We start from the raw sequence: 57,671 nt of genomic DNA on the forward strand, positions 1-57,671 counted from the left end.
GGCAGGGTTGATTTCAATTTCAATCGTGTCGTCAACCAATGGATACACATAAACCGACGCAAAAGATGTATGCCTTTTGGCATTACTGTCAAAAGGGGAGATGCGCACCAATCGGTGAACTCCATTTTCGCCTTTGAGGTATCCAAAAGAATAATCACCTTCTATTTCGAGAGTTACGGTTTTTATTCCTGCTGCATCTCCTTTTTGGAAATTCAGTTCCCTGATTTTGTAACCTTCTTTTTCGGCCCACATCATGTACATACGCATGAGCATTTCTGCCCAATCACAACTTTCGGTACCACCGGCTCCGGCTGTAATTTGAAGTACGGCACTCAAAGAATCACCTTCTTCCGAAAGCATATTTTTGAACTCTATAGCTTCAATATGAGCTTGAGTTAAATCGTACTGACTGTCTAGTTCTTCGACGGTTAGTTCTCCTTCTTTGTAGAAATCATAAGCAAGTTGCAACTCCTCTGTCATATCGACAGCTTTGTTGTAATCTTCAATCCATTTCTTTTTGCTTCTAAGGTTTTTTACAATGATTTCGGCTTCTTTTGCATTGTTCCAAAATTCGGGAGCAAAAGTTTTCTCTTCTTCGTTGGCAATTTCGATAAGCTTGGCATCAACGTCAAAGATACCTCCTCAACGCACCAAGGCGTTCCACAATACCTTTTATTTGTTCGGTAGTTGTCATAAATTATAGTAGTTTTGTGTCGAAAATTATTGGGTTAGCAGTATTAGCCCTGATAGCAGTGGAAATCCTTTTCTATTTTTTCTTTAAAAATAGAAAAGATTGCAGCGGATAGCAGGATTAGCTCCTAATAATTTTACTAGTTTTGAATGCAAAAATAGGATTTAGTTTTTAGATTATGGAAATAAATTTGATAAGCGATACGATTACTAAGCCATCGGTTGAAATGTTGCAATACATGTTTAATGCCGAAGTGGGGGACGATGTATACAAGCAAGATCCTACGGTAATTGCTCTTGAAGCACGATTGGCTGCAATGTTTGGTATGGAGGCGGGGCTTTTTTTCCCGTCGGGAACTATGGCTAATCAAACAGCGATTAAGTTACATACCCAGCCTGGGGAGCAATTAATTGCCGATAAATACGCGCATGTATATCATTATGAAGGTGGAGGAGTATCGTTTAATAGCGGTGTTTCTTGTTGTTTACTGGATGGAAATAGAGGAATGATTACGGCCGAGCAAGTGGCTGGAGCGATAAATGATCCTGAGTTTTATCACAGTCCATTGACGAGTTTGGTGTGTGTGGAAAATACCACAAATAAGGGAGGAGGAGCTTGTTATGATCTGGAAGAATTAAAAAAAATAAAGGCGGTTTGTGTTGCTAATAATTTAAAATACCATTTGGATGGTGCCCGAATTTGGAATGCAATTGTGGCCAAGAAACAGCATCCGAGAGAATTTGGGGCGTTGTTTGATACGATTTCGGTTTGTTTGTCCAAAGGATTGGGAGCACCGATTGGGTCGGTTCTCTTGTCGGATAAAAAGACTATTCACAGAGCCTTGCGCATCCGAAAAATTTTAGGAGGAGGTATGCGTCAGGTTGGATATCTGGCGGCGGCTGGAAATTTTGCTTTGGATAATAATATTGCCAAATTGGTAGATGACCACAGAAGAGCGCGAGAAATTGCCGAAGTTTTGTCACGCCAACTTTGGATAGGAAAAATTGAACCAGTAGAAACAAATATCTTAATTTTTTCGCTACGTGAAGGCTTGAATGAAAAATTCTTTATTGAGAAATTGAAAGAGAAAAATATTCTGATTAGTGCCTTGGGACATGGAAAACTAAGAATTGTGACGCATCTGGATTATAAAGAAGTGATGCATACTTATGTTTTGGAAACCTTGCAGAAGATTGTTTTTTAAAAGTTTAAATTGGTTTAAAAATTAAAGTTGTTTAAGACGTTTTTATGTAATAAGTAAATTTATTCTATCATACATAGCAAAGCCCAAATTCTATAATCAGAATTTGGGCTTTGTTTTGTTGAAAACACTTGTTTTTGATTTTTTAACCCTTTCTTACTTAAACATATCTTCCATTCCAGGAATCATTGGCATGTCCATTTTGGCAACGGCATCCAATTCGGCTTGGTTGATTTTAGCCGCTTTTTCTATCGCTTTGTTTAAAACTAGAATCAAGTAATCTTCTAGTTGTTCTTTGTCTTCCAATAACGAATCATCAATAGTGATTGATTTTATTTTGGTATTGGCAGTTAGAGTAACTTTTAATAAATTGTCACTACTTTGTTCGTCAATTAGTACGGTGTCTAAACGTTTTTTAGTATCTTCGATTTTCTGTTGGGTTTCTCTAAGTTTACCCATCATTCCCATTAAATCCATTTTGCTGATTTTTAAAAATTGAAATGCAAATTTACGTAATTACGGGCTTATAATGAAGAAGTAATTTGTTTAAGTGCATTAATTATTAGCTGTCTTTATACTATTTTTGTAAATCTATATTAAATTAACAGCACCAGCGATGTCAAAAACTATACAGCCTCCAATAGCCAAAATTATACCGAAAAAGCTAAAAAAACATAATGAAATAAGAATTGATAATTATTATTGGTTAAATGACAGAGAAAATCCTGAAGTTATTGATTATTTGAATCAAGAGAATGCTTATTATCAGGCGAAAACGGCACATACCAAAGATTTTCAAAAAGTTCTTTTTGAAGAGATGAAAAGTAGAATTAAGGAAGATGACCAATCTGTTCCTTATTTGTACAATGGATATTATTATATTACTCGTTTTGAAAAAGGGAAAGATTACCCGATTTATTCCCGAAAAAAAGAAAGCCTTTCGGCAAAAGAAGAGATATTGTTCGATTGTAATGAAATGGCAATGGGTAAGCCGTATTTTCAATTGGGAGCTTTGAGTATAAGTCCAGATAATAAATTAGCACTGTTTAGTTATGATATTGTTGGAAGACGCATTTATACCATTCAAATCAAGAATCTGGAAACCAATGAAATTCTGGAAGATAAAATTGAGAATGTCACTGGAAATGCTGTTTGGGCAAATGATAATAAAACTATTTTTTACTCAGATCAAGACGATGTTACGTTGCGTTCCGATAAAATTTTCAAGCATAAATTAGGCACAAAACAAAGCGATGATGTTTTGGTTTATTTTGAAAAAGATGAGACTTTTAATGTTGAAATTGCGAAGTCCAAGTCTAGAAAATATTTGGCTATAGAATCCAGCAGTACGCTTACAACTGAATATCAAATTTTGGATGCCGATAGTCCTGATGGAGAATTTAAAATTTTTCAAAAAAGGGTTAGAGGGTTGGAATACAGTATCAATCATTATGGGGATAGTTTTTATATTTTGACCAATAAAGACAAAGCCGAAAACTTCAAATTAATGAAGACTTCTGTTAATAAAACTTCAAAGGCAAATTGGGTGGAAGTAATTGCACATAGAAAAGATGTTTTATTGGAAGATATTGAGATATTCAAAGATTTTTTGGTTGTTGAAGAACGTGAAAACGGTTTGAATAAAATACGAATTATGCCTTGGAGTGGAGATGGGGAGTATTATCTGCCTTTTGAGAGCGAAACATACACAGCTTACACGAGTTCAAATGTTGATTTTGATACAGATGTATTGCGTTACGGTTACCAATCGATGACTACACCTTCATCAATTATTGATTTCAATATGAGGACTAAGACGAAAGAAATCAAGAAGGAGCAAGAGGTCTTAGGAGGGAAATTTGATAAAAATAATTATACGGAAGAACGTGTTTGGGCTACAGCTCAAGATGGTGTTAAAATACCCATTTCAATGGTGTATAAGAAAGGATTGAAGAAAGATGGCACTAATCCTTTGCTTCAATATGCTTATGGTTCTTACGGTCATTCTATGGATGCTACTTTTTCATCTACACGATTGACTTTATTAGATAGAGGTTTTATTTTTGCTATAGCTCATATTCGTGGAGGAGAAGATTTGGGAAGACAATGGTATGAGGACGGAAAGTTGTTAAAAAAGATAAATACATTTACTGATTTTATAGATTGTTCTAAGTTTCTAATTGGCGAAAAATACACTTCACCTAAACATTTATATGCAGAAGGTGGTTCTGCCGGCGGTTTATTGATGGGAGTTGTTGTAAATATGGCGCCTGAATTATATAATGGAATTATTGCACAAGTCGCTTTTGTGGATGTTATAACCACAATGCTCGATGATAGTATTCCGCTTACAACAGGAGAATATGATGAATGGGGAAATCCAAACGTTCGAAAGTATTATGATTATATGTTATCCTATTCCCCTTATGACAATGTATTGCCGCAAAAATATCCCAATATGTATGTGTCAACAGGATTGCATGATTCTCAAGTACAATATTGGGAACCAGCTAAATGGGTGGCTAAATTACGGGCTTTAAAAACAGATAATAACCTCTTGTTTTTGGATACAAACATGGATGCAGGACATGGTGGAGCTTCTGGTCGCTTTGAAGCTATTAAGGAATTGGCAAAAGAGTATAGTTTTTTATTAGATTTAGAGAAAATTGAAAACTAATTAGATTTTTTTTGTTAGATTTGCATCATATCGGGGTAAATTAAAAAAATGCTCTTAGATAAACTATTTTTTTATGAAAGAAGAAATAAATGCTTATAATAATGTTTTAGAGTTAATAGGTAATACTCCACTTATTAGGCTAAATAGTATAACCGAGAATTTAAAGGGTAACTTCTACGCTAAGGTTGAATCCTTTAATCCGGGTCATTCTTCGAAAGATAGAATTGCTTTATACATCATCGAAGAAGCAGAAAAGCAAGGAATTTTATCACCGGGCGACACCATAATTGAAACTACCTCTGGGAATACAGGATTTAGTTTGGCAATGGTTAGCATCATTAAAGGATACAATTGTATTCTAGCGGTAAGTTCAAAATCTTCAAAAGATAAAATTGATATGTTAAGGAGCCTGGGGGCAAAAGTGTATGTTTGCCCAGCACACGTTTCTGCAGACGATGACCGATCTTATTATAATGTAGCCAAGCGCTTGCATGAAGAAACTAAAGGTTCTGTTTATATTAATCAATATTTTAATCAATTAAATATAGATGCACATTATAAGTCGACTGGACCAGAAATATGGAAGCAAACAAATGGTCAAATAACGCATCTAGTTGCTTGTAGCGGAACCGGAGGAACAATTTCGGGGACGGCTAAATACTTAAAAGAGCAAAATCCAAATGTTAAGATACTTGGTGTTGATGCTTTTGGTTCTGTTTTAAAAAAATACCATGAAACTAAAGAATTTGATAATGATGAAATCTACCCTTATAGAATAGAAGGATTAGGTAAAAATTTAATCCCATCTGCTACAGATTTTGATATAATAGATAAATTTATAAAAGTGTCCGATGAGGAAAGTGCCCATTCTGCAAGAGAGATTACAAGAAAAGAAGGATTATTTGTTGGGTATACTTCAGGTGCAGTAATGCAGGCAATCAAGCAATATGCTGAAGAAGGAGAATTTGATGAAAACAGTAATGTTGTTGCTATCTTTCCTGATCATGGTTCTCGATATATGAGTAAAGTGTTTAGTGATGAATGGATGAATGATCAAGGATTTTTTGATAGTATTAATGAAGAAGAAGCTCAGAAAGTTGAATTTATAAAGTAAGAATCAGCTTTTATTTAATATAAAAACTCCAGTTTAAAACTGGAGTTTTTTTTGCGCCTAAAATTCAGAATTTCAGAAAGTTAGAAAGTTAGATTGTTTTTTTGATAAAGTTTGTTTGACATTACTCTAATATGTAGAAAAATTGCTTTGTCTTTGGATCGGGTTTTTACTGAATTAATTATTAAAATGATATAAGGTCTTGATTTGTAAAGCTTTTGATGTGGGTTTTATTAGATGTTTGGTAATAATTATGAACTTTATTATTGCTTTTTGGTGGATTTAACGAGTATTTTAACTCTTTGTCGGAATTTTTAGGTATAGATATAATCTAGTCATAGATTTGAAATTAATAAATGAGGCCACATTATTTATTTCAGCAAATTTTAAACCTACAACCTATGAAAAGATTATTACTCCTTACAGTTGTGTTTGTATTTACTTTTTTAGCTAATGCTCAAACACCAATCCAAGAATTTAATTTTGATGGTACATTTAGTAATACAAAAAATGATATTTCATTTTCTGGTAATGCTAAATTTGTAAGTGATAGAACAGGTGTTGCCAATAGCGCTATACGTGTTACAAATAGCTACATGGAAGTGACAGTACTTAATTTACCTGTTGCCAATTCGTCGAGAACAGTTTCAATTTGGGTAAAATACAATGATATAACTACTGCGAATTATGTTTGGGGCTATGGATCTTCCTATAATGCACGGTATTTTGGTTTGCTACAACAAAGTACAGCAACTGCAAAATCTGATTTAAATCTTGCCGGTTGGGGATCAGCAAATGATGTAATCATAACCACTACACTTGCTCAAAATACATGGTATAATTATGTAGTTACTTATGATGGTCTTACTTCAAAGATTTATAGAAACGGGGAGCTGATTAAATCTTCGATAAGCCCAAGAAAATTGACTTCCGGTATCGTTTTTGCTATTGGTAAAATGGGAAAAACTGTAAGTATTAATGCTGATATTGATGATTTAAAAATATATGATGTTGCTTTGTCTGATGATGAAGTAGCGAAATTATATAACAGTAGTCCTGTTTTAGCTCCAAATGATATTCCTGTAGTAAGTACAACTGTCAAAAAAGGCGGTAAAAAAGCAACAATAAAGACTAATGTTGCTCCTGTGAGACAAGAGCTAGTGTTGTCTAGTCCTGTTGAAACAACTATTATTAAATCTTCTGAAATTTATTCTACACAAGGTTTAAAAGTGTTTTCGAGTAATAGAAATCAGATTGACATTGCTACTCTTCCGGAAGGCACTTATTTATTACAAATCAAAAATTCTGCGCAAAATTCAAACGCGCAAAAGTTAACGGTTAAATAAAAATTTTGTTTATAGTAAAATGAAAAAGGCCAAACTTTTAAGTTCAGCCTTTTTTTATTTTATATAGTTGCAAGAATTACTCTTCCATTGTATGATAAACGTTCATCACGTCATCATCTTCTTCCATTTTTTCAATTAACTTCTCAACATCGGCCATTTCGGCTTCAGTTAATTTTTTAGTAATCTGTGGGATTCTTTCAAAACCAGAAGATAATATTTCTAATTTTCTGCTTTCTAATTCTTTCTGAATAGTTCCAAAACTTCCAAAAGGAGCGTAAATTAAAATTCCGTCTTCATCTTCGAAAACTTCTTCAGCTCCAAAATCAATTAATTCAAGTTCTAATTCTTCTGGATCAATACCTTCTTTTGGGATTCTAAAATTACAAGTATGGTCAAACATGAATTCTACAGAACCTTGCGTTCCCATAGTTCCATTACATTTGTTGAAATAACTTCGAACGTTTGCTACCGTTCTATTGTTGTTGTCCGTTGCTGTTTCGATTAAAAGAGCAATTCCGTGAGGAGCATAACCTTCAAATAATACTTCTTTATAGTTGGCAGTGTCTTTATCGGTAGCTTTTTTTATCGCGCGTTCGACATTTTCTTTAGGCATGTTGGCTGCCTTGGCATTTTGAATTACGGCTCTTAATCTTGAATTGGCTTCAGGATTTGGGCCACCTTCTTTTACCGCCATTACAATATCTTTACCAATTCTGGTAAAGGCTTTGGCCATTGCAGACCAACGTTTCATTTTTCTACCTTTTCGGAACTCAAATGCTCTTCCCATTTCTTATTATTATTTTGAATTGCAAAAATACAGCTATTCCTTATTTTTTCAAAAGCCTACGGAAAATCTTTTGCAAAATAGTGCTTATTAATTCTGTTTATTTTGTTTTAATGTTTTGTAATCGGCTATAATGGCTATTGCTTCATTAAGATAGTGATTGGATTTTAAATTATCAAGTTGCATTTTGTTGTATTCGATAAGTGAAGGATAAATTTCAAGTAATGATTTGTTGTACTCTGAATTGGATACGTTTAAATGCAAATCATCTGTTTTGAAATTATTGATTTCCTCGGACAAATTATTAATATTGTTTTGGTTTTCAAAAACTGCTTCCAATGTCATTGGGATTTCAAATTTCGATTTCTTTATAACTGCATCAATCTTCATATTTAGAGCAATAATTGAATTGAAATATGGGTCTTGGGCTACTCTAATTCTACTTTTTTGGGCAAGAGATTCAATTAATTCATTGCTTACATAGGGAGTAAAACGAATTCTTGAATTTAAACTTTCATTTTTTAAGGCTGTTGGAAAACCGCTTTCTTTTTGAAAAACATCTTGATAGATAGTTGGAATTTGGACATCTGGAATAACTCCAACGGCCTGATGACTTTTTCCAGTGATTCTATAAAATTTACTAATGGTCAGTTTTACAAAATGTTGGTCGTCATCTTTTTCTAAGGGAACAATAGTTTGCATGGTAGCTTTTCCTAGGGAAGTGCTTCCTATCAAAAGTGCTCGGTTGTAATCTTGCATAATTGAGGCAAAAAACTCGCTTGCTGAGGCTGAATTTCCATTGATTATAATAACAATTGGGCCTTTGTAAATGACTCCCCTATACGGGTCGTTTATCACGGACAATTCTTTTTTGTTATCAACCACTATGGATATTGGTCCATAATCAATAAATAAGCCGGCTAACTTTACAGCTTCTTCCATTGACCCTCCTCCATTATCTGTCAAATCAAGAACCAACCCTTTAACATTGTCTTTCATTAATTTAATGGTTTCTTTGGCAACATCTTGGGCGCAGCCCTTACTGTTTCCTCCTTCAAAATTAGAGTAGAAACTAGGTATTTTTATATAGCCGATCTTGGAGTCTTTATCAATTATGAAGCTGTATACTGTGTTTTCTTCGTCTTTTAAGACTTGTTTTTCAATATTTACTTTGAAACTCTTTCCTGAATTTCGTTTAATTGTTAGTGTTATATTGGTATTCAATTCCGATGACATCAGAGTGGCTATGGATTCCAAAGATGAACAGGAAACTTCAAGTGTTTCTTTTTGATTGGAAACGGCAATAATTTGATCTCCTTTTTTGATTTTCCCAGTCCTAAATGCTGGTCCATTTGGGTCAATTTCGTCTACAATAATTTCGTTTTTATCATTTAGACTGACGCCCAATCCCAATGAAAGTCTTTCTTTGGATAAAGTTGATACAAAACTAGATTTGGTGTCGTTACTAAAATAATTAGTATGTGGGTCAAAATAACCACAAAAAATATTAAAAAGATTGTCTTCAAATGATCTGCCATCAGAAAGTAAAGCATTGATTTTACAAAGCTCATTTTCGATAATACTCTTTTTTGATGTATTGCTCATCGAATTAAAATTGAGTTTCAACGAATCTAAGTTTTTACTTTTTTCAGAGATATCATTGTATACTTCAAACCTAATTTTTTTATTAAGGGCTTTCTCCACATCATTTTCTTTCAAATAGAAATTAAAGTCTCTTTGTTTGAATCTAATCGTATCTTTTATAGTGAAATCAATAGTTTCTCGGTTGAGTTTTTCTAAAATAGATTTATTTCTGAGCAGTGATTTTTTATATTCATCTTTAATATCTGTTATAAAAAAACAATCTTTCTTTAAGATGAGATTGTCAAGATTAAGTCGATATTTTTTTGACAATGTATCAACTTGTGATTTTAAAAAAATGTTTCTAGAGGGATCTAATTCGTCAAATAACTCATCAAAAAGATAAGCCGATAAACTGTCGTCTACCGGCTTTGGACTAAAATGCTCTTTTTGGAGTAATTTATTTATTTTGAATAAAATATCACAACTTGTATCACTATTTTGCGCAAATAGTGAGAATGTGGAAAAAAGAAATACAAATGTGATTTTTTTCATATAAATATTTATTTTTTATAAAATGGGAGTTTTACCACTTTGGCAGGTACGTCATTTTTTCTAATTCTAATGTAAATATCACTATCTACTGCGCTATTAGTTGTTGTAACGTAACCCAAACCAATTCCTTTGTTCATGGAAGGCGACATAGTTCCAGATGTTACAATTCCAATTATAGCTCCAGAACTGTCAACTATTTCATAGTCATGTCTCGGCACTGCACGCTCTTGCATTTCGAAAGCTACTAATTTTTTAGTTACGCCTTGTTCTTTTTGCTTTTTTAAATTGTCAGAATTAGTGAATTCTTTATTGAATTTGGTAATCCATCCTAATCCTGCTTCTAGAGGTGACGTCGTATCGTTAATATCGTTACCGTACAAACAGAATCCCATTTCTAATCGCAAAGTATCTCTTGCTGCCAAACCAATAGGTTTGATTCCATAAGCAGCTCCAGCCTCAAAAACTTTGTTCCAAATGGTTTCTACCTGGTCGTTTTTGCAATAAATTTCAAATCCACCCGAACCTGTATACCCAGTTGCAGAAATGATAACATTAGGGAAACCTGCAAAATCAGCTACTTCGAAATGGTAATAAGCAATGGCCGATAAATCTATAGAAGATAAGGACTGCATCGCCTCAACTGCTTTTGGTCCTTGTATCGCCAATAAAGAATAATCATCTGAAAGATTTTTCATTTCAACCCCCAAATCATTATGAGCCGAAATCCAATCCCAGTCTTTGTCAATATTTGAAGCATTTACAACCAGTAAATATTGCTCTTCTTTCATTTTGTAGATAATTAAATCATCTACAATTCCACCGTCATTATTTGGCAAACAAGAATACTGTGCTCTTCCAATGGTCAAAGTTGATGCATCATTCGAAGTTACTTTTTGGATCAAAGCCAATGCATTTGGGCCAGAAAGTATAAATTCACCCATATGTGACACATCAAAAACACCTACTGCATTTCGAACCGTCTCATGTTCAGCATTTACCCCTTCATAAAGAATTGGCATATTATATCCAGCAAACGGTAGCATTTTCGCTCCCAAACCCTCATGTATGTGCGTTAAAGCAGTATTTTTCATTGTTTTTATTTATAATTATTAAAGTGCTAATTTATAGTTTTTATTTTGCTTGGCAAAGCCTGTAAACGCTGAAATGCATTTAAAAAAAATACCTTCTATAAAATGCTGTTTATAATCGACAATGGACAAATCGTGATACTTATTTACTTCTTCAGTTCTCAAAAGTTCATGTGGGCGTAACCCCATAGTTGAAAATCGCAGTCGTTCCTCCTTTATTTTTAACTATGGGGTCGGGCTTTCGGCTTTATCTTTATTTTTTTAAAGAAAAAAAATAAAGGATATCACCTCAATCCCTTACGCAAAAAAGCCAAACAAACTTAAAATGGTATAAAATAAGTTTGTTTGGCTTTCTTGAATAGGTATTGTTTATTCTACCGCATTATAGAAAGTTATTTCAGGTTTGCCAATTACACCAGCATCTGTCATGATTTTTTTCAAAGCGGGGTCTTCTAGTCTCGCTTTTGCTTTATCTAAATCACTTATGGCAAAAGTTACATAGACCATATTGGGATCATCGATACTTCTGGAAATAGCTCTGTCTACTAATCCATGATCCATTCTGGTTTCTTTGCCTTCGGCATCATATGCTTTTAGCCAGGCATCAAAATCTTTTACTTTATGTCCAACCCGAACCCTTCCTTTTAATGTAGCGGGAGATTCTTCGAAGCGTATTACATCCGCGTATCTGAAGTCAGGAGTACTGGTTACACCTCCTTTTTTCATTCTATCTTTTAATTCAGGATTGGCGGCAAAATCTTTGGCTTTTTGCAAATCTTGTATATTCAAGAAAACATAAATTTTATTTGGGTTATCCATGTCTCTTCCCAAGGCTCTTAATGTCAATCCACTTGCGGTTCTGACACTTTCATGCTCGTCAAATGCTTTTTTCCAAGTATCAAAATCTTTTACAGTATGGGTTATGACCATAACTTTAAAAGGTTCAAAAACAGGTTCTTGTTTTACTGCTACTTTTTCGGGGGAGCTTTCAGTTGGTACTTTTTCCTTATCACTTTCTTTTTTGCAGGAAGTGAAACTTATGGCTAGTATTGCCGTAAACATTGTCAAAATTGCTTTCATCTTTTTTTATTTAATTGGTTGAACTTTAATTACTTTTTTATAAAATCAAAAAAATATTTTTTAAATAGGAAGGAAAGTGGTTTTAGATTAAAACTGAAAATAGATAAAGGAACTGCCGCTTTCTTGTGACCATATTAGTAATAGCATTATTGTGGACCATGCTATTCCTAGCTTCCACCAGCTCAGTTGATGTGCCACGTCGAGTACTTTGGTGTTTCTCATAAACCAATGTGTGATTATAATTGAGGGGATAATTATCAAGACTTTAATGATTGACAATGTGGTCAATAGCGCTTTTCCGCCAGTTTCGGTTCCGGACATTGAAATTAGCATTTGCCAAGCTTTGGAAAACGTGTCTGAACGGAAAAATACCCATGTTATGTTTACTAACATAAAAGTGAGTAGTGCGTAAAAAAAGCCAATCCAACCAGTATCTCTTGTTATTTTCTTTGATTCATTATCGGTGTCTTTTTTGCGGTCTCTGAGGTATTTTTCAATCCATAAATAAAGACCATGCAAGCCTCCCCAAGCAACAAATGTCCAGTTTGCACCATGCCAAAGTCCTCCCAATAGCATAGTGAGCATTAAGGCATAGTAGGTTCGGAGTTTGCCATGACGACTTCCTCCAAGAGGAATGTATAAATAATCCTTAAGCCAGCTAGATAATGTAATGTGCCAACGTCTCCAAAAATCAGAAAAACCGATCGCCGCATAAGGGTAATTGAAATTTTGCGGCAATACAAAACCTAAACACAAAGCTACTCCAATGGCACAGGTAGAATATCCGGCAAAGTCCAAGAATATTTGACCAGAAAATGCAAAAACACCAATCCAGGCATCCAATCCAGATAAAACATCAGTTGAATTAAATACTGCATCGGCTGTAGCTGATAGCATTCCATCAGCTAAAACTACTTTCATAAACAAGCCTAATGAGAGTAATAATAAACCATCGAACATTTGTTTTTTGGAAGCAATTCTTTCGGTTTCAAATTGCGGAACCAATTGTGGCGGACGTACAATAGGACCAGCCACTAAGTGCGGAAAGAAAGTAACAAACAAAGAAAAATCCAGCATTGATTTTACAGGTTCACTTCTTTTATGATACATATCTATAGTGTAGCATAAAGTAGTGAAGGTATAGAATGAAATTCCAGCTGGAAGTATTATGTTTGGTGTAGCCGGATGATATTCTAAACCCAAAAGATTGACAACCGAAACAAAATTATCCAGTAAGAAAGTACCATATTTAAAAAAGCAAAGCATTCCTAAATTACCAATTAAGCTTATTACCAAAAGAAATTTTTTCTTATGTGGATTGGTTTGGGTGAAAAGGGCTCTACCTACAAAGAAGTCAATTACAGTAGAAAGCCATAACAATAGTATAAATGGTGGATTCCAAGCGGCATAAAAGATATAACTGGCAATAAGCAAATTTATTTTTTTGAATTTCCATGAAATGGGAAGATGGTGTAAAAGAAGTATAATTATAAAAAAGGCTACAAATGTATAGGAGTTGAATATCATAACTATAGAGTATTAATTTGAACTTTTCGAAAGTGAAAATTCCCAACCTTTTTCATTTTTAAGAATTTCAATGAAATGTTGAGTGAAAATTTTCGCATCTTCAGGACCTAAATGAGAAAATTCAGGACAATTGAAATTTGCAATGGCAGGGTAATCTTTAAAATGAATGCCTGGACAATTGGTTATTTGAAGAAGTTTGTTCCAATATTTTTCTCGTGGGAATGCCATGTTTTCACCATCGTAATAGGGACCACTTGATGGGGTTCTAACAAATAATACTTCTCCACCTCTTGATTTTATTTTATCGACAGCAACTTTTACGGATGAAAAAATCGCATCTAATCCTTTTTCTGACATTGGAGGTGCATGCTTATTCATTTCACTAAAAAAATGCCAAACTCCTTTTACCTGATTGCATAATTTAGGGTCATTTACAAAATCTTTAGTCATCGCCGATTGCCTATCAAATGCATTGCGGTTGAATTTCCACGGAAATATTGGCATCATGAATACTCCAGAACGACTGGGAATTTCCATTTCATCTAATTTTGCATTAAGCGAAAAATTATCTTTGTCGAGAAATACAAAAAAAGATTCTAAAGGTTTGTTTAAGAAAAAACTAGCTTTTTGAGCAGGGGTTCTGTCATGATAGTATTTGATATTTTCTATTGGTTTTTCATTATTAGGTGGAGCAATGGAGAAAAACAATCCCTCGGTTATATCAATAATGAGTTTCCCTTTAAAATTGGGGTCATCGGCTAAATCTTTTAATATTGGCCTTGGACAACTACCTTCAATCGCTAATTGTACAGCATCAAAGCCCGTTTCATTTTTCCATGTTGTAATGTCTAAATCAAATTTATTTCTGGAGGAGCCTATAAAAACAACTGTTGAATTTGGTGATTGATACACTTTTTCTCTAGTATAAGACCATAAGGGAGGACCATCATCATAGGAATTTTTTACACCAAGATTGCGAAGATATATTTCCCAGCATAGCACTATAAAAATTGTTATGACCCCCATTAGAACTGCCGATTTTAAAAGAGATTTGTTTTCCATTTACATAAATTAAGGATTGCTGTATGACTAGAAACTGAATTGTTATTTGAAAATAATCGAGCAAATTGATAAAAATGTAAGTTATGTAAGGGAAGGGGCGTCCTATAAAATCAACTTTTTAATTCATCTTGTTGGGGTTGAGATGATTAGTTTAGTAAAAGCTTTAACAAAAATAAAGAAAATAAATTATATTAAATTATAAATATTTGATTTTTAGTCAATTAGATTGTTGTTTATTCGTGTTTTGTTTGTGTAGTTATATTTAATGGAGTAATAAAAAGCAGTTTTTATATTAATTCTAACATAAGAATTTAAAAGCGATATAAAAAATGAGAATTTACTTCTAACAGAAATTGAAAACTGTTAAAAATTTTTAGCAAGAAAAGATTCTCTATTTAATTTAAAATAAATGTAATGTGTGATGTTTTTTATAGTAAAAGTTTAAATATACAAATAAGACCAGTAATTTGAAGACAACAATTATTTGTTTTTAGTATTTTTTATTTTAACTTTTACTTTCAATAATCTCTTTTATTATATTAATATGATGCTTAGTATGGATTTTTATAAATCTAATCGTTGGCTTCAAATTCAATTGTCCCATAAAGGGATGTTCAAAATAATTGTTAGCAGAAAGAGTGTTTAATTTTTCGAGGTTCATTTTTACTTTTTCAAGATGACTTTTTAATGAATCGGTTGTAAAATCCTCTTGCGGTCTAACCATTCTGGGCGCTTTGACTTTTCCTCTTGGAATTTTATTAAGTGTGAATACTAGAAAACGATTAAAATTGAAAGTTTTTTTGTAATTGTCGGGAGTAGATTTATGAATAGATTCGATAACTAAGTTCATCGTTAGTAAAGTATGTTCAATATGCCAACCTACAGAAGATTTGGAAACCAATGGATTGAGTAATTCTTGGTTAGATATTTTGTTTTCTAACTCAATAATTAGTTTTTTTAGTTCTTCCATAATTTTTTGAAATTTAATATGTTTAGGAAATAATGTCAAAATGCATAATCAGATATGCATTTTGGTTGTGAAAAGTAAATGTAATGGATTTTATCAGATCTATTAGTTGCATTAAAAAATAATGAAAATAAAGTTTGATTCGTTTTTGCAACACTAACTTTCTTTCTTTTGCTCAATAAGTAGTTCAAGATTTCTTTGTTTGATTGGATTTCTATACTGGATGCAATACGGAGTGTGGTATTGATGATTTTGGAGGAACTTAATTTGTATATCATTCCATTCAGATATGCTTAAATTTGGTTTTGTATGTTTTATTTCATGATACAGATTGGTTCCTATTCGTTCAAAATTATCAGTGCCGAGATATTCCAGGTCAGCATCGGCGAGTATGGATTCTAATTTTGTTTTAGGCTCTTGTGGAATAGAGGTCGCCTGAATCATTCCAGCAATGATTTTAATTTCATTTTTAGTGTATCCAAACTGAGGCAATCTATCTTGTGCCATTAGAATGCTTGCTTCTTCATGTCCATCAGCAACAGAGTTGATAAATCCGGCATCATGAAATAGAGCTGCCGTTTTTATTAATACAATATCTTCTTCAGGCCTATTTTCTTTGTGAGCAATATATTCGGACATTCTTATAACATGTTCGGTATGTTTCCAATCATGATAGGTTAAGAATGGAGCTAAGTTCTCTTTTAAAGAATTCATAACGGTATGGCACAATAAATCCCAGTTTTTCATACTCTAATGCTTAGCCTTGTTTCTTAAAATACCGCCTCTTGCTTCCTTGATGTATTGAATGTACATAAAGGCATGTGGATCCAATTGGCTAACTTCTTCTTTTATCCTAAGTAATTCTAATCGGGTTACAACTGTAATTATAATATCGCAATCTGTTTTTTCATGGAAAGCATGTGGTAAATAACCTCTTTCTCCTTTAATAACCGTAATTCCTTTTCCAAATTTTTGTACAATTAATGATTTTATGGCCTCACTTTTGGATGAAATAATGTGTAAAGATGTGTATTGTTCTATTCCATTGGCAATATAGTCAAGTGATTTTATAGCCGAAAAATAAGTAACTATAGAGTATAAAGCGGTACTTATGCCAAAAGACCATGCTGCACAAAGAAATAGTGCTGAGTTGATTCCAAAAATAACTTCCGATACGTTAAGACCAATCTTTCGGGTCGTAAATAAGGCGAGTATTTCTATTCCGTCTGCGGCAGCACCACTCCGAATGACAAATCCCATACCCATTCCGATCAAGCATCCTCCAAATAGAGCAATTAACAATCGATCTGATGTTACGGGCTGAATGTCAATAAATGTCATACTGGCTGCTATCATTATAAAGGTGATTAAGCTTTGTATGGCAAAAGTTTTACCCAGAACGGCTTTTCCAATAAATAAAAAGGGAATATTCAATACCAATACTAAAATACCAAAAGAGATGTGAGTAATTTCATGTATGAGTATTGAAGCTCCTATAACCCCACCGTCCAAAAATTTATTGGGAATCATAAAACCTTTTAAAGCCAATGTGATGAAAGCAACTCCAACCAAATTGAGAATGATGTTTTTCAGTTCGAATATTTCTTTCCAGTCAATAGGCTCTTGGTTGAATTTCATATATGTAAAATTTATTTGTTATCGATCATATATGTTATCACTTTATTATTTGTTGGTCTTTGCTTGCGCAAACTTCTTGTTAATGGTGATTTCATATTTTCCTTGGTTTTAAGAGTGAAGTTAGTGTTAAAATACGCGTACAGTATTCAAATACAAATAGTTATTGTTGTAAATTTAAGAAAAATACTTCTTTTGAATTCTTATTTTTTATTTATTTTTTATAAATGTTTTTTTTAAGTCTTTTGTTTTTATATTTTCTTGTTATTTGTTAATTTTTAATTTAAAAAGCATTAAATTTGATTATACTTTGATTAAAAATAGTAAAAATCTAATTTTTTCTTCCCTTAAATCGACTTTTTAACCTATAAATTTTATTGGAATTAATTAATCTTTTAAATCTAAAATTTATGAGTAAAAATGTTCAGATAGTTTTGACTGTCGATGCCAGCAGTCTCTATCAAATGTCAAATCCATCCCAAGAAGAAATAGATACTGTGAGTACTTTATCTGATGATAATGATGGCATTTCTGAAAATGGAAAAGTTCAAGGCTTTTTATCAAATGTTTATCTTGGACATAATGTAGAATGGATAGGCTCAACAACAGATAACGGTTATTCGGTGGCTATAGACCGAATCGTTTATGATTTTGATTTGAACGATCCTAATGATAAGTGTTTTTTGGAAGATGACATTACTATCATGGGAACAGGAGGTTGTAATAGTAAAGTTGTGGCTACGATCAAAGACCAAATTGAAATGGCAAAAACTCAAAATATTTATAAAATAGAATTTAGTATTCATTATAATAATGTGGCTAAATCATATTTAATAGATCCCAAACTAATAGCAAATCCATAATAGTTTGTAGTTTTTGAATTTTATAAAAAAAAATCAATAAAATTAAAAGTTATTTTTCCCAAAGAATCTGCCATTTTTCAATTTATTATAGCTTTTATGGTTAATAAAAATTTATAAACCTGAAATAATAAATTGCTATGGACAGAAAACTAAAATTTTACTTGACAGAAAAAGGATTCTTAAAAATACGTTTATCAAAGGGAGGAAAAGTGAAAATCACCTTAGAGGTTAAAGCCAAAAAACTCTACGAATATTTGAACTCAATTGTAACACCAATTGAACCAGAACATAGTATAGTCGATAGTTATTGTAAATTGACTGATGACAATTATGGGAAAACAAATGATAGCAAAGTGATTGATTTTGTATCTCATGTTTATCTCCATAAAAATGTAAAATGGGTAGGCAAATCTAGAGATAAAGGGTATTCAATTGCAATTGATAGTATTGTGTATCATTCAAAAAGCAAAGATCCAAATGATGTTGATTTTTTTCACGATACAACGATTATTGGGATCGGAGGACCAAATAGTATTGTCGAAGCGCGGGTCAAAGAGGATTTAAGATTAATAAACAAAGAAGATGTATACACAATAAATTGTAGTGTTTATAAGGATAGTTTACATAAAAAAAGTTTTCATATTGATCCAAAATTAATGGGAAATCCATGATAGTAAAACGGTTATTTGGCTATTTCACTAATATTGTAATTTATTTAATTCTACTTTTTTTTCAGCAATTTATAGTTTTTGGTCAAGATCAAAAAGTAGCAGATAGTCTTGTGAAAATTTACAAAACAAAAAAACTTAATAATTCTGAAAAAATGGAATTGTTAAGGAATTTGTCTTTTAATGAAAGTAATAACCTTGAATTGTCATTAAAATATGCTGAGGAACTCATTGCTTTATCCAAAGCCGAAAAGAACTATTTGTACTTGTATAGAGGATATAGTCAAAAAGGGAATAAAAACAGAATTATTGGGAATTTTAATATTGCTCTAGATTCTTATTTCAAGAGTATTGATGCAGCTGCAAAAGCGGAATATATTATAGGAGAAGGAATGTCTTATATGTTTATTGCCGATGTATATTCCACTATGGGGAGTAAAGAGAATGCAGAGTTGTATTATGACAAAGCTATTAAAATTTTAAGAAAAACAACAAATCGGCTTTCACTGGCAACAGCTTTACTAAATGCGGGGGATGAATATTCCAAAAATTTAAAATTCAATTTGGCTTTAAATTACTTTAATGAGGCTGGTGAAATATTTAAAAATGAAAATTATCTAACCGGTATTGCTTACACTTTAGGAAATAAAGGGATGGTATTTGCTAAGCAAGGGAATGATGAATTGGCAATCAAAAACATAAGAGAAGCCATTTCAATCCTAGAAAAACAGGAGGATTACTACGGTATATCGGATTATCTTCTTTACATGTCCGATATTTATTTTAAGCGAAAAGAATGGAAAACTGCTCTTAATTATGCAAAAAGGAGTTTGGACATCGCACAAAAGCAAGGATTGAAAGATCAAGTCCAAAAGTCAAGTTTGATGCTTTCTGAATTGTTTCAACAAGCGGGAAACGTACCAGAATCATTCACCTATTATAAAAAATATATTACCTATCGAGATAGTGTAAAAAACCTTGAGGAGGTTGAGAAAATGGGGAATTTGAGGACTAATTTTGAGGTTTCAAAAAAACAGGCAGAAGTCGATTTGATGGTTCAACAAAAACGAACCCAAAAAATAATTGCCATTTCTTCCATCGTTTCATTAGTTCTTGTTTTCTTGCTGGCCATTGGTTTATTTAGAAGATATCGTTTTATAAAAAAAACGAATACTATCATTGAAGCGGAAAGAAAAAGATCAGACAATTTGCTGTTGAATATTCTTCCTGAAGAAACGGCTCTTGAACTTAAAGAAAGTGGTAAAGTCGTAGCCAAAAGATTTGAATCGGTTACAGTATTATTTACCGATTTTGAAGGATTTACGCAATACGCCGAAAATTTATCCCCAGAAAAGCTGGTAGAAAGTGTCGATTATTACTTTTCAAAATTTGACGACATTATCGAAAAGTATGATTTAGAAAAAATAAAAACATTGGGAGATTCTTATATGTGCGCTGGAGGATTGCCTTTTCCTACGGCAGATCACGCCTATAAAATGATTTTGGCTGCCCAAGAAATATTAAGTTTTGTCCAGCATTCCAATCGGGAAAACCCGCTTAATCATACTCGATTTAATATTCGAATAGGAATTAATACTGGGCCAGTAGTTGCCGGAGTAGTGGGAACCAAGAAATTCGCTTATGACATTTGGGGTGATACTGTAAATATTGCATCAAGAATGGAATCGAATTCAATCCCTGGAAAAATCAATATTTCTGAAAATACTTTCGCCATTATAAAAGACTTTTTTGATTGCGAGTATAGGGGAGAAGTCGAAGCGAAAAATAGAGGGATGATGAAAATGTATTTTGTTAGCGGTGAAAAATGATGAATGAAGTTTTAAATCCTTTTATTTCCATTTTCTTTTAGCCCATTTTTCCAGTTCCACGGCACAAAATACAATGCTTGAGACAGCAATGGTGATAGTAAGCTCATACAGCGTCAGGGGTTGTGTTTTGAAAATTGTATTGAAAAAAGGAGTATAGATAATCATCATTTGCAAAATGACAGTCAATAGTAGGGCACCCAGCATTGGTGTATTGGAAAGTAAACCAATTTTGAAAATAGATTCTCGTTCCGAACGAATGGCCATAACGTGCCCCATTTGACTTAAACACAATACGGTAAATGCCATCGTTTGCCAATGGCTGTTGTTGTAATGTATTGACCATGCCTGTATTCCCAAGGTCACAGTACCCATTAAGAAGCCCACCCACAAAATATGTATTGCCATTCCTCCCGCAAAGATATTTTCTTTTGGACTCCTTGGAGGACGACTCATGATATTTGATTCAGACGGTTCCGAGACAAGTGCCAGTCCTGGTAATCCATCGGTCACCAAATTTATCCAGAGAATGTGTATTGCCAGTAATGGTATGGGTAAACCCAAAAAAGGAGCCAAAAAAATAGCCCATATTTCTCCAGAATTTGATGTCATGGTATATTTGATGAATTTTAGAATGTTATCAAATATTCTTCGTCCGTGTTTGACGGCTTTTACAATAGTGGCAAAATTATCGTCTAATAGTATCATATGGGAAGCTTCTTTGGAAACTTCGGTGCCATTAATGCCCATTGCGATTCCGATGTCTGCATTTTTAAGAGCTGGCGCATCATTCACACCATCACCCGTCATGGCAACAAATTGATTTTTATCCTGTAGTGCTTTTACAATTTTTAGTTTTTGTTCCGGGTTTACTCTCGCATATACCCGTATTTTTTCTACAATATTTTCAAATTGCGTTTCAGATAAAGCTGAAAGTTCGGCGCCGCTTAATATCAAATCTTCTTCGGAAATGAAAATCCCCAATTGTTTTGCGATGGCTTTCGCAGTGAGTTTATGATCGCCAGTAATCATTACCGGAATAATCCCCGCTTGTTTGCATTCTGCAACTGCTTGTTTTGCTTCTTCTCTTGGCGGGTCAATCATTCCTGCAAATCCTATTAAGGTCAATGAGGATTCAATGGTATCCATGTTAATTTTTTCAGGAATGGAAGGTAGCCACTTCATTGCATATCCCAAAACCCGATAGCCTTTATCTGCCATTGCATTCACTTTGGCTTCAATTTCAGGAATGTCTTTTTTTTGTTTCTCATCTAATTTGCTAAATAACAAATCTACTGCGCCTTTCGTAATGACCAATATCCCTTGCCCTGTTTGGTGTAGTGTAGTCATACATTTTCGGGTTGAATCAAAGGGCAGTTCTGCTACTCTAGGCATTGTTTTTTCTAATTCATTTTTTTTAAAATTTTTATCATGAGCATATTGTACCAAGGCCACTTCGGTAGAATCACCAAGCCATTTTCCTTTTTTATCAATTGAAACATCGTTATTGAGTGTCATTGCTGTAAGCAAGATATTAGCAGGAAAGAAAATAGAATTGGAATCGGTGTGCTGAATTTCATGCGTTTCCTGAACAGTCATTTTGTTCAATGTTAGTGTACCGGTTTTATCGGTACAGATGTACGTAACTGAGCCTAATGTTTCTACGGCAGGCAGTTTACGGATCAAAGCATTACTTTTTGCCAATCGTCTGGCGCCAAAAGCCAGTGCAATGGTTACCAGTGTAGGCAATGCTTCGGGTATGGCGGCAACAGCCAGTGAAATGGAAGTAAGTAACATGATCAAAATCGCTTCGCCACGCAACCAACCGATTATGAATATTACCGTGCAGATAATCAGTATGACTATTGATAATCTTTTCCCAAAAGCAATCAGTCTTTTTTGCAAAGGAGTTGCTGTTTCATCTTTTTGTATCATTTTGGCAATACGTCCAAGTTCTGTGTTCATACCGGTTGCAACTACGTAGGCAAGTGCTCGTCCATTGGTAACAAAAGTGCCTTTAAATCCCATGTTTAGTCGATCTCCCAAACTATAGTCACCCTCAGTAAGCTTCTCGGCAATTTTTTCGACATTATGTGATTCACCTGTTAGTGTTGATTCATCTACTTTGATTTGATAGGTTTCCAAAAAACGAATATCGGCTGGAATAATATTGCCGGCCTCAAGCAATATGACGTCTCCCGGAACTAAATCAGAAGCGGGTTTTTCAATTGGATTTTCTTCACGCAAAACAAGAGCAGTGCTTGCGACCATATTTTGCAATGCTTCCATTGCTTTTTCGGCCCGAAATTCTTGAATAAATCCTATAAGGGCATTGATAATGATAATTGCAAGAATAATGATTGTATCTATTAAATCTCCTAAAATGCCAGAAATTAGGGCAGCAGCAATTAGAACGATAATCATAAAGTCAGTAAATTGCTGTAAAAACATCTGAAAAGGCGTTTTCTTTTTTTGATCCTCTATCTGATTTTTTCCGTATTCCAAGAGAAGTTCTGAAGCTGTAAAGCTATCTAACCCCTTTGGTGAAGAGTTTAACAATTGTTCGATTTCTGATAGTGGAAGTAAATGCCAATTCATGATAGTTACTTAATTTTGTTTCTTAGTTTTCTTCCCTGTATTTGTTCAGGAACCTATTGTAAGAGATATAAGTTATGATTATAAGAGTTGTTCTCACAAACTGATAAGAAAGCCAGTTTGCAATTGTTGAAAAAAAGCTGCTTTTTCGTTTAATAATTTCGAGAGTAATTCTTTCACACTGAGATATTATGGTATTTAAATCGGATGCCAATGTTTTGGCAAATTTTATAGATTCTATTGCTACATTTGTTTCGATACTTCCATAGGAACTCAAATGATTCAAATTGAAGGAGCCAATAGTTGTCCATTTATTATCTACTAAAGCGACTTTTCCATGTAAAACAGACTTGTTCCATTCGTACAATTCAATGTTATTTTGAATAAGTGAAGAATATAAATGATAAGTTGCTCGCTGCATTAATGGAATATCTGATATTCCGGATAAAATGAGTTTTATTTTGACACCACGCTTAGCCGTTTTTCTCAAGACTTTTGAAAATCTTCGACCTGGTAGAAAATAGCAACCAACAATTACGACCTCTTTTTGTGCTTTTTGAACTGATTTCACATAAGCAATTGAAATTTCATTGTTTCTCTTCAGCCAATCATTTTGTAGAACGGTTACAGTTGTTTCTTTATTCGAATAGAAAACAGATTGCAAAATTATTTTATGTGTTCTTTTTTGTTTAAAATAAATGTTTAGACATAATTGTTCCAATTGCGTCGCTGTTTCTCCGTTCTCAATTTGAACAGCATAATCAAGCCATGGATTTTCCGTTGAGGTTCCTCTGTATTTGTCTGAAATATTAATGCCACCGATAAGAGCAACGGTCCCATCGGCAGTAATTATTTTATGATGGAGTCTTCGTCCAATATAAAAATTGTTGCCGGAAAAAAAAGGAGAAAAGAAACGGATATTAATTCCCAACTGCTTAAGTTCTTTTATAATTAGCTTGGGGAATGAGTAGGAGCCATATCCATCAAGAAGTACATAGATTTCTACATTTCTACATGCTGCTTCTTTTAAAGCATTGATAATTTCTAAACCTGTAGCATCATTTTCAAAAATGTACATTTGAATGTGAATCACCGATTGTGCATTTAAAATAATGTTTCGGGCACGCAAAAAATAATCTTCTCCGCTGTGAACAAGAGTTGTATTTTCCTTACAGACATTGTTTGGAAAATAGTTTGGTATTTGGATTTCTTGTTCCTGCATCAGTATTAAAATTATTTATTACAATTTACTTTCCTTTAATTCTGTTTACCAGTAAGACAAACCATTCATAAGTTGATTCTTTATATTTTGTTCTGTTCAAAGCCCTTTTATTATCAGCATTTTTGTTGAGGTTAAACTTAAAAGCAAATGGCCCATCCGCTTTATTCCATCCGCTTACTTGACCAAATCGGATGTCGTTGAAGTATAAAATAGAATCCTCTTTGGTAACAATATAGTTTCCGTTCGAAAGTTGTTTCAAATTTTTTACCGTTATATCTTTTTCAAAAGTAGTAATCAGAGAGTCATTTCGTTGTATTCTGTAAAAGTCAATTTTTTTCTGTTTGTCAAAAATGGAATAATATCCTAACCATGTACCATTACTGTCATGGGAATAACCCATCCATAGAAAAGTGTTTAGTGGAGTCGGAGTGACTGTAAATTCGTCTGAAAGGAGTCGCTGCTCTTTAAAGGATTGTTCCATAATCTGTCGGCAATACATATGTGCTAACATTGTGAAAATTAAATAACAAGAACTAACTGTTAATCCTATAGTATTCCATTTTTGAATCTTCTCAACTGATTTCTTTCCAATAAAAGGAAATAATGCACCTATCAAAAGAGGTACAGTATAAAAAGGATCAGCCACAAAAATGGTATTAAAGGATACTCTTTTGTTGCTAAAGGGTTCGAATAAACCTAAACCATAACAATTAAGTGAATCCAATACTAAATGGGATAACAGGGTAATAAAAAATAACAACGTCCAATTCATCCAATTTATATTACCGTCACCAAGCCATCTTTTGAAAATCCACCCCAAAAGTATTGAAACTAGTATGACAAAGAAAAAAGAATGAGTAATGCCACGATGGAATAATAATTGTTGAGAATCACTCAGGAAAAGAATTCCAAGAACATCAATGTCAGGAAGGTTGCTCACCAAAGCACCATAAAAAATAGCTTTTCGGCCAATCCTCTTTCCTAGAATTGTTTTGCCAATTGCAGCACCCAAAAGTGTATGCGTTATTGTATCCATATTCTATTGGTTGTCTCTATGCTGTTTTTTAGGTCTTCTTTTTAAATAATAAATTATATTATGTGATTATTTTTTTCAATGATGTAACTAGAATTTTCTTTGCAGTAAATTAAGAACTTACACTCAGGATGTGGTTAAATGTTATTTTCCATTTTAATTTTTATAGACTATTTATAATATTACTGTATAGGAATTCGGGAAGCATTGACAGAAAGCCACATGTCGAAATTTTGCAGTTCTGGATTCAATTCCTTTGCAAAAACTTCATTTCGTGCGCCATTAAAGTCATCATTGAAATCTCTTTTAAACTGAAACATATTGCCCAAATCATCGGCGCCCGGAAATCCAAAGTTGCGGTATGCTTCTGGGGTAACGGGATTGAAAAGCACTTTTTTGTTGAGGGCTTTTGAAAGTTTTTCAGCCATTTCATTTCCGTTTAACTTTTCTCCTGCTATGCCGACGGTTTTTCCAATCAGTTCTTTCCCTTTTTTGAAAATTCCATAAGCGCATTTGCCGATATCTTCAGCGGCAATGGCCGCCAATTTCTTGTCGTCCATTGGAAATGCGATATAATAATTACGGTCTTCTCCTTTTTGTGGGCCCATGCCAAAATGAATGAAATTGTCCCAGTAGAAAGAGGTTCTTAAAAAAGTGGTGGGTAATTCAGCTTCCCTAAAGTAGTGATCTGCCTCTCCTTTTCCGTCAAAATGAGGTACTTTGTATTTGCCATGTAGTGTTGGCATTCTGTCATCATCCAGTTTCATCCAGTTTCTGGTGTCTTCCAATGTTGACCAAATGATATGCTGCAAATGCGATTCCCTTGCGGCTTCAATAAAGTTGTTTACTTCCTGCAGTTCTTTGTCTACGGAGAAATGATCCCAGAAAAAAGTAACAAAATACGCTCCGTAGGCTCCATCAATTGCTTTTTTAATGCTTTGGATGTCATCAATGTTTGCTTCGACAACTTCTGCGCCCAATTGTGCGAATGCTTTAGATTTTTCTGAATTGGCGTCTCTGGTTACAACCCTTACCGCAAACTCACTGTTTTTGTCTGCCAAAATAGCTCTGGCAAGTCCGCCGCCTTGTGCGCCTGTGGCACCGAAAACGGTGATTATCTTTTTATCATCAACTTTGATGGGTGTTTTATTTTCCATTTTGAATGTTTTTTAGGCACATAAAGTTAATTAAAAAATATTATTTATTTGATTTTTAGATACTTGTATTTTAATTTTGAGTGTGAATCATTTTTTTAAATAATTTATTGTCAAGAAATACATCTAATAGTTTTGGAAAAGGTAAATTACTTATGCACTCTTATTTTCCGTTTTATATGTTTTAAACACAAGTTTTTAAACGATTCATTTTACAATAATTAGTATCTTTAATAGTGTTTTTTTTCAATGATTTAGAGCTTTTCTTGAATTAAATTGTAAATATATAATTAGAGTCTTTGGATTATTTTATTAATTGTTTTTTACAGTAAACAATAGCATATGGAATTCTATGGCCAAAATATTAAAGATATCATTGAGCAATTAAACAGTAATGCCAGGAGAGGTCTTAGTGAAAATGTAGTTCTGTCAGCAAGAAATAAGTATGGGAGCAATACTCTAAAAGTAACCCGTAACAGAAACACATTAAAAATGCTTTTTGCCCAATTCACAAGTCCGTTAGTCTTAATTTTAATTGTAGCTTCCATAGTATCTTTCTTCTTAGGTCAAGAACGCGATGGATCAATCCTTTTGATGATCGTAGTTTTGAATGCATTAATTGGTTTCTACCAAGAATGGAATGCCGAAAATATACTAGCATCACTTAAAAATTTAGTTGTAGAAAAATGTGTTGTTATAAGACAAGGTAATACACTTGAAATTTTTGTGGAAGATCTTGTCCCAGGTGATGTTGTAAAATTAAGCGAAGGGGAAGGGGTTCCAGCAGACATTCGTTTGATTGATTCCAAAGATTTTTCCACAAACGAATTTATTCTTACTGGAGAATCATTACCGTCAAATAAAGATTATTTATTTACTACCGATAAAGTGTTGAATATAAGCGAAATAAAAAACTGTATTTTTATGGGAACGACCGTTGCGAGAGGTGAAGCGACAGGAATCGTCTATGCTACAGGTATGCAAACAGAAATAGGAAAAATAAGTACTTCATCGCAAAAAATTAAAATTGCGGATGCTCCCATACAAATTGAGATTGCCGATGTTGCCAAAAAACTCACATTTGTAACTCTAATTATTGCCGCTTTCCTTTTTGGGATACGATTGCTCTTGCATGATTCTCTTGTTTTGGCATTAGTTTTTTCTGTAAGCGTTGCCGCAGCCATGGTTCCCGAGGGTTTGCCAGCCCAAATTTCGATGGCTCTTGCTTTGGCCATAGCTCGATTGACAAAAAGAAAAGCGATTGTGAAAAGAATGGCATCAGCGCAAACGCTTGGTTCCGCAACTGTAATTGCATCAGACAAAACGGGAACAATTACCAAAAATGAAATGACCATTACGGGGTGTTATTTTAATGGAGAATCTTTTTCGGTCTCTGGATTGGGTTATGAACCTCTTGGGAGTATTTCAAATGAGCAAGGAAAAGTTTTGAAGAAAGATTCTTTGGGAAATTTAAAAATATTTTTTCTTTCAGGATTTTTATCTTCTACCGGAAAAATAAATCCGCCAGATAAGTATCATCCATCTTGGTATTCTATTGGTGACCCCACAGAAGCTTCGTTTGCGACACTTGCCATGAAAGCAGGATTTACACTGGAAGAAATCGAGAAAAATTATGTTTTTATAAAGGCATTCCGATTTGATTCTTTCCGCAAAAGAGCAACTATTATCCGGAAACATAAAGACAAGACTATTGCCTCTGTAAAAGGTTCTATTGAATCTGTTTTGGGAGTTTCGACAAAATTAATTGCAAATGGAAAAATAGAGGAATTAACGGCTGAAAACAGGAAACAAATTATCTCTTTGGCAGCGGCATTCTCCCAAAATGCGTTGAGGGTAATTGCCATAGCTTACAAAGACCTCGAAACCAAAGAGGAATATAGCATTGATGAGGTAGAGAAGGATTTGACTTTTGCAGGTTTCGTTACTATGTTTGATCCTCCAAACGAAGGGGTGAAATCAGCTATTGAACAAGTTTTTAAAGCACACATGAAAGTGTTTATGATAACTGGAGACAATGAAGTTACAGCCAAGGCAATTGCTAAGAATATTGGGTTGATGAATGAAGGAAATGAGTTGCCCACAGTAATTAATTCCACGACATTACAAACGATGAGTGATGATGACTTGAAAAATGTTTTTCAAAAAAGAGCATTGTTGTTTTCAAGAGTATCACCAGACGATAAATTACGAATTGTAGATTTACTGATGAAGCTTGGCGAAATTGTTGCCGTTACAGGTGATGGTGTGAACGATACCTTAAGTTTGAAACGAGCCGATATAGGAGTCGCCATGGGGAAGAATGGATCCAAAGTAGCGCAGGAAGCGGCCAATATGATTTTGCTGGATGATAATTTTGCGACTATTGTTGTTGCGGTAAAAGAAGGAAGAACTATTTTTAGAAATCTTGAAAAAACAATTAAAACAAATCTGTCATCTAATATGGCCGAGCTAATTTGTGTGTTGTTTGGTTTTGTTGGTTCTTTTTTGGGGGTAGCAACTCCAATATTAGCAGTCCAGATTTTATTGATTGATTTGGTAGGAGAAATGTTTCCGCTGATAATGCTTGCCTATGATCCACCCGAAAAAAATATCATGGATAATCGTCCGCGAAATCCTAAAGACAAAATACTGACCAAGACAGCGATGAAAGGAATCGCTTTTTCGGGAATTGTAATGGGTATTGTAGCTTATGTAGCGTTTCTCTATTGCTTTTTTATGAATCCTATGGGTATTGGTAATTATGAAAAAGCAATCACGATAACATTTGTCTCCATAATTTTTGGTCAGTATGCCAATCTCCTTTCTAGAAGAACTTATAAAAATGTTTTTGGAAGATATTTATTTTCAAACAGGAATCTTTTGCTAGCATTTACATTATCGATTTTTTGTATAGTATTGATCGTCTATATACCTATTTTTAATCTTTATTTTCATACATTCCCATTACAAGTAATGGATTGGAGTTTACCAATAAGCGTTGGAATAATTTGTCTTTTAATATTTGAAATTAAAAAAAGTATAACCAAAAAAGTAAATATAAACAGTATTATATAAGTCTTGGTATTTTATGAAATGATGAATAAGTTTTGTCTATTCACCAATCATTACTGTAGAAGAACCTTTTATAATCGAATCTGGTAGGCCAATACAAACGAGTATATCACCAACTTTGGCAGCGGGTAATCCTCTAATTAGAACGGTTGGTTCACCTGGACCAATTATTGGCCCGCCAACATGTGGAATAGGAGGTATTCATGGAGTTTTCATAGGGCATTCATGAAAATCTGTAAGTCTTGCTGCTGCTGGTAAAGCATTGTTTAATGTCCACTGCATGGTTACATTTCCATTTTCGTCCAATAATTTTATTACAATCGTTCTTCTTTTTATTGTATTCATTACCACTTGCTGATGCCAATCCCAAAATGTATTATCATTCACAAAAATGCCTCGCTTCACAGTAATATTCCCGTATTTAGTAATTCCTGGTATTTTTTCTACTGAGAAAAGAGGATTGTCATTTTTACGATATTCTATTATTTGGTTTTCCACATCCATTCCTGTTAATTCCTGGAATGCTATTTTCGTTAATTCTGGTCCTAAATCTACTTCAAATTTAAATTTTGGCATCGGCCATGAAGTATCTTCAATGTTGTCAATGTTTGTATCCCTAAAAGTATTTTATAAATATAAAAAGATTGATTAAGAGGCAGATTCCATTTTTTGTTGCAACGTAATAACAATAAACTCTGCAGGATGTGCAACTGCAACTTTTATACTGATAGTCATATAGCCATTTAAAATATCTTCTCCTGTCATCGTCGTTCCCAAACCACAATCAACCGAAAAGGCATCTGATGCACTTGCACCCTGCAATCCTCCTTGTTTCCATACATCAGTTAGGAAATTTCCAATGCTCAATTTTACAGCTTCCCAAGTGTTTTTGTCATTTGGCTGGAAAATATAGGCCTGAGCGGCTAATTTGCAGGACTGTTCTATAAAAATCATTGTTCTTCTTACAGGAATATATTTCCAATCCTGACTGTTTCCATCAAGTGTTCTTGCCCCCCAAATTAGTATGCCAAGCTCATTGAATACTCGTATTGCATTTATTGATTTTCCAGAAACCACATCAACATTTAAGTTGGCTTGTTGACTTTCTGATATTTTTATGGGTAATGAAATTGCTCCAATAATTGATTTATTTGCAGGAGCTTGCCACGGACCTTCTTGGTTATCGGTCATTGTAATTACACCAGCTATGGCACCACTTGCTGGAAGTATACTTGCAATTCGTTCCACTTCTTTTATGATGTATGAATAATCCAAACTGGCATTCAAGAGCGCATTATTGTTTTGGGTTGTAGTTAATGTACTTGCTGGATTTTGAATGTTTGCAATAATTGCTGCAATATCAGGGTTGGGATGACTCGCGGGATTGATGATAGAACCTAATTGTTTTACGTCTCCACCAAATAAGTTGATATAATCAATATCCTGTTTTTGCATTATATCTGTTCCTATAAAAGGATAATAAACTATACCATAATTTAATCCCACTGAACCGGTATTTATTCTAAAATTTTCAATGTCTTGTGTGTATAAAATTGGATCGGGATCATTGCCTCCAATAATATCAAAAATCGACATAGCGGTTTGCATTTGAGTGCATTGAAGTAACATATTTTCCATAAGTTCTCCATTCTCTGAAATACTAAGTAAAGTGGCTTCTGGACAAATGTAAAGTGTAGGTTCTGGTTCGTGCATTAATAATTGTAAGCCCGCAAGTATATCAGTTAATGTTACGTTTGGATTTACTATTTGGGTGCCAATATCCATCGGTTTCTTAGAAGGCGGTCCATAAGTACCTACAGATACAATATATGATTCACCACCACCATTTTCATAAAAAAGTTTCACACTGTTATAAAGGTAATAGATGGTATAAGGGTCGGGTGCTATAGAATAATAGGATTCGAAAATCAATATATAATCTCCTTTCTCAGGTTGGCTTTTTTGTTGAACTAAATAGTATTCCGGACTGTATTGTTTAGGCGGACTTGCCGAAAGGGGATGATCAGGTAAGCAAAATATGTCCTGAAAATCAGCGAAAGAAGTGATTTTTACAGGTACATTTAAATATGATTTTCCTTCGTGTAGGGCCTGAGGGGTGTATCCTATAAATGCGGGTATTGCTGTAGGTACTCCAACCGCAGAGTTTGGAAATGCATTTATTTCATTAATGAAAACTCCTGGTGTTGGTTTGTTAGTTAAGTCCATTGGTTTTGTTTTTGGTTAACGCTATTAATTAATAAGAAATTTAGTTGTATAAAGCCTTATTCTTAATTGATTGGATTGAGTTTTATATTTCAATGCGGGGTGAGTAAAAGTAATAATTTATTTACTATAACAAAATGACTTAGTTAAGGTTTTGCGGTTTTTTATTTTTTAAAGTATTGTAATTTAGTAAGTTATTTAGAGGTAAGCTTTTTTTAATCTTTGAAAAGGATTTCGATTAAAACCCAATTTTAAAAAAAAGTCCTAAAACAATGAGTTGTTAAAGGACTACTATAAGGAAAAGTTTTTTTAAAGATATGTAAAACTGCTATTTTTTAGAAAATAAATTTTGCACAACCCAAGCTGGACCAATCATTAAAAACTGTATATCTTTCAGAAATGATGGTTTTTTACCTTCAATGTTATGACCATAAAACTGTCCAATCCAAGCCACAACAAAAACGCCAATTGAGAATGCCCAAAGAGGAACGAATTGCCCGATGTAAAAATTTAGCATCAAACAAAGGAATGAAAATACGGCTATTTTGACAGCCATAGCAACAGATAATCGGAGGTAAAACAGTAATACAAAAATCAAAACAACTACTGCCCAATTTTCTATTATCGGTTGGTTAAGGTGCAATAAATTATTCAAAAAAGCACTCGGAATGCTCATTAACAAACCCACAATCGAAAAGAATATAGCTGGAACACAAATGTAGTGTATAGCCTTGTTTTTTGGATTTTGATGACTTACTGCATATTCTTCAAACCATTGGTCTAATGTTTTCATATGTTTACATTTATTGTTTTTTATTAGTCATATGTAATTCGCATATCATCATTGGTTTTGCGACCAATTTTCGGTTACGCTTATTTCATATTTTATATTTTTTTTACTAATTTATAAAATAATAACCAATGGATAAAAAAGTGCTAAAGTATTTTTTCTAAGACTATAAATTCCAAATGTTGGTCTGTAATAATGGTATCATAATCATTGAGTAGGAATGGTTCTCTTACTCCTGTATCAACATATCCATGTCTTTTATACCATTCAATCAATTCTTTCCTAATGGTAATAACGGTCATTACAATTTTGGATAAGCCTAAGGATAACGCATTAACTTCTGCTTCTTGTAATAGTTTTTTTCCAATGCCTTTATTTTGCAATTCAGGTGAAATGGCGAACATTCCCAGATAGAGTTTATCTCCTTTATTCGTAAGCAAAACAGATCCAATTATTTGATTGTTTTCTGTATATTTTAAAATCGTATTGTTTTTGTTTTGAATTGTTTCTTCTAGTTCATCTAAAGTAATTCTTTTACCTTCTAAAAGATTCGCTTCGGTGGCCCATCCTTTTTTGGAAGTTTCACCACGGTAGGCAGAGTTAATTAATTTTTCTAAAGCAGATGCGTCTTCTAGTGTTGCAATTGTAATCATAGCGCTAATATATTCGGGTGTTTTTATTTTAAATAATAAGAATTTAAACGGTATTCAATACCTTATTTCTTTCTTGTTATGGAGATAATCCGTATTTCGGGTTTGAAATATTGACTCTGTTCAGGATGAAGTTGCTGAATTTTTTTTACGATTTTCATACCCTTTATAACCGAACCAAAAGCGGCAAACCCTTGTCCATCTATGTTTCTTTTGCCTCCATAATCTAAAGAAGGTTGGTCATTTATGCAAATAAAAAAATTAGTGGTAGCCGAATTGGGTTTGTCTCTTGCCATAGAAAGAGTTCCGTTTTTATGACTTAATCCTGTTTGTTTTGTGGTTTCAAGCGCGATAGGTGCAAATGTCTTTATAGAATCAATTTCGCCTCCCTGAATAACTTCAATCTTTATAGAATCTTTGGGTTGATTGTTTAGCGTTACGGCACGAAAGAAACTGCAGTTGTCATACAAATGGGCATCAATATATTTTAGAAAATTAGCAACTGTAATCGGAGCTTTTTCGGGATATAATTCTACTGTGATTTCACCCAACGAAGTGGTAATGTTGCATACTTCCTTTTTTTGTGCCGAAACCGACAAGATCACAAAAATCATTACAATAATGCTTAGGGAAATTCTTTTCATTTTCTGTAGTATATTTATATTTTTTTTTAAAGCTATTTGCAATAGTTTCCAAAGATAAAAAAAGAGTTCTATAAAAATGAATTGGTCAGTTTATTGTAGAGGTTTTATGTCTGTAGTACCATTTAAAAATGAATAAGCTACAACAAGATCACCTCTTACTGTAGCTTTTATATGGTATTATTTAAACTAACTATTTAATTTTTTTTTTATAACTTATTTGGTGGAAAAAAATTAAATCACAATTTTGGTTCCCATAACTTTTAGAAATTCTCTGATGAAACTTGGATGAGCGGGCCAAGCGGGCGAGGTAACCAGATTTCCGTCGACATATGCACCATCAACAGGAATGGATTGAAATATTCCACCGGCCAATGTTACTTCGGGTCCTACAGCTGGATAAGCGGTTAGTTTTCGTCCTTTCACTACATCGGCAGCAGTTAAAATCTGAATACCATGACAAATGGCAGCCACCGGTTTATTGGTTGAGAAAAAATGCTTAGTTATTTCAATCACTTTTTCGTTCAATCTTAAATATTCAGGAGCTCTTCCTCCAGCAATAACCAATCCATCATAATCATTCAGTTTTATATCACTAAAGCTATAATTCAATGTGAAGTTGTGTCCCGGTTTTTCGGAATAGGTTTGGTCGCCTTCAAAATCATGGATAGCTGTTTTTATGGTGTCTCCCTTTTTTTTGTCGGGACACACGGTGTGAACGGTGTAGCCAACCATTTCCAACATTTGAAACGGAACCATAGTTTCATAATCTTCGGTGAAATCGCCTGTCAAGAACAATACTTTTTTCATTTTGCACTATTTTAAAATTTAATAAAAATTTTTGATGAACAAGAAATAGAATGGGTTATACTGTTTTTTGTATAAGTAGAATCTGATTTTTTTGTTCTTATAAAGTTAAGAAAAAAATGTGTTTATTTATTTGATTTTTAGTTATTTAAATTATATAGGGCTATGATATTTCTTTCGAGTGATCTTTGATTATAAAAAAGAATCAATATATCCGGATGCTCTTGTTTTGCGTGAGTGATGGAAGTGGAGCTCTTTTTTTGTCCCTTTTTTTAAGGGACAAAAAAAAGCGGGAACGTACAGCACGACCCGAAGTCTCGTCTTTTGGGACGAGACGAAGGGACACGCCCACATAAAATTTTATTGACCAGGTACAGTTGCGGATGGAGTAGTTTCTGCAGGAGTTGAAGCGGGAGTTTCAGCTGATGTAGGAGGGGAAACAATGTAATTTGGAGCTCCTTGTGGAGTTGCTGGTTTAGCGGTAGCTACTGGAGAATTTAATGGTGATCCTACTGGAATATCACAACGGTGCCCTGGCTGACCGTGAGGAGGATTCATACCTTTCGCAGTGGTCACGTTTCTTGTGTTCGCAGATTGCCCCGAAGTTGAAACGACTTGTGGAGTTGTTGAATTAGTGGTAACCGGAGGAGAATTTAAAGGTGCGCCTACAGGAATGTCACAGCGGTGACCTGGCTGACCATGGGAAGGATTCATTCCCTTGGCAACTTTTACAGGAGCAGCTACAGTTTGTGTTTGTGTTTGAGTTTGTATCTGATTTGCTGTATTTTTATTTACACCATTTTGCTGATAAAGTGCACTGGGTTGGGGAGCAGCTGCCGTTTGATTTTGTTGCTGATTGGCAACTTGATAAAATGGAACAACTATTTTAGAAGTTTGGTTTTCGGCTTCATTTTTGCAAGAAATCAATACGAATGCTATAATGAATAGAGGAGTTAACAGATTTTTCATGATGTGATTTATTGGTTTTGACAAATTTAGGATTTTAAATAATGCGCTCCTTAATTGAAGTTTGCTTTTTAAAAAGAATTCAAAATGTGGACATAAAAAAAACTACAAAATAAAGGTTACTTTACTTTGTAGCTTTGATTGTATCTAAAACAAGAAAATCCTATCTTAATCTTCTTCAATTTCAAATTCGGCATCTTTTTCCCAAATTTCCATTTCGCAGGGCTTGCAGTTGAATTTTAGTTTGTATTCCAATTCCCCCTGTTTCAATACCAAAGGCTCTTTCAATTTGGTTTCCATGGTGTCTCTATGGTATTTTGGACATTTGGCCAATTCGTATTTGATGCAGTATTTGGTTGTCATCACACGTGATTTTCCAGGATCCCATTGCAATTCAAATGCTTTCTCGATTTCGGTCACTCCATGTCGTTCATAAAACTTTCTTGCCAGTTTATTAGAAACATTATACATGAAATCCAATTTGGTTTCAGGATAAGGATGAGATGTTTTTTCGATTTTACGTTCTTCGCGTTTGTAATTTTTCAAACGAATTTCGGATAATTGTTCGTAAACGGCTCTGCGCATTTCATTGATTTTTGAAATAGGTAAAAACCAATTATCCGTAAACTGAACCGTAATTTCATCAGCGGTGTAAGGCGTAAAACCAGTTTTTGCTAATTGTGCTTTGATGTTTTCCTCAATGGACTGGTTGTTTTTGGTTTGTTCTTTCGGGTGAACCAATTGAACGGAACTTACATTCCCATCTTCATCTGTGGCAAGCAATTCAAATCCAGTTTCGTTTTCGAATAACAACAATGAAGTACTTATTTTGCGAACTGCACTGTCTTCACGCTCGACGATTTTGATAAAAGCGGCATCATTGTTACGGTATATGAAAGTTCCGTCTTTGATTTCTTTCAATACGTTTGGATATGCCAGACCATTTTCGACTTTATTTACATAAATACCCTCGGCTTCGTTATTTTCATTGATGTAGCACAAACCGTCACCATTGTTTAATACGTGACCATTTTCAATTTCGTAAGCATTTCCAACAGTACGGATTAGTTTACCGATGTATTGTCCTTTAGATTTAGGACTTTCCCAAGAACCAATAGTGGCGTGACGCTCGTTAACAAAATAATCAGTATAACCGCGGTTGAACGTACGATTCAAAGCCGAATCAAAAGTATAAGTACATTTTCCCGAAGAAGCTTTAATGTATTTATCATTATCAGCCAAGAAAGCATCTAGCTTTTGTCTAAGATAAGAAACGTTATTTTTTACATAGACGATGTCTTTCAATCGGCCTTCGATTTTAAAGGAACAAACTCCAGCTTCAACTAAATTTGGAATTTCGTTCGAAACATCAAAATCTTTGATAGAAAGTAAGTGAGTGTTTTTAATCAGCGTTTCTCCATGACCATCAATCAGGTTGTAGGGCAAACGACAGTTTTGGGCACAAGAACCGCGATTGGCGCTACGTTCTCCATTAGCAACACTCATATAGCAGTTACCGCTGAAAGAAACACATAAAGCTCCGGTAACAAAGAATTCCAACTCCACATCAGTTGCGTTGCTGATTTCTTTGATTTGGTGTAAATTCAATTCACGAGCCAAAACCACACGTTTGATTCCGGCATCGGCCAAAAATTTCATCTTGTCGGCATCTCTGTTGTTGGCTTGCGTACTAGCATGTAAAATGATAGGAGGTAAGTCCATTTCCATAATAGCCATGTCCTGAATAATCAGTGCATCAACACCAATATCATACAATTTCCAAATCATCTGACGGCAAGTTTCCAATTCGTTGTCGTACAGGATAGTATTCATAACCACAAAAACTGGAACATTGTACAAATGGGCATATTTTACCAAGGCAGCAACATCTTCAATCGAGTTGGTGGCATTCGACCGGGCACCAAATTGGGGAGCTCCAACATAAACGGCATCGGCACCACTGTTAATGGCTGCAATACCATGAATTAAATCTTTTGCCGGGGCTAATATTTCTACTTTCTTCTTCATCAGTTGATGATCATTATGTGATTTCTAAAAAGCTATTTGCTTGTGTATTTACAAAAAGCGTGCAAAGTTCTTATAAATAATCCAAGATTTCTAACCCAAATGGATTTTTTTTGAGCTGTACAGAAAAAAGTAAGACTAATGCTAGAGAAAAGAATGGAGTTTCTAATAATTGATTTCTTTTTTCTTATGTACAGTAATACATGGGACTTAGCACCTTTGTAATACAGAAGAAATTTAACTCTGTATAGACATATTGGCAATCGTTTTTTTAGAATTTAAAAAAAAATAATTACGAGAGTTAATTTTAGAATCACATTTCCCGATAAAAATGCAATAAACTTCATGAAAAGTCTGTTATCTAAATAGAGTCTGATTGCATTAGTCAAAGGGATTTGAAAATATTCAAATTAATCAGAAGTATAATAATTAATTGGACTGCTAATAAATAATTTCACATATATGAAAAGGATATTGTTTTTTATTGTTATAATCGGAATGTCCTTAAGTGGATATGCCCAAGAAGAATTCAATGCTAAATACAAACCAATTCCACCCAAAGAAACCAAAAAGAAAAAAGAAATACCTCCAAAAGAAATCTCACCAAAAGTTACGCCGCCTGATATCGTGAAAAAACCTGATTCTTTGCTAGTTGATCCAAAAAAGCTTTTTAATGACATCAATTACTATAAAAAAGAGGCTAATACTGAAGGTATTTATTATAAAAAAAATCAATATTTAGGTAGTATAAAAACTAAATCTTTGACATCCAAAGTACGTTATCGTGACGCTGCGTTTTTGGATGGGGACTATATAAGGGTATTTTTAAATAATAAAGTAATTGTCCCAGAGGTTGTTTTGGAGGGTGACTATAAAGAGTTTGAAATAAAACTGCAAAAAGGGATTAACAGAATTGATATTGAAGCTCTAAATGAAGGCTTTGCTCCCCCAAATACGGCTCAATTTGAAGTTTATGATGATAAAGGAGTTACTGTCATGTCAGACCAATGGAATGTTGGAAAGGGTTATAAAGCAAGCATCATAATAATAAAAGAATAAAAATTATCTCTTTGGTTTTAATTATTTTTTTGCATATTGAGATATTCATATAAAGAAAAACTACTGAGTGAAAATTTATTTCTCAGTAGTTTTGATTATCGATGTGATGTTTTGTCGTAGAATGTAACAGATTATTTACACATCGAAAGCTAGGGAAGAAATATAGATATTGGCAAAGCCAAAGATATTCTTGCAAACAGATTTTTATTTTCGCTCTCCTAGGATGGTTTTATATGCTTGGGTTTTCATTTCGATGAAGTTGTCCAAATAGCCAATTTGGTAAACAACAAAATCAGAGGCGTATTTTTTCTTATCCAGGGTAGCAAATAGATTCAATCGTATTTGTTCCGTTTGTTTATCAAATGCAGATTGGTCTAATTGCATCAGCGACTCATAATCAAAATTTTCTTCGTTTTTGGAAAAAGTAGTTACAAATTCGTTTTCAGTAGCACCTTTTCCAATAAAAATTATGGTTTTTCCAGGTTCTTTAGAATCCACAGTAATCTTTAAATCATATCCATTATTTAGATATATTCCATTAGGAAAAACATTCGAACAATTGCTTACATAATATTTGTCAGCTCTTATATTCAAAGTGTCTTTAAAAATCCCGTCTTTATCTACTTTGATTACTTTTTTGAAATTTGGATTTTTGTATGAGATAATAACCAAAGAATCGACTTCAAGGTTGGCGATTTTCACTTTTAGAGACGCGTAGTTCTTGGATTGGCTATTGGCATTAAATGCAAAAAATAGTGTAATTGCGAATGGTAATAGTTTTTTCATTAAAATATTTGATTTATTAGTATATCGCAAAAATATTTCAATTTCCTGTCTGCAATGTTAACCGAGCAATAAGTTAGTGTTTACAATTTATTTCGGAATCTTTTAAGTAAAGGTGAATGATTCATTGAAAGTGATTTTAGAATTTAAAAGATTTTAAAACAATATAGAATTTGAAATTTTAGTTTAGAATTTCGTACTTTTAATGGAAAATTCATCTGATGAACAGTCCTACTCCGCTTGACCGTAATGAAATTCTAAAACGCTACAAAACAATTGATAAATATACCCATAAAGGCATACAGGGACATGTTTTGATTATTGGTGGGAGTTATGGAAAGATTGGGGCTGTGTGTTTGGCATCGAAAGCGGCGCTGAAAACGGGTTGCGGATTGGTTACCGCTTTTGTACCGCAATGCGGTTACGAAATTGTGCAAGCCTCCGTTCCAGAAGTAATGGTAGTGACTGATGACCATGAAAAATATATTTCGGAAATTGCCTTGAATTTGGATGTCAATGCAATAGGGATTGGTCCGGGAATGGGACAGAAAATGGCAACGCAAAAGGCACTTCATGATTTTCTGTCAAACACCAGTATTCCACTAGTGATTGATGCCGATGCGTTGAATATTTTATCGAATAATCCGTCTTGGGTGGCATTGGTTTCTCCCCGAACTATTTTGACTCCTCATCCCAAAGAGTTGGAACGGCTTATTGGTAAATGGCATTCGGATGAGGAAAAACTTGGTAAAACAGTCGTTTTTTCGCTTGTAAATCAAGTGGTAATTGTAATGAAAGGCGCTCCAACTTACATTATTAACGGCGAAATGATTTATGTGAATACAACGGGAAACGCTGCACTTGCCACTGCAGGAAGCGGAGATGTCCTTACGGGAATGATTACGAGTCTTTTGGCGCAATCCTATAGTCCCATTGATGCGGCTTTATTGGGGGTGTACCTCCACGGATTGACTGCCGATATCGCTTTGCCCACAACGGGTTATCAGTCTTTTATTGCTTCGGATATTATCGAAAATATTGGGAGAGCGTATTTGAGTTTGGAAAATTAAAAGTTAATAAATATTCATATAAAAAAAAGAGACAAGAATGACTTGTCTCTTTTGGTTTCTATTAAAAATGCTGTTTTAATAGGTGTATGCCATAGCTTCTATTTTTGAATCGGTTTGTTTGGTAATCACAACAAAAGGAAAACCCTGTTTTGCGGCCTGTTTTTTTATATTTGTTAAAGCTTCTGCAATCCAATCTGATTTTGTGAATCCTTTTGGTTTGTGAATTATGGTTTTTAAAATCGCTCCCTGCTGTAAACCAATTGTTTGATCTTTTGTTAAAAATTGTACTTTTTTATATCCTGTCTTTCCAGAAACATCTACTTTGTGATTATCAATAATTAAACTGTTAGTTTTTTTATCGATTATTTTTTCAATAGCAAAAAGACTTATTTCATTTAGGGTGCTGTTTCCAGAAACTGAATAATAAACTGTGTTGTTTTTGGTGGTGACATAATTTACTTCTAGTTTTTCTCCATTTTGTTTTACAATAATATGAGAGTCGGCAAATAGAAATGAGGTAAATAAAGTGAGTGCAATCGTGAATATCGTTTTCATATATGTTTGAATTTTAATTTAATTGTATAAAAATTTTTCCGAAGCTAAAATTGGTTTCGAAAGTTGATCTTAGGCAAATAAATGAAATTCAGGAGGTGGATTTGATAAATCCAAGATTACAGATTGTGGTAAGGTAGTCCCTTTGCTAAAGTGAAATTCTGTCGAAACTATAGTTTGAAAAGGAATGCTAAAAGGAGTTGGAAAGTCTAAAACTATTTCAATTTTTTTCTCCTCCACTTCTGATTTGCCTTCTGGCACAGCTTCCTTTTTATCCACAATTTTTTTTTCGGTGGAAATTTTTATAATATTTGAAACAGATGACGTAACCCAAGAAAGGGTTAGCAGTAAGCAAAGGGTATAAAGTGCTATTCTACGGACTGTTTTCATATTTACAAATATATGTTGAAACATCAGTAAAGCCAACGATTTTAACAGAGTTTTGTCTATTCTTTGATTGAATAATTGATCTCTTAGTAGATATTTACCTTTTAAGAGAATTGGGTGACGCCTTGAAATATCGCTGTGATTTCAATAAAGCTCCATTAAAATTGGCACTTATGTTTATTGTTGAAATTGGTTAAATCTGAATATTCTCCAATTATTGGTTTTTTGTCAGCTATTATTGTTGTTTTTCTTCAAATAATTAGCTCATCAGTATTAAATTTGGGAAGAAGTTTGCTGGAAATTATAAAAATTGGTCAAGCTTATTTTTTGATATTTTATATTTGTCCTGTCAATTTATTCTATGGAAATGGGAACAAGTAAACAAATAGTAAAAAAACTGTTTTTTGTGGTAGCTGTGATTTTTTTGCTGCATAGCTGCAACAAGAGAGAAAATAGTTCTATTAAAAAATTTTACAAAGCTTCAAAAGGAGATTCAACAGCTTATCTATCATTAGTTTTTACAAAAAATACTTTTTATGGTGAATATGAAATCCAATATGGACTTTTAGGAAAAGATTCTGGAGCCGTTCGGGGAAATCGTATTGGAGACACATTGAGAGGTGACTTTTGCTACAGATCTTATGGTGGAGACATAAAAAGAGTCCCTTTTGTTTTATTGGAAAGGAATCAAAAATTAAAAATGGGAACAGGATTAATTTCGACCTACATGACAATACCCTTCTATGTGAAAGGGACATTGGAATTTAAAGAATCCAATTTTTTATTTAAACCAATAGAACAAAGTCGGTTTGGAAAATAATTTTTTGTGAATCGCTATTCTGTGTAAGACAAAATAAGCAACCTTATTAGAGAAAGTGTGAATTGAAGAGCAGTAATTTGTAAATTTGTAGTTCGTAAAATCATACTATGAGAAAACCACTTGAATTAAGAACCGTAAATGTTACGCGCTATATTTCGCCACTGCGGGAAGGTGGTTCGTTGCCTGCTCTTGCCGAAGCGGATGATGATTTTAAATATGTTTTGAAATTCAGGGGTGCGGGACATGGCGTAAAAGCGCTGATTGCCGAACTCATAGGTGGAGAAATTGCCCGGGTTTTGAAGCTTAAAATGCCCGAATTGGTGTTTGCCAATCTCGACGAAGCCTTTGGTCGTACCGAAGGCGATGAGGAAATTCAAGATTTACTGCAAGGAAGCCAAGGGCTGAATCTGGCCTTACACTTTTTGTCGGGTGCTATTACTTTTGACCCCGTAGTAACGAAATTGTCTGCTGAGTTGGCATCGCAAATCGTTTGGCTCGATGCTTTTATTACCAATGTCGATCGTACGTTCCGCAATACCAATATGCTTATTTGGCACAAAGAATTATGGCTCATAGACCACGGAGCATCTTTGTATTTTCACCATTCATGGAATACTTGGGAAACACATGCCAAAAGCCCTTTTGCGCTGATAAGAGATCATGTCTTGCTTCCTCAAGCGACCGAATTGGTAGCAACTGATCTTGCTTTTAGAAAGTTACTCACCAAAGAAATATTACAGGATATTGTCGATTATATACCCGAAGATTGGCTCCATTGGGAAGATACCGAGCAAACTCCTGACGAAATTCGTGATGTATATTTTCAGTTTTTATGGACCAGATTGAATCATTCAGAAATTTTTATAAATGAAGCCCAAAATGCCAGAGAAAAACTTATATGAGTATGCCGTTGTTCGCGTTGTGCCAAAGGTGGAACGAGAGGAATTCCTGAATGTAGGCGTTATTCTGTTTTGCAAAAGCGCCAAATTCATAAAGATGCTCTATTCTGTCAATGAGACAAAATTGTTGATGTTTTCGGAGGATTTTGACTTGGAACAACTCGAATTGAATTTAGCATCCTTCCAGAAAATCGCTCATGGGGGCAAAGACGGCGGACCTATTGGCGAGTTTGATATTCCGTCCCGTTTTCGTTGGCTGACCGCTACCCGAAGCTCGGCGATACAGACTTCGAGGCCGCATTCGGGTTTCTGTGAGGATTTGGATAAAACCATTCAACGACTGTTTGAAGAACTGGTTTTGTAACTCCTACTATTTTTATAATTTGGGCGTAACCCCAAAGCAGAAAATTTCGTTTTCGATTCATCATTCTACTACTTTGGGGGCGGGCTTTTGGCTTTATCTTTATTTTTTTAAAGAAAAAAAATAAAGGATATCGCCGCAAATGAAATTCACTGAACTCCAATGAAAATAAATACAATGTGAGGTAATCCCTTACGCGGGCTACACCTAGATTGCGAAAAATCTATGAGTGTCTGAGAAAACCAGTTCGTTCTAATTTTTAATTGGTTTTTATTTGGCTGAAAATGTCTTTTTATTGACTAACCAACAAAAACTTTAGTCACTACATTTGCTCTGTAACTTATTATTTATAGTGATGAATCAAAAATTCGTATTCTTAGTTTTACCACAAATACATCTTATGGATTTGGCTGGGCCAGACCAAGCCATTCTTGAAGCTATAGGTTTTGGTGCCGATTTTGAAATTGAATATTGCAATCTGGAAAACAATGTTGTAACCACAGCTGGATTGCCAATTGCAAATTTGAAACACTTTTCCGAAGTGCAATTTAAGAAAGGTGATTTTTTAATTATTCCGGGATCAAATGCAAATTATCTGATTTCTGATGAATTTAAAAAACATACTGATTTATTCAATTGGATAATAAAAAGCTATAATTCTGGTATTAAAATGGTAAGTATTTGTGCAGGTGCATTTGTTTTGGCTGAATGTGGCTTGTTAAACAATATTCCTTGTACAACACATTTTAAAAAAACGAAACAATTGCAAGAATTATATCCGCAAGCTAAAGTTATTGACAATATTCTTTTTACACAACATGAAGGCATTTATACAAGTGCTGGAATTGCTTCAGGTATCGATGTGACATTACATATTATTGAAGAACTAAAAGGAAGTCATTTTGCTCATCTTGTTGCTAGGGAATTGGTTGTTTACAATAGAAGAGGAGGAAATCAGAAGCAAGAAAGTGAACTGCTGGGTTTTAGAAACCATATCCATTCGGGAATTCATAAAGTTCAAGATTGGATTATTGAAAACATCAATCAAAAAACAAATCTGGATGAATTGGCAGAAATTGCTTGTATGAGCGAACGTAATTTTACTCGAATATTCAAAAAAGAAACTGCAATTACTGTAAATGATTATATCACTATTATCCGAAAAGAAAAAATTAAGGAATTTTTAAAAAATCCTGATTTAACCAGATTAGAGATTGCTTCACACGTTGGATTACAAAGTGAAAGACAGTTAAGTCGGCTAATTAATTAAAATATCAATCATGAAAAATTCAAAAAAACAATTTCTGCTGATTATTTTATCAATGGTGATGCTTTCTGCAAACGCTCAAAATTCAAAAACAAAAACTATGGAACTAACACAAAACAAACAAGCGAAAATTTTAGACATTAAACCTTCAACAACATCTTCAGAAAATGATTTTGATTTTTTGCAAGGCAAATGGAAAGTTCACAATCGTAAGCTAAAATCAAGATTAACCAATAGTAACGAATGGACTGAATTTGAGGCTGAATTGCACATGAAAAAAACATTAAACGGATTTGGGAACTTAGAAAATTTCTATACAAACAATAATGGTGAACCTTATGAGGGAATGGCAATTCGTCTTTTTAATAAGGTATCAAAACTTTGGAAAATATATTGGATTGATAGCAACGGCACTACCATGGATGAAAAACCTGTAACGGGTTCATTTGAAAATGGCTTGGGAAAATTTTATACAAATGACATCTTTAATGAAAAAGAAATTCTTGTGGTATATCAATGGGATGCTACTAATTTGGAACATCCAAAATGGTCACAAGCGTTTTCGACTGATAATGGAAAAACATGGGAGTGGAATTGGAAAATGGAATTGTCAAGAATAGAATAGTTCAAAATCAATATATAAAACTAAAATGATAACTGAATTACGAACGTACAAACTCAAAAAAGGCACAAGCGAAACCTTTGAAAAAATATTTACTGAACAAAGTTTACCAATGTTAAAACGTTGGAAAGTAAAAGTTGTTGATTTTGGATTTTCATTAATTGATCAAGAGAGTTTCTACCTAATTAGATCATACGAAAGTATTGAACAACGAAAACAAAGTCAAGACGCATTTTACGGAAGCGAGGAATGGATTAATGGACCAGACAAACCGCTAATTGATTGCATTGAGACCTACAATACAGCGATTGTTGACAGCACAAAACTGTCAATAATAAATACATTATGAATTAACAAGACGAACTGAAGTTAAGGGTGAAGTGTTAAATTGAACATTTGTATTTCTAAAACTCCTACTTCACAAAGCCTAAAACGGTAGTGGTCATTTTACCGAAACTCTCAAACATTTAAACAAACAAAGAAAAATGAATATATCAAAATTAGACAATCCTGCCTTAATTCTTATTGACATTCAAAAAGGATTTGATAACATCCAATATTGGGGTGGACAAAGAAATAATCCAGAAGCAGAAAAGAATGCAAGTGAACTTTTGAAACTTTGGAGAGCCAATAATCTTCCAATTTTTCACATTAAACATTGTTCATCAAACCCAACCTCGTTACTTCACGAGACAAACGCAGGAAACGAATTTAAAGACATCGTTAAACCAATTGGCGAAGAACCAATAATAAAAAAGAATGTGAACAGTGCTTTTATTGGGACAAACTTAAAAGAACAACTTGACAATGCCAAAATTTATAAACTTGTTATTGTCGGTTTGACAACTGATCATTGTGTTTCGACAACTACAAGAATGGCTGGAAATTTTGGTTATGAAACATTTCTTGTTTCAGATGCAACGGCAACATTTAATAAAAAAGGGATAAAGGGACAAAATTTTTCCGCGGAACTTATTCATGAAACAGCTCTTGCAAGTTTAAATGACGAATTTGCGACTGTCGTAACTACTAAGTTAATTAAAGAAAACATTTAATTTAAAAAACTTTAAACTTAAGTATTATGCTTGAAATGAGACCAACCTGTGAAAATTGCGGCAAATTATTGCCAAACGAATCAAGTGAAGCTATGATTTGTACACACGAGTGTACTTTCTGTGAAGAGTGCGTGGAAAATGAATTAAAAAATGTTTGCCCTAATTGTGGTGGTGGTTTTGAAAAACGACCAACGAGACCAACAAACTGTCTAACATCGAATTGCATTACAAATTATCCCGTCAGTACTATAATAAAATACAGACCAGTTAATAAGGAGAAATATAGGTTGATACATGAAACATTTGTACATATTGACCCAAGAAAAAGATAAATGAAAAACAACAAACAACAAACCTTAAAACAGGTGATAACTGTTGCGCAACTCTTTTCGAAAATCTACTATAAATGCCATTACTCTTTTCCTACGGTACGCTTCAGAAAGAACAAGTCCAAATTGAAACTTTTGGGAGACTTTTAAAAGGTGAAAAAGATTCACTTATGGGGTATGAATTAAAAATGATGGAAATAACGGATCCCGAAGTTTTGAGAAAAAGTAGGCAAAAGTTTCATCCTATTATTGAATTTTCGGGAAATAAAAATAATGAAGTTGAAGGAATGCTTTTTGAAGTTACAGATGAAGAAATAACAAATGCTGACGACTATGAAGTTGATGATTATAAAAGAATTGAAACCTCATTTAAATCTGGAAAAGTAGGATTTATTTATGTAAAGAAATAAAATACAGCGCTCCCCAAAGTATTTACCAAGCGTTGACAAGTAGTCTCCTGATTTTTTCCAAGAATGTCTTTAGAAGTTCAATATACGTATTTTTTAAACGGAATTTTTCAAGCCCAATTATTGAAAAACCTACAAAATAATAGGTTTTATTTTGTAGGTTTTGATTGTGGATTTGTATTGAGCGCTTTGCGTGTGTGGTGAAGTCGGGTCTGGAAAGCTTAGGGGATTTCTAAGTAGATAGTAACGAAGACTTCGTGAGCGTAACCCTAAAGCAAAAAAAAAATGTTTTTGATTCAACTAACTACCGCTTTGAGGCCGGGTTTTTGGCTTTAGCTTTATTTTTTAAACAAAAAAATAAAGGATATCACCACAATCCCTTACGTGAGCTTTACATTGATGAAGAAATTTAGCGATTAAACATTGATATTTCATCTGATAAAAGAAGATTAAAAAATTGACGGACTGAAATTGATTGTATCGCTATCCCAAGGCCATTCAACAGTTTTGTTAATTCCAAAATGTTTGTATCGATTTGTAAATTGATTGATGGTAATCAAAATTAGTAATGAAATTAAAACCATCTTTTTTGAAAAAAAAATCGAAATAATTTAATATTGGTTTTGGTCTAAATGATAAAATGCTATTTTTCTATAAAAACCTTAAAATCTTCATCATATTTGGTTGGGTTGACTTCGGTAATCTCATAATCAGCAATTTCATTTTGATAAAAAGGATCTTGCTTAATAATTTCTTGCAGCGAATCTCTGTTTACATTGCGAGCCAATATGATACCTCCTGTTCTCGGATTTTTTCTGCCTGAAAAAATGAATTTCTTCTCGGAATAGTATTTGTCTAAAAATTGAATATGTGGATCGATAAATTTTTCGACCTCGCTGATGTCTTTTTTATAGGATAATGAAATGATAAACATGTAGTGTTTTTTGTTTTTATTACTTCTCTTTTATTTAACTTTTATAGCCTTAATCAGCTTATTGTTGCGTTTATCAGCTCTCGAGTTTTGTAATGAAATAACGGCCCAAATTGCTGCGGGAATCCAGCCAATTAAAGTTATTTGCAAAATCAGGCAAAGAATAGATGTGAGTATTCTGCCTCTCAAAAAGAAAGAAACAAACGGAAAAAATATTGCAATTAATGTCATATTCTGGGTTGTCTAAAAATCAGTTATTTGTTTTGAGTTCTGTATTGTTATGCTGTTGGGAATTTAGAAATATCCATATAGAAAATTTCCCAAGTATGTCCGTCAAAATCTTCGATCGTGCGCTGTTGCATAAAACCATAATCTTTCATTTCGCTTGACTCTATTCCGCCGGCGTTTAGTCCATTTGTCACGATGCTGTTCACTTCATCAACACTTTCAGTTGATAATGAAAAAAGCCCCGCAACACTTGATTTGGTGTCTGCAATGGGTTTGGTTGCAAAGTTTGAAAATTTTTCGTGTGTCAACAGCATGACATAAATGTTTTCACTCCAAACCATACACTTTCCGCTGTCGTCTGAAAATTGAGGATTGTTTGTAAAGCCTAATGCGTTATAAAAGGCCATAGATTTTTGCAAATCGGTTACTGCTAAATTGATAAAAATTTGTTTTGCCATTTTTTTAAATTTTATACTATTTTTTTTACTAAGTCACTGTATTATAAAATAAACCACATTTAATTTCAAACATATAAGTCATATAACTCAAAGAAAGTTAGTTTGACAGCTTAGTGATTAAAGTGAATATAAGTTAAAACGTTCTTTGTATGTTTTTTTGATTTCACTTAAATGAGCTATTGGTTTTAACTGATTTTATTAAAATTTAAAACTTATATGACTTATATGTTTTAAAAAGACTGCGTTAAGCATCGGGAATATTCGGTTCGATCAAACGTTTTAATTTGTCTAACGATTCCTGCCAGCCTAGATAACACATTTCAGTTGGTATTGCATCAGGGATTCCTTCCTGTGTTGCAAAAAGTTCTGTACCACATAGTACTTTTCGGAGTTCGATTGTGGTAATCATTTGTCCTGGTAAGTTTGGGTCGTCAAACTCATCTGAATATTTTAATCGTTCATTAGGTATGATTTCCAAATATTCGCCGCCAAAGGAATGACTGCTACCCGTAGTAAAATTGGTAAACGACATTTTGTATTTTCCGCCAATTTGGAAATCCATACTATGTACTTTGCAGACAAAACCATAAGGCGGTAACCAGGAAGCCATTGCATCAGCATCTGTGAATGCTTTATAAACTTTTTCTGGAGGCGCTGTAAAAACTCTGTGAAGTGTAACTTTATTATTTGCCATGGTGTTCTTTTTTAGATAGTTAAATTTAATGCTTTTCTGGATTAAATTTTTCTGTTTGGCTAAAAAAAAATTGGTGGTCGGGGATTTTTATTTTACGATGAACGTTTGTCTGCTTAAAGATATGGCCTATTAAGAAAGCCTAAACTTTCGGTTAATGACTAATTTTAAAAGTACAAAGCATCTTTAAATTAAGCCTAAACCCGCCGTATTACCAAACGGCGGTTAGCAGTTCATTGTTTTTTAGTTTTATCTATTTCCAGGTTTTAAAAATAAATGCGTCGCACCAGGAGTTTCAATGACTTTTATTTTAGTTAATTCATTAATCTTATTGTTTTCTTTTTCAAAAAGCCGCGTTCCACTACCAAGCAATATAGGGGCAATATGGATGTGTATCTCATCTAATAAGTCGGCTTGCAAAAATTGTTGAGCTACGCTTGCGCCCCCCATAACCAATATGTCCTTTTTCTTTGCAATAGATCTCGCCTGTGATAATGCAGTTTTTATACCATCGTTAACGACAGTAAAACCTTTAATTACATTCATTTTTTTAGAACTTAAAATTAATGCAGGAACAGGGAAAGGCGATTGACTTTTCCAAACTCCATCAATAGCAGTTATGTAAGTCCTGCTCCCTAAAATTACAGCGCCACAATTTTTGAACATATCAGAGGCGATTTCTTCATCTTCCTTTTGCTTGTTGGCAAAAAGCCATTTATGCAATAATTGACCGTTTAAGCCCAATGGATTTTCTTGTGTAATTGCCTGCCCTGCTGTAAAGCCATCTAATGACATTGTAATGCTTAAAAAAACCTTTCCCATTTTTTATATTAGTAGCCTGTTCTTAGTTATTGTTAATTTTGTCACAATGACTGCTAACCATTATAATTTGTACAAAACTAACTTTCGCTAATGTTGCCAACTTGCAGTTGTATACACGAAAGTTTGTTTCGTTTTTCTACCTCAAATATATGTTTTTTTCTTATCGTTTTTGAATTTTCATACTGAACTAAAAATGCTTTAGTTTTTAATACTATGGTTCTTTAATAACCTGCTGCTGTCGTAGCCCTGATGGTCGAATTGCTCTCGCAATTACCTGTGCAATTGGGGTTTAAGCACACAGATACAGTGGACAGCAGACACGAGCGAAGTGAACTGACGAAGTAATTAGCTCCAAAAAAATATTTTTTCTAATTTTAAAATATTGCCTTTGAAAAAGTGTGTATGATTACATTTTTTCAAAGGAAAAAGTCCGAGTATTGAATATAATTAGAAATTATTAACGAATTTTCTCAAAAAAAAGAAAAACCATTTAAATCTCACTAAACAAAGAAAAACTTAAATGGTCTTATATGACTTATATGGTAAAAAAATTACTTTGAATTAAGGAACTCTTTCAATTCATCATAATTCGAAATTTTTACGCTAACTTTCTCTTTGTTCATCACGCTTTCTATTTGTGTCGGCAGCGGCAAAGTAATACCCAAAGCAGGCTCGACTACATCAAGAAACTTGATAGGATGTGCTGTTTCCAGGAAAACACCAATAGCGTTTGGTATGTTTTGCAATTCTTTTTTCAATCCCAAATAGCCAACAGCTCCGTGTGGCTCCGCGATATAACCTCTTTCGTTGTAGATGGCTTTTAGTGCCACTAAAGTTTCAGCATCAGTAAAAGTATAGGATGTAAAATCTTTTTTGAATTGCTCCAAATCATTTTGGTACATCTCCTGAATACGAACGAAGTTACTTGGATTCCCAACATCCATAGCATTCGAAATCGTTGCGATAGATGGTTTTGGATCGTAAATTCCGCTAGCAAGGAACCTAGGAACGGTATCGTTTACATTGGTGGAAGCCACAAAATGTTCGATAGGTAACCCTAATTTTTTGGCAATGATACCCGCACAAATATTCCCGAAGTTTCCGCTTGGACAAGAGAAAATTAACGGTTTACCTTGGCTTTTCAACGCTTTGTAAGCAAAGAAAAAGTAAAACATTTGTGGTAGCCAGCGCGCTATATTAATTGAATTGGCGGAGGTCAGGTGGATGTGCTCTAAATCTTTATCGAGAAACGCTTTTTTGACCATGTCCTGGCAATCATCAAAAACACCGTCAACTTCAAGGGCTTTTATATTTTGTCCCAAAGTAGTCAGTTGTTTTTCCTGTATGTCGCTCACTTTTCCCGACGGATAAAGAATAACCACATCAACACCGTTTACACCTAGAAAACCACTGGCAACGGCACCTCCTGTATCTCCGGAAGTCGCTACAAGCACTGTGTTTTTGTTATCTTTGTTATCTTTGTTGAAATACGCCAGGCAACGTGACATAAATCTCGCTCCCACATCTTTGAATGCCATAGTTGGGCCGTGAAATAATTCAAGAGAGTAGATTCCGTTTTCTACTTCGACCAAAGGAAAATCGAAACACAAGGTTTCGGCTATGATTTGTTTTAACGTTTCGGCTGGGATTTCGCCTCCCACAAATTGTTTGATGGCTTCAAAAGCTATTTCTTCGTGTGATAAACTTTCGATTGTATCAAAAAAGCTTGTTGCTAATGATGTAATGGTTTCTGGAAAATACAATCCTTTATCTGTTGCTAATCCTTGTATTACTGCTTCTTGAAAAGAAACGTTGGGTGCATTATGGTTTAAACTGTAATATTTCATTTCTAAATTTTAGATTTTGGATAGTTAATAGGTGCTATCGTCAATTATAATTTTTAATTTCTGCCTTCTGCTTTCTACAATCTTATATTATCTTCATTCCTTCGTCATTCACTTTGGAAACGTGAATTTCATAAGGCAAATTCATTTCTTCGTAAACGGCACTCATTGCTTTGGCAATTTTATCGGCGTTTTCTTTTCCTTTGCTTAAAGCAAAAATAGAAGGACCTGAACCTGAAATTCCTGAGCCTAAAGCTCCGTTTTCATAAGCGGTTTGCTTGATTAAATCAAATCCCGGAATCAGCATAGAGCGGATCGGTTCGATGATTTCATCGTGTAAAGAACGGCCGATCAATTCGTAATCTTGAGTATAAAGACCAGCTACTAGTCCGCCAACATTTCCCCATTGAGTAATGGCACTTTTTAAGGAGACAGTTTGTTTCAAAACCGAGCGCGCATCTGATGTTTTTAACTCAATTTGAGGATGAACTACTGTTGCGTATAATTCGGAAGGGCTGTCAATTTTGATAATATCCAAAGGATTTGAGCTACGAACCAATGTAAAACCTCCCAAAAGGGCAGGGGCAACATTGTCGGCATGAGCATTTCCACTGGCTAACTTTTCGCCTTGCATAGCAAATTTCACTAGTTCTACCCTAGTAAAAGGGCGTCCCAACAATTCGTTGATTCCAAAAACCGCACCTGCAGAACTGGCGGCACTACTACCGATACCGCTTCCTGCTTTGATGTGTTTGTAAATTTCGATTTCAAAACCAAATTCAGTTTCCACTTCCTCCAGCATTGCCAAAGCAGCAACTCCGGCAACATTGTTTTCGGTTTCCAATGGTAAATCAGCACCTACGATTTTGGTAATGCGAACTCCTTTCACATCAGATTTGCGGACAATCATTTCGTCGCCTGCGGTGGCTAAACAAAGTCCAAGTACATCAAAACCACACGAAAGATTCGCAATAGTAGCTGGGCAAAATAGTTTTATTTCAGTCATTTTTTTTAGATTCTAAGATGCTAAGTTTCTAAGTTTCTGAGATGGCTTAGCATCTTAGAGACTTAGAAACTCAGTAACTTTTTTTAAACATTTCCTATTCTAATAACATCGGCAAAAATTCCGGAGGCTGTAACCGCAGCTCCCGCGCCAGCACCTTTTATCAACAATGGCTGATCAACGTAGCGATCTGTATAGAATAAAACGATATTGTCTTTTCCTTCCAAATTGTAAAACGGATGATCTTTTGGGATGAATTGCAAACCTACACTCGCTTTCCCGTTTTCAAATTGGGCTACAAATTTCAGTCGGCTTTCTTTTTCATTAGCTTCCGCCAAAATAGATTCAAAGTGTTTTGCATGTTCTTTTAATGAAGCGAAAAAAGCATCATTATTGGTAGTTCCCATACATTCTTTTGGAAGAAAAGATTTGTTTTCAATATCTTTAATTTCCATTTGGTAACCGCTTTCACGGATCAAAATAAGTATCTTTCTGGCTACGTCAATTCCGCTTAAATCAATCTTTGGATCTGGCTCTGTAAAACCTTGGACTCCAGCTTCTTTAACCACGTCATGAAAAGTGTTGTTTTTATCGAAATTGTTAAAAATAAAGTTCAAACTACCTGACAAAACGGCTTGAATTTTATGTACTTTATCACCAGATGCGATAAGGTTTTTTACAGTGTCGATGATTGGTAACCCAGCTCCGACATTCGTTTCAAAAAGAAAGGGCGCATTAAATTTACGAGACAAACTTTTTAGGTTTTTGTAATTGTCATAGGCAGATGAACAAGCAATTTTATTGCAAGTTACTACGGCAACATTTTGTTTTAAATACTGCTCATAAGTTTTAGATACTTCTTCATTCGCAGTAATGTCTACAAAAATACTGTTGCGTAAATTTAGTGCTTTTACTTTTGCTATAAATTCTGCCTTGTTAGCAGTCTCACCTTTTTCTAAGAGAGATTGCCATTCTTTTAGCGGCATTCCATCTTCGTCGAAATACATTTTTCTGGAGTTGGAAACCGCAATGACTCTCAGGTTTATTTTTAAATTTTCTTTTAGAAATTTCTTTTGCTGATGAATTTGTTCGATGAATTTCTCACCCACATTTCCAACGCCCATTACGAATAAGTTTAATTGCTTGGTGTTTTCTTCAAAGAAGTTTTCGTGTAAAGTGTTTAGTGCTTTTTTAACGTCTCTTTCATTGATTACTACTGAGATGTTTCTTTCGGAAGCACCTTGAGCAATGGCACGAATATTAACGTTGTTTTTGCCTAAAGTACTAAACATTCTGCCACTCAAACCTTGGTGGTTTTTCATGTTTTCACCTACCAAAGCGATAATGCAGAGGTTTTTTTCAACAATACAAGGATCGATTTTGTTTTGAACAATTTCTATTTGAAACGCTTTGTTGATGGCAATTTCAGCAGTTTCGGCATCCGAATTTAAAATACCGATACAGATAGAGTGCTCCGATGAAGCTTGAGTAATAAAAATTACGTTAATGCTTTCATTTGATAGCACTTCGAATAAACGTTTAGACGAACCTGCAACACCAATCATTCCAGAACCTTCCAGCGTAATCAAAGTAATGTTGTCAATATGGCTAATCCCTTTTACAGGATTGGCATGTGATTCAGGATTGTTGGAAATCAAAGTCCCTTCGGCTTGTGGCTCGAAAGTATTCTTAATTAAAATTGGAATATTTTTTCTTAAAACAGGCTGGATTGTAGGCGGGTACAGAACTTTGGCGCCAAAATGAGACAATTCCATGGCTTCCTGATAAGAGATCGTGGCAATAGGCTGTGCTTGTTTTACAATCTTAGGATTGGCAGTAAACATTCCGTTCACATCTGTCCAGATTTCCAAGTCTGATGCATTTAATGCTCCTGCTATGATTGCTGCTGTATAATCTGAACCGCCACGGCCTAAAGTTGTGATAATACCGTCTTCAGAAGTGGCAATAAAACCAGGCATTACAACCACTTGATTGTCATTTGATGCAAAAAAATCGGCAATTAGTTTATTTGAAAGTTCAAAGTTAACGGCTGCTTTTCCAAAATGATTGTTGGTTTTAATCAATTCTCGGCTGTCTTTATAGCTGCTATTTTTTAGTTTTTGTTTTAAAGCTTCAGCAATGATATAAGACGATAGTAATTCGCCAAAACTTAGGATAGTATCCAAAGTTCTTGAAGATAATTCACCTAATAGAAAGCATCCATCAAGTAATGTTTCGAGATGGTTGATAATTCTTTTAATATGACTCAGTAAACCGCTTTGTTCGCTAACAGGAATCAGTTGTTTAAGTGCTTCTAAATGTTTTTTCTCGATTTCGGTAATAATATCTTTAAAGCTTTCGTCATTTGCTGCCGCTTTGGATGCAGCCAATTGCAATAAATCGGTTACTTTACTTAGCGCGGATACAACGACAACAAGCTTTTCGTCTTGTGCTTTATTAATGACTATATCTAAAACTAGTTTTATATTTTCTGCATTGGCTACCGAAGTACCACCAAATTTTAATACTCTCATAATAAGGTTGTATTTGTTTTAATGTAATTTAGTATCGCTATTTATTTGATTATCAGTATTGAAATTATAACGATTTTTATATTGTATCTTGTTGTTTTAAATTGCAAAAGGCTTCTATACACCCATGACTTTCTTTCTTTAAGAAAAAAGTACAGCAACTGGATTATATGTAAAATGTATACCCCTAAGGGGTAGTAGTTGTAGTAGATGTAGTTGTAACAGCAAGTGCAACCCAGATTTGAGTTGTTATCGAAGGATGATATGTGCTGTTAAAATTTTTCATTTTTGATTTTCCAAAAGTACAGTTTTTCATCAAAAAATAAAGCTTTGTGGGTTATTTTTGCGAATAGTTTAATATTTAAATTTAATATGGATTCAAATTTAATATTGCGTAATTTATTTCTTTGTTTATTGAGATTATCTTTATTTTAATTTGTGTTATTACCTAGTTTTAATACTAATTCATAGTCGAAAAAGGATATATTTAACTTTAAAAAAGGCAATTGATGGAACTATTTTTTAAAAAGGGATAAGATTTAAAGTGAATATTGAAGTTGAAAAGCTATTGAAAACTTTATTTTGAATGGTTTTTTAAATTATTATCAAAAATCATTGCTTTTTAATATTGATTTATGGAATTTTGAACCCTTAAATTCAAACAAAATGGAGAATACACATTATATAAGTACCGAACTACTTTCTTTCGAAGTTTTACAGGAAATTATTTCTCATAATAAATTAATTGCTCTTTCTGAGAATGCAAAAACAAATATTCTAAAGTGTAGAAAATACTTGGATGCAAAAATGGCTTCTCATTCGGAACCTATTTACGGAATCAATACTGGTTTTGGATCACTTTGTAATGTGAAAATTTCAAATGAAAACCTTTCTAAGCTTCAAGAAAACCTTGTAAAGTCACATTCTTGTGGGACGGGGGAAGAAGTGCCAAACGATATTGTAAAATTGATGCTGTTGCTTAAAATTCAATCTTTAAGTTATGGACATTCTGGAGTACAATTGCAAACAGTGGAGCGGTTAGTTGACTTTTATAATAATGATATACTGCCTGTTATTTATACTCAGGGTTCACTTGGAGCTTCCGGAGATTTGGCTCCTTTGGCACATTTATCATTGCCTTTATTGGGCGAAGGAGAAGTTTGGTTCGAAGGTAAGAAAGTGAATTCGATTGAAGTTTTAAAACATTTTGGTTGGGAACCTATCGTATTAAAATCCAAAGAAGGTTTGGCATTATTGAACGGAACTCAATTCATGAGTGCTTATGGTGCTCATATCTTAATGAAAGCAAATAAGTTTTCATTTTTAGCCGATTTAATCGGAACAATTTCATTGGAAGGATTTGATGGTAGAGTTGAACCTTTTAATGAGTTGATACACTATATACGTCCTCATAACGGTCAAATTGCTACAGCCAAAAGAGTGAAGGAATTTTTGGATGGAAGTGAAATTATCGGGCAGCTTAAAACCCATGTCCAAGATCCATATTCTTTCCGTTGCATTCCACAAGTTCATGGCGCTTCAAAAGATGCTTTTGATTATGTGAAAAAAGTGTTCAAAACCGAGATTAATTCGGTAACTGATAATCCAAATATATTTATAGAAAGTGATCAGATTATCTCGGGTGGAAATTTCCATGGACAACCTTTGGCTTTGGCTTTAGATTTTATGGCGATTGCTTTGGCAGAACTAGG

53 protein-coding genes and 1 pseudogene (2 of these 54 running past the window's edge) are annotated in these 57,671 nt (G+C 33.9%); 20 read left to right on the top strand and 34 right to left on the bottom strand.

From position 1 onward, the window contains the following. Positions 1 to 694, bottom strand: a protein-coding gene (prfB, locus tag DOS84_RS12010) for a peptide chain release factor 2 (protein ID WP_111410371.1) whose coding sequence is annotated in 2 segments (ribosomal slippage) — positions 1 to 630 and positions 632 to 694 — 1,098 coding nt in all; it reaches 405 nt to the left of the window's first position. Because the reading frame shifts where the segments join, the coding sequence is not laid out codon by codon here. Positions 695 to 869: 175 nt separating this feature from the next. Between prfB and DOS84_RS12015 the strand changes: the two genes are divergently transcribed. Beyond that, positions 870 to 1,895 (top strand): threonine aldolase family protein, encoded by a 1,026-nt coding sequence (locus tag DOS84_RS12015; RefSeq protein WP_111410372.1) that lies wholly within the window; start codon positions 870 to 872, stop codon positions 1,893 to 1,895. A 153-nt stretch (positions 1,896 to 2,048) separates the two neighbouring features. On the opposite strand, the gene DOS84_RS12020 is transcribed toward DOS84_RS12015, so the two are convergent. Continuing rightward, entirely contained in the window at positions 2,049 to 2,369 is a 321-nt protein-coding gene (locus DOS84_RS12020; RefSeq protein ID WP_077370337.1) for a YbaB/EbfC family nucleoid-associated protein, read from the bottom strand. A 139-nt stretch (positions 2,370 to 2,508) separates the two neighbouring features. Here DOS84_RS12020 and DOS84_RS12025 point away from each other — a divergent pair, with 139 nt between their 5' ends. The 3 genes from DOS84_RS12025 to DOS84_RS12035 all read left to right on the top strand — a co-directional run bounded on the left by DOS84_RS12025 (position 2,509) and on the right by DOS84_RS12035 (position 7,026). Next, on the top strand, positions 2,509 to 4,569 hold the full coding sequence (locus DOS84_RS12025; protein ID WP_111410373.1) for a S9 family peptidase: 2,061 nt from the start codon (positions 2,509 to 2,511) through the stop codon (positions 4,567 to 4,569). A 73-nt stretch (positions 4,570 to 4,642) separates the two neighbouring features. Next, entirely contained in the window at positions 4,643 to 5,683 is a 1,041-nt protein-coding gene (capA, locus tag DOS84_RS12030) for a cysteate synthase (RefSeq protein WP_111410374.1), read from the top strand. Between the two features lie 398 nt (positions 5,684 to 6,081). Then, complete coding sequence (locus DOS84_RS12035; protein ID WP_111410500.1) at positions 6,082 to 7,026, top strand: LamG domain-containing protein; 945 nt, start codon at positions 6,082 to 6,084, stop codon at positions 7,024 to 7,026. 76 nt (positions 7,027 to 7,102) lie between these two features. Here the strand turns inward: DOS84_RS12035 and DOS84_RS12040 are convergent, their stop codons facing one another. From DOS84_RS12040 to DOS84_RS12080, 9 genes are all read right to left on the bottom strand, one after another. Further along, a complete protein-coding gene (locus tag DOS84_RS12040) occupies positions 7,103 to 7,813 on the bottom strand; it encodes a YebC/PmpR family DNA-binding transcriptional regulator (RefSeq protein WP_111410375.1) in 711 nt (236 codons plus the stop codon). An 87-nt stretch (positions 7,814 to 7,900) separates the two neighbouring features. Then, complete coding sequence (locus DOS84_RS12045) at positions 7,901 to 9,946, bottom strand: S41 family peptidase (protein ID WP_111410376.1); 2,046 nt, start codon at positions 9,944 to 9,946, stop codon at positions 7,901 to 7,903. Between the two features lie 8 nt (positions 9,947 to 9,954). Then, on the bottom strand, positions 9,955 to 11,037 hold the full coding sequence (gene gcvT, locus DOS84_RS12050) for a glycine cleavage system aminomethyltransferase GcvT (protein ID WP_111410377.1): 1,083 nt from the start codon (positions 11,035 to 11,037) through the stop codon (positions 9,955 to 9,957). A 366-nt stretch (positions 11,038 to 11,403) separates the two neighbouring features. Beyond that, positions 11,404 to 12,114: a hypothetical protein gene (locus tag DOS84_RS12055; RefSeq protein WP_111410378.1), complete on the bottom strand. Its 711-nt coding sequence runs from the start codon at positions 12,112 to 12,114 to the stop codon at positions 11,404 to 11,406. 87 nt (positions 12,115 to 12,201) lie between these two features. Further along, positions 12,202 to 13,641: an MBOAT family O-acyltransferase gene (locus DOS84_RS12060; protein ID WP_111410379.1), complete on the bottom strand. Its 1,440-nt coding sequence runs from the start codon at positions 13,639 to 13,641 to the stop codon at positions 12,202 to 12,204. A 12-nt stretch (positions 13,642 to 13,653) separates the two neighbouring features. Beyond that, entirely contained in the window at positions 13,654 to 14,703 is a 1,050-nt protein-coding gene (locus DOS84_RS12065) for a hypothetical protein (RefSeq protein WP_111410380.1), read from the bottom strand. A gap of 505 nt (positions 14,704 to 15,208) precedes the next feature. Beyond that, positions 15,209 to 15,673: a hypothetical protein gene (locus DOS84_RS12070; protein ID WP_111410381.1), complete on the bottom strand. Its 465-nt coding sequence runs from the start codon at positions 15,671 to 15,673 to the stop codon at positions 15,209 to 15,211. A 153-nt stretch (positions 15,674 to 15,826) separates the two neighbouring features. Continuing rightward, positions 15,827 to 16,417, bottom strand: coding sequence for an HD domain-containing protein (locus tag DOS84_RS12075; protein WP_111410382.1), 591 nt, complete (start codon positions 16,415 to 16,417; stop codon positions 15,827 to 15,829). Positions 16,418 to 16,420: 3 nt separating this feature from the next. Then, on the bottom strand, positions 16,421 to 17,308 hold the full coding sequence (locus DOS84_RS12080) for a YitT family protein (protein WP_111410383.1): 888 nt from the start codon (positions 17,306 to 17,308) through the stop codon (positions 16,421 to 16,423). A 407-nt stretch (positions 17,309 to 17,715) separates the two neighbouring features. Here DOS84_RS12080 and DOS84_RS12085 point away from each other — a divergent pair, with 407 nt between their 5' ends. From DOS84_RS12085 to DOS84_RS12095, 3 genes are all read left to right on the top strand, one after another. Next, a complete protein-coding gene (locus tag DOS84_RS12085) occupies positions 17,716 to 18,168 on the top strand; it encodes a hypothetical protein (RefSeq protein WP_111410384.1) in 453 nt (150 codons plus the stop codon). 137 nt (positions 18,169 to 18,305) lie between these two features. Further along, positions 18,306 to 18,839 carry a hypothetical protein gene (locus tag DOS84_RS12090; protein ID WP_111410385.1) on the top strand — a complete coding sequence of 178 codons (534 nt, stop codon included), beginning with the start codon at positions 18,306 to 18,308 and terminating at the stop codon, positions 18,837 to 18,839. After that, positions 18,836 to 20,665, top strand: a complete 1,830-nt coding sequence (locus DOS84_RS12095) for an adenylate/guanylate cyclase domain-containing protein (protein ID WP_111410386.1) — start codon at positions 18,836 to 18,838, stop codon at positions 20,663 to 20,665. Before DOS84_RS12090 ends, DOS84_RS12095 begins: the two co-directional genes overlap by 4 nt. Positions 20,666 to 20,686: 21 nt before the next feature. Here DOS84_RS12095 and DOS84_RS12100 read toward each other — a convergent pair whose 3' ends face one another. The 4 genes from DOS84_RS12100 to DOS84_RS12115 form a co-directional block, all read right to left on the bottom strand. After that, entirely contained in the window at positions 20,687 to 23,260 is a 2,574-nt protein-coding gene (locus DOS84_RS12100) for a cation-translocating P-type ATPase (protein ID WP_111410387.1), read from the bottom strand. A gap of 22 nt (positions 23,261 to 23,282) precedes the next feature. Further along, positions 23,283 to 24,479, bottom strand: coding sequence for a phospholipase D-like domain-containing protein (locus DOS84_RS12105; protein WP_111410388.1), 1,197 nt, complete (start codon positions 24,477 to 24,479; stop codon positions 23,283 to 23,285). Positions 24,480 to 24,504: 25 nt separating this feature from the next. Continuing rightward, complete coding sequence (locus tag DOS84_RS12110) at positions 24,505 to 25,515, bottom strand: metal-dependent hydrolase (RefSeq protein ID WP_111410389.1); 1,011 nt, start codon at positions 25,513 to 25,515, stop codon at positions 24,505 to 24,507. 179 nt (positions 25,516 to 25,694) lie between these two features. Further along, positions 25,695 to 26,669, bottom strand: coding sequence for an NmrA/HSCARG family protein (locus DOS84_RS12115; protein WP_111410390.1), 975 nt, complete (start codon positions 26,667 to 26,669; stop codon positions 25,695 to 25,697). 339 nt (positions 26,670 to 27,008) lie between these two features. Between DOS84_RS12115 and DOS84_RS12120 the strand changes: the two genes are divergently transcribed. Then, positions 27,009 to 29,741: a cation-translocating P-type ATPase gene (locus DOS84_RS12120; RefSeq protein ID WP_111410391.1), complete on the top strand. Its 2,733-nt coding sequence runs from the start codon at positions 27,009 to 27,011 to the stop codon at positions 29,739 to 29,741. Positions 29,742 to 29,783: 42 nt separating this feature from the next. Here the strand turns inward: DOS84_RS12120 and DOS84_RS12125 are convergent. The 8 genes and pseudogenes from DOS84_RS12125 to DOS84_RS12160 all read right to left on the bottom strand — a co-directional run. After that, positions 29,784 to 30,314 (bottom strand): annotated as a pseudogene (locus tag DOS84_RS12125) (phage tail protein); the annotation flags it as partial. Positions 30,315 to 30,386: 72 nt separating this feature from the next. Continuing rightward, positions 30,387 to 31,964 (bottom strand): phage tail sheath family protein, encoded by a 1,578-nt coding sequence (locus DOS84_RS12130; protein ID WP_111410392.1) that lies wholly within the window; start codon positions 31,962 to 31,964, stop codon positions 30,387 to 30,389. A 325-nt stretch (positions 31,965 to 32,289) separates the two neighbouring features. Beyond that, on the bottom strand, positions 32,290 to 32,754 hold the full coding sequence (locus DOS84_RS12135; RefSeq protein ID WP_111410393.1) for an Mpo1 family 2-hydroxy fatty acid dioxygenase: 465 nt from the start codon (positions 32,752 to 32,754) through the stop codon (positions 32,290 to 32,292). 143 nt (positions 32,755 to 32,897) lie between these two features. Beyond that, the gene (locus DOS84_RS12140; protein WP_111410394.1) at positions 32,898 to 33,404 is read right to left on the bottom strand and encodes a GNAT family N-acetyltransferase; all 507 of its coding nucleotides are present in this window, start codon (positions 33,402 to 33,404) and stop codon (positions 32,898 to 32,900) included. Positions 33,405 to 33,466: 62 nt separating this feature from the next. Then, entirely contained in the window at positions 33,467 to 34,045 is a 579-nt protein-coding gene (locus tag DOS84_RS12145) for a peptidylprolyl isomerase (protein ID WP_207802057.1), read from the bottom strand. A gap of 231 nt (positions 34,046 to 34,276) precedes the next feature. Continuing rightward, positions 34,277 to 34,852: a DJ-1/PfpI family protein gene (locus DOS84_RS12150; protein ID WP_111410395.1), complete on the bottom strand. Its 576-nt coding sequence runs from the start codon at positions 34,850 to 34,852 to the stop codon at positions 34,277 to 34,279. Between the two features lie 357 nt (positions 34,853 to 35,209). Continuing rightward, positions 35,210 to 35,818 carry a superantigen-like protein SSL4 gene (locus DOS84_RS19320; RefSeq protein WP_243636373.1) on the bottom strand — a complete coding sequence of 203 codons (609 nt, stop codon included), beginning with the start codon at positions 35,816 to 35,818 and terminating at the stop codon, positions 35,210 to 35,212. Positions 35,819 to 35,983: 165 nt separating this feature from the next. Then, positions 35,984 to 37,843 (bottom strand): peptidase U32 family protein, encoded by a 1,860-nt coding sequence (locus tag DOS84_RS12160; RefSeq protein WP_111410396.1) that lies wholly within the window; start codon positions 37,841 to 37,843, stop codon positions 35,984 to 35,986. A gap of 459 nt (positions 37,844 to 38,302) precedes the next feature. Here DOS84_RS12160 and DOS84_RS12165 point away from each other — a divergent pair, with 459 nt between their 5' ends. Next, positions 38,303 to 38,899, top strand: a complete 597-nt coding sequence (locus tag DOS84_RS12165; RefSeq protein ID WP_111410397.1) for a hypothetical protein — start codon at positions 38,303 to 38,305, stop codon at positions 38,897 to 38,899. A 204-nt stretch (positions 38,900 to 39,103) separates the two neighbouring features. On the opposite strand, the gene DOS84_RS12170 is transcribed toward DOS84_RS12165, so the two are convergent. Continuing rightward, positions 39,104 to 39,685, bottom strand: a complete 582-nt coding sequence (locus DOS84_RS12170; protein WP_111410398.1) for a hypothetical protein — start codon at positions 39,683 to 39,685, stop codon at positions 39,104 to 39,106. Between the two features lie 218 nt (positions 39,686 to 39,903). Here DOS84_RS12170 and DOS84_RS12175 point away from each other — a divergent pair, with 218 nt between their 5' ends. Next, a complete protein-coding gene (locus tag DOS84_RS12175; protein WP_111410399.1) occupies positions 39,904 to 40,752 on the top strand; it encodes an NAD(P)H-hydrate dehydratase in 849 nt (282 codons plus the stop codon). A gap of 75 nt (positions 40,753 to 40,827) precedes the next feature. Here the strand turns inward: DOS84_RS12175 and DOS84_RS12180 are convergent, their stop codons facing one another. Together DOS84_RS12180 and DOS84_RS12185 are read right to left on the bottom strand one after the other, a co-directional pair. Continuing rightward, positions 40,828 to 41,307, bottom strand: a complete 480-nt coding sequence (locus DOS84_RS12180) for a hypothetical protein (protein ID WP_111410400.1) — start codon at positions 41,305 to 41,307, stop codon at positions 40,828 to 40,830. 69 nt (positions 41,308 to 41,376) lie between these two features. Further along, entirely contained in the window at positions 41,377 to 41,694 is a 318-nt protein-coding gene (locus DOS84_RS12185; RefSeq protein WP_111410401.1) for a hypothetical protein, read from the bottom strand. 364 nt (positions 41,695 to 42,058) lie between these two features. Between DOS84_RS12185 and DOS84_RS12195 the strand changes: the two genes are divergently transcribed. The 9 genes from DOS84_RS12195 to DOS84_RS12235 all read left to right on the top strand — a co-directional run bounded on the left by DOS84_RS12195 (position 42,059) and on the right by DOS84_RS12235 (position 47,454). Then, the gene (locus DOS84_RS12195; RefSeq protein ID WP_124020642.1) at positions 42,059 to 42,511 is read left to right on the top strand and encodes a hypothetical protein; all 453 of its coding nucleotides are present in this window, start codon (positions 42,059 to 42,061) and stop codon (positions 42,509 to 42,511) included. A gap of 107 nt (positions 42,512 to 42,618) precedes the next feature. Continuing rightward, the gene (locus DOS84_RS12200) at positions 42,619 to 43,413 is read left to right on the top strand and encodes a HipA family kinase (RefSeq protein WP_111410404.1); all 795 of its coding nucleotides are present in this window, start codon (positions 42,619 to 42,621) and stop codon (positions 43,411 to 43,413) included. Then, positions 43,391 to 43,774 carry a DUF3037 domain-containing protein gene (locus tag DOS84_RS12205; protein ID WP_111410405.1) on the top strand — a complete coding sequence of 128 codons (384 nt, stop codon included), beginning with the start codon at positions 43,391 to 43,393 and terminating at the stop codon, positions 43,772 to 43,774. The genes DOS84_RS12200 and DOS84_RS12205 overlap by 23 nt, the downstream gene beginning before the upstream one ends. A 352-nt stretch (positions 43,775 to 44,126) precedes the next feature. Beyond that, entirely contained in the window at positions 44,127 to 45,041 is a 915-nt protein-coding gene (locus tag DOS84_RS12210) for a GlxA family transcriptional regulator (protein WP_111410406.1), read from the top strand. A 10-nt stretch (positions 45,042 to 45,051) separates the two neighbouring features. Continuing rightward, the gene (locus tag DOS84_RS12215) at positions 45,052 to 45,663 is read left to right on the top strand and encodes a hypothetical protein (RefSeq protein ID WP_243636374.1); all 612 of its coding nucleotides are present in this window, start codon (positions 45,052 to 45,054) and stop codon (positions 45,661 to 45,663) included. Positions 45,664 to 45,688: 25 nt separating this feature from the next. After that, complete coding sequence (locus DOS84_RS12220; RefSeq protein ID WP_111410407.1) at positions 45,689 to 46,009, top strand: NIPSNAP family protein; 321 nt, start codon at positions 45,689 to 45,691, stop codon at positions 46,007 to 46,009. A gap of 136 nt (positions 46,010 to 46,145) precedes the next feature. Then, positions 46,146 to 46,715 carry a cysteine hydrolase family protein gene (locus DOS84_RS12225; RefSeq protein WP_111410408.1) on the top strand — a complete coding sequence of 190 codons (570 nt, stop codon included), beginning with the start codon at positions 46,146 to 46,148 and terminating at the stop codon, positions 46,713 to 46,715. Positions 46,716 to 46,741: 26 nt separating this feature from the next. Continuing rightward, a complete protein-coding gene (locus DOS84_RS12230) occupies positions 46,742 to 47,047 on the top strand; it encodes a DUF1272 domain-containing protein (protein WP_111410409.1) in 306 nt (101 codons plus the stop codon). A 74-nt stretch (positions 47,048 to 47,121) separates the two neighbouring features. Next, a complete protein-coding gene (locus DOS84_RS12235; protein WP_111410410.1) occupies positions 47,122 to 47,454 on the top strand; it encodes a gamma-glutamylcyclotransferase family protein in 333 nt (110 codons plus the stop codon). 640 nt (positions 47,455 to 48,094) lie between these two features. Here DOS84_RS12235 and DOS84_RS12240 read toward each other — a convergent pair. The 8 genes from DOS84_RS12240 to thrA form a co-directional block, all read right to left on the bottom strand. Further along, positions 48,095 to 48,385: a YciI family protein gene (locus DOS84_RS12240; RefSeq protein WP_111410411.1), complete on the bottom strand. Its 291-nt coding sequence runs from the start codon at positions 48,383 to 48,385 to the stop codon at positions 48,095 to 48,097. A gap of 30 nt (positions 48,386 to 48,415) precedes the next feature. Further along, on the bottom strand, positions 48,416 to 48,613 hold the full coding sequence (locus tag DOS84_RS12245) for a YqaE/Pmp3 family membrane protein (RefSeq protein ID WP_111410412.1): 198 nt from the start codon (positions 48,611 to 48,613) through the stop codon (positions 48,416 to 48,418). Positions 48,614 to 48,660: 47 nt separating this feature from the next. Next, positions 48,661 to 49,068: a VOC family protein gene (locus DOS84_RS12250; RefSeq protein ID WP_111410413.1), complete on the bottom strand. Its 408-nt coding sequence runs from the start codon at positions 49,066 to 49,068 to the stop codon at positions 48,661 to 48,663. A gap of 244 nt (positions 49,069 to 49,312) precedes the next feature. Further along, on the bottom strand, positions 49,313 to 49,762 hold the full coding sequence (locus tag DOS84_RS12255; protein WP_111410414.1) for an SRPBCC family protein: 450 nt from the start codon (positions 49,760 to 49,762) through the stop codon (positions 49,313 to 49,315). 246 nt (positions 49,763 to 50,008) lie between these two features. After that, on the bottom strand, positions 50,009 to 50,581 hold the full coding sequence (locus DOS84_RS12260) for a dihydrofolate reductase family protein (RefSeq protein ID WP_111410415.1): 573 nt from the start codon (positions 50,579 to 50,581) through the stop codon (positions 50,009 to 50,011). 551 nt (positions 50,582 to 51,132) lie between these two features. After that, positions 51,133 to 52,428 (bottom strand): threonine synthase, encoded by a 1,296-nt coding sequence (gene thrC, locus DOS84_RS12265; RefSeq protein WP_111410416.1) that lies wholly within the window; start codon positions 52,426 to 52,428, stop codon positions 51,133 to 51,135. Positions 52,429 to 52,510: 82 nt separating this feature from the next. Then, positions 52,511 to 53,431, bottom strand: a complete 921-nt coding sequence (locus tag DOS84_RS12270; RefSeq protein WP_111410417.1) for a homoserine kinase — start codon at positions 53,429 to 53,431, stop codon at positions 52,511 to 52,513. Positions 53,432 to 53,514: 83 nt separating this feature from the next. Then, positions 53,515 to 55,962, bottom strand: a complete 2,448-nt coding sequence (thrA, locus tag DOS84_RS12275; RefSeq protein WP_111410418.1) for a bifunctional aspartate kinase/homoserine dehydrogenase I — start codon at positions 55,960 to 55,962, stop codon at positions 53,515 to 53,517. 663 nt (positions 55,963 to 56,625) lie between these two features. Here thrA and hutH point away from each other — a divergent pair. Further along, positions 56,626 to 57,671, top strand: the 5' portion of a protein-coding gene (gene hutH / locus DOS84_RS12280; RefSeq protein WP_111410503.1) for a histidine ammonia-lyase. The gene runs 469 nt beyond the window's last position; 1,046 of the gene's 1,515 nt are visible here — the first part of the coding sequence; its start codon is at positions 56,626 to 56,628; its stop codon lies off the right edge, out of view.

The organism is Flavobacterium aquariorum (assembly GCF_003254745.1).
In the GTDB taxonomy this organism is placed as follows: Bacteria; Bacteroidota; Bacteroidia; order Flavobacteriales; family Flavobacteriaceae; genus Flavobacterium; species Flavobacterium aquariorum.

Excerpts from the sequence above, each read along its gene's own strand:
- DOS84_RS12015 (WP_111410372.1), top strand. The coding sequence starts at position 870 with ATGGAAATAAATTTGATAAGCGATACGATTACTAAGCCATCGGTTGAA.
- DOS84_RS12020 (WP_077370337.1), bottom strand. The coding sequence starts at position 2,369 with ATGGATTTAATGGGAATGATGGGTAAACTTAGAGAAACCCAACAGAAA.
- DOS84_RS12025 (WP_111410373.1), top strand. The coding sequence starts at position 2,509 with ATGTCAAAAACTATACAGCCTCCAATAGCCAAAATTATACCGAAAAAG.
- capA (WP_111410374.1), top strand. The coding sequence starts at position 4,643 with ATGAAAGAAGAAATAAATGCTTATAATAATGTTTTAGAGTTAATAGGT.
- DOS84_RS12035 (WP_111410500.1), top strand. The coding sequence starts at position 6,082 with ATGAAAAGATTATTACTCCTTACAGTTGTGTTTGTATTTACTTTTTTA.
- DOS84_RS12040 (WP_111410375.1), bottom strand. The coding sequence starts at position 7,813 with ATGGGAAGAGCATTTGAGTTCCGAAAAGGTAGAAAAATGAAACGTTGG.
- DOS84_RS12045 (WP_111410376.1), bottom strand. The coding sequence starts at position 9,946 with ATGAAAAAAATCACATTTGTATTTCTTTTTTCCACATTCTCACTATTT.
- gcvT (WP_111410377.1), bottom strand. The coding sequence starts at position 11,037 with ATGAAAAATACTGCTTTAACGCACATACATGAGGGTTTGGGAGCGAAA.
- DOS84_RS12055 (WP_111410378.1), bottom strand. The coding sequence starts at position 12,114 with ATGAAAGCAATTTTGACAATGTTTACGGCAATACTAGCCATAAGTTTC.
- DOS84_RS12060 (WP_111410379.1), bottom strand. The coding sequence starts at position 13,641 with ATGATATTCAACTCCTATACATTTGTAGCCTTTTTTATAATTATACTT.
- DOS84_RS12065 (WP_111410380.1), bottom strand. The coding sequence starts at position 14,703 with ATGGAAAACAAATCTCTTTTAAAATCGGCAGTTCTAATGGGGGTCATA.
- DOS84_RS12070 (WP_111410381.1), bottom strand. The coding sequence starts at position 15,673 with ATGGAAGAACTAAAAAAACTAATTATTGAGTTAGAAAACAAAATATCT.
- DOS84_RS12075 (WP_111410382.1), bottom strand. The coding sequence starts at position 16,417 with ATGAAAAACTGGGATTTATTGTGCCATACCGTTATGAATTCTTTAAAA.
- DOS84_RS12080 (WP_111410383.1), bottom strand. The coding sequence starts at position 17,308 with ATGAAATTCAACCAAGAGCCTATTGACTGGAAAGAAATATTCGAACTG.
- DOS84_RS12085 (WP_111410384.1), top strand. The coding sequence starts at position 17,716 with ATGAGTAAAAATGTTCAGATAGTTTTGACTGTCGATGCCAGCAGTCTC.
- DOS84_RS12090 (WP_111410385.1), top strand. The coding sequence starts at position 18,306 with ATGGACAGAAAACTAAAATTTTACTTGACAGAAAAAGGATTCTTAAAA.
- DOS84_RS12095 (WP_111410386.1), top strand. The coding sequence starts at position 18,836 with ATGATAGTAAAACGGTTATTTGGCTATTTCACTAATATTGTAATTTAT.
- DOS84_RS12100 (WP_111410387.1), bottom strand. The coding sequence starts at position 23,260 with ATGAATTGGCATTTACTTCCACTATCAGAAATCGAACAATTGTTAAAC.
- DOS84_RS12105 (WP_111410388.1), bottom strand. The coding sequence starts at position 24,479 with ATGCAGGAACAAGAAATCCAAATACCAAACTATTTTCCAAACAATGTC.
- DOS84_RS12110 (WP_111410389.1), bottom strand. The coding sequence starts at position 25,515 with ATGGATACAATAACGCATACACTTTTGGGTGCTGCAATTGGCAAAACA.
- DOS84_RS12115 (WP_111410390.1), bottom strand. The coding sequence starts at position 26,669 with ATGGAAAATAAAACACCCATCAAAGTTGATGATAAAAAGATAATCACC.
- DOS84_RS12120 (WP_111410391.1), top strand. The coding sequence starts at position 27,009 with ATGGAATTCTATGGCCAAAATATTAAAGATATCATTGAGCAATTAAAC.
- DOS84_RS12130 (WP_111410392.1), bottom strand. The coding sequence starts at position 31,964 with ATGGACTTAACTAACAAACCAACACCAGGAGTTTTCATTAATGAAATA.
- DOS84_RS12135 (WP_111410393.1), bottom strand. The coding sequence starts at position 32,754 with ATGAAAACATTAGACCAATGGTTTGAAGAATATGCAGTAAGTCATCAA.
- DOS84_RS12140 (WP_111410394.1), bottom strand. The coding sequence starts at position 33,404 with ATGATTACAATTGCAACACTAGAAGACGCATCTGCTTTAGAAAAATTA.
- DOS84_RS12145 (WP_207802057.1), bottom strand. The coding sequence starts at position 34,045 with ATGAAAAGAATTTCCCTAAGCATTATTGTAATGATTTTTGTGATCTTG.
- DOS84_RS12150 (WP_111410395.1), bottom strand. The coding sequence starts at position 34,852 with ATGAAAAAAGTATTGTTCTTGACAGGCGATTTCACCGAAGATTATGAA.
- DOS84_RS19320 (WP_243636373.1), bottom strand. The coding sequence starts at position 35,818 with ATGAAAAATCTGTTAACTCCTCTATTCATTATAGCATTCGTATTGATT.
- DOS84_RS12160 (WP_111410396.1), bottom strand. The coding sequence starts at position 37,843 with ATGAAGAAGAAAGTAGAAATATTAGCCCCGGCAAAAGATTTAATTCAT.
- DOS84_RS12165 (WP_111410397.1), top strand. The coding sequence starts at position 38,303 with ATGAAAAGGATATTGTTTTTTATTGTTATAATCGGAATGTCCTTAAGT.
- DOS84_RS12170 (WP_111410398.1), bottom strand. The coding sequence starts at position 39,685 with ATGAAAAAACTATTACCATTCGCAATTACACTATTTTTTGCATTTAAT.
- DOS84_RS12175 (WP_111410399.1), top strand. The coding sequence starts at position 39,904 with ATGAACAGTCCTACTCCGCTTGACCGTAATGAAATTCTAAAACGCTAC.
- DOS84_RS12180 (WP_111410400.1), bottom strand. The coding sequence starts at position 41,307 with ATGAAAACGATATTCACGATTGCACTCACTTTATTTACCTCATTTCTA.
- DOS84_RS12185 (WP_111410401.1), bottom strand. The coding sequence starts at position 41,694 with ATGAAAACAGTCCGTAGAATAGCACTTTATACCCTTTGCTTACTGCTA.
- DOS84_RS12195 (WP_124020642.1), top strand. The coding sequence starts at position 42,059 with ATGGGAACAAGTAAACAAATAGTAAAAAAACTGTTTTTTGTGGTAGCT.
- DOS84_RS12200 (WP_111410404.1), top strand. The coding sequence starts at position 42,619 with ATGAGAAAACCACTTGAATTAAGAACCGTAAATGTTACGCGCTATATT.
- DOS84_RS12205 (WP_111410405.1), top strand. The coding sequence starts at position 43,391 with ATGCCAGAGAAAAACTTATATGAGTATGCCGTTGTTCGCGTTGTGCCA.
- DOS84_RS12210 (WP_111410406.1), top strand. The coding sequence starts at position 44,127 with ATGAATCAAAAATTCGTATTCTTAGTTTTACCACAAATACATCTTATG.
- DOS84_RS12215 (WP_243636374.1), top strand. The coding sequence starts at position 45,052 with ATGAAAAATTCAAAAAAACAATTTCTGCTGATTATTTTATCAATGGTG.
- DOS84_RS12220 (WP_111410407.1), top strand. The coding sequence starts at position 45,689 with ATGATAACTGAATTACGAACGTACAAACTCAAAAAAGGCACAAGCGAA.
- DOS84_RS12225 (WP_111410408.1), top strand. The coding sequence starts at position 46,146 with ATGAATATATCAAAATTAGACAATCCTGCCTTAATTCTTATTGACATT.
- DOS84_RS12230 (WP_111410409.1), top strand. The coding sequence starts at position 46,742 with ATGCTTGAAATGAGACCAACCTGTGAAAATTGCGGCAAATTATTGCCA.
- DOS84_RS12235 (WP_111410410.1), top strand. The coding sequence starts at position 47,122 with ATGCCATTACTCTTTTCCTACGGTACGCTTCAGAAAGAACAAGTCCAA.
- DOS84_RS12240 (WP_111410411.1), bottom strand. The coding sequence starts at position 48,385 with ATGTTTATCATTTCATTATCCTATAAAAAAGACATCAGCGAGGTCGAA.
- DOS84_RS12245 (WP_111410412.1), bottom strand. The coding sequence starts at position 48,613 with ATGACATTAATTGCAATATTTTTTCCGTTTGTTTCTTTCTTTTTGAGA.
- DOS84_RS12250 (WP_111410413.1), bottom strand. The coding sequence starts at position 49,068 with ATGGCAAAACAAATTTTTATCAATTTAGCAGTAACCGATTTGCAAAAA.
- DOS84_RS12255 (WP_111410414.1), bottom strand. The coding sequence starts at position 49,762 with ATGGCAAATAATAAAGTTACACTTCACAGAGTTTTTACAGCGCCTCCA.
- DOS84_RS12260 (WP_111410415.1), bottom strand. The coding sequence starts at position 50,581 with ATGGGAAAGGTTTTTTTAAGCATTACAATGTCATTAGATGGCTTTACA.
- thrC (WP_111410416.1), bottom strand. The coding sequence starts at position 52,428 with ATGAAATATTACAGTTTAAACCATAATGCACCCAACGTTTCTTTTCAA.
- DOS84_RS12270 (WP_111410417.1), bottom strand. The coding sequence starts at position 53,431 with ATGACTGAAATAAAACTATTTTGCCCAGCTACTATTGCGAATCTTTCG.
- thrA (WP_111410418.1), bottom strand. The coding sequence starts at position 55,962 with ATGAGAGTATTAAAATTTGGTGGTACTTCGGTAGCCAATGCAGAAAAT.